Origin of the sequence: Fodinibius salipaludis (assembly GCF_002287075.1) — a bacterium.
Lineage (GTDB): Bacteria > Bacteroidota > Rhodothermia > Balneolales > Balneolaceae > Fodinibius > Fodinibius salipaludis.
On the sequence record NZ_NSKE01000004.1, the window covers coordinates 1 to 57671 of the forward strand.

At 41.6% G+C, this 57671-nt stretch carries 59 protein-coding genes, 3 tRNA genes and 2 pseudogenes (1 of these 64 running past the window's edge); 26 read left to right on the forward strand and 38 right to left on the reverse strand.

Translation table 11 applies throughout. From position 1 onward, the window contains the following. The first annotated feature begins 45 nt into the window (after positions 1–45). Both CK503_RS15980 and CK503_RS05935 read left to right on the forward strand, forming a co-directional pair. Positions 46–234 (forward strand): hypothetical protein, encoded by a 189-nt coding sequence (locus tag CK503_RS15980; protein ID WP_095606952.1) that lies wholly within the window; start codon positions 46–48, stop codon positions 232–234. A gap of 98 nt (positions 235–332) precedes the next feature. Beyond that, on the forward strand, positions 333–3560 hold the full coding sequence (locus CK503_RS05935) for a CHAT domain-containing protein (RefSeq protein ID WP_095605885.1): 3228 nt from the start codon (positions 333–335) through the stop codon (positions 3558–3560). A 107-nt stretch (positions 3561–3667) separates the two neighbouring features. Here the strand turns inward: CK503_RS05935 and CK503_RS05940 are convergent, their stop codons facing one another. After that, entirely contained in the window at positions 3668–4405 is a 738-nt protein-coding gene (locus tag CK503_RS05940; RefSeq protein WP_095605886.1) for a tetratricopeptide repeat protein, read from the reverse strand. A 356-nt stretch (positions 4406–4761) separates the two neighbouring features. On the opposite strand from CK503_RS05940, the gene CK503_RS05945 reads away from it, so the two are divergent. After that, a complete protein-coding gene (locus CK503_RS05945; protein WP_095605887.1) occupies positions 4762–5880 on the forward strand; it encodes a glycoside hydrolase family 3 protein in 1119 nt (372 codons plus the stop codon). Positions 5881–5892: 12 nt separating this feature from the next. Here the strand turns inward: CK503_RS05945 and CK503_RS05950 are convergent, their stop codons facing one another. After that, positions 5893–6780: a YihY/virulence factor BrkB family protein gene (locus CK503_RS05950; RefSeq protein ID WP_095605888.1), complete on the reverse strand. Its 888-nt coding sequence runs from the start codon at positions 6778–6780 to the stop codon at positions 5893–5895. A gap of 118 nt (positions 6781–6898) precedes the next feature. On the opposite strand from CK503_RS05950, the gene CK503_RS05955 reads away from it, so the two are divergent. The 4 genes from CK503_RS05955 (at position 6899) to CK503_RS05970 (ending at position 10093) form a co-directional block, all read left to right on the forward strand. Further along, positions 6899–7474, forward strand: a complete 576-nt coding sequence (locus CK503_RS05955; RefSeq protein ID WP_095605889.1) for a DinB family protein — start codon at positions 6899–6901, stop codon at positions 7472–7474. A gap of 151 nt (positions 7475–7625) precedes the next feature. After that, positions 7626–8063, forward strand: coding sequence for a LexA family protein (locus tag CK503_RS05960; RefSeq protein WP_095605890.1), 438 nt, complete (start codon positions 7626–7628; stop codon positions 8061–8063). Positions 8064–8065: 2 nt separating this feature from the next. After that, entirely contained in the window at positions 8066–8764 is a 699-nt protein-coding gene (locus CK503_RS05965; protein WP_095605891.1) for a TetR/AcrR family transcriptional regulator, read from the forward strand. Between the two features lie 3 nt (positions 8765–8767). Continuing rightward, positions 8768–10093: an ABC1 kinase family protein gene (locus tag CK503_RS05970; RefSeq protein ID WP_095605892.1), complete on the forward strand. Its 1326-nt coding sequence runs from the start codon at positions 8768–8770 to the stop codon at positions 10091–10093. Between the two features lie 81 nt (positions 10094–10174). Here the strand turns inward: CK503_RS05970 and hflC are convergent, their stop codons facing one another. The 5 genes from hflC to CK503_RS05995 all read right to left on the reverse strand — a co-directional run bounded on the left by hflC (position 10175) and on the right by CK503_RS05995 (position 16171). Continuing rightward, the gene (gene hflC / locus CK503_RS05975) at positions 10175–11122 is read right to left on the reverse strand and encodes a protease modulator HflC (protein WP_095605893.1); all 948 of its coding nucleotides are present in this window, start codon (positions 11120–11122) and stop codon (positions 10175–10177) included. A gap of 2 nt (positions 11123–11124) precedes the next feature. Further along, positions 11125–12144, reverse strand: a complete 1020-nt coding sequence (gene hflK, locus CK503_RS05980) for an FtsH protease activity modulator HflK (protein ID WP_095605894.1) — start codon at positions 12142–12144, stop codon at positions 11125–11127. 53 nt (positions 12145–12197) lie between these two features. Beyond that, positions 12198–14732 (reverse strand): PP2C family protein-serine/threonine phosphatase, encoded by a 2535-nt coding sequence (locus CK503_RS05985; RefSeq protein ID WP_095605895.1) that lies wholly within the window; start codon positions 14730–14732, stop codon positions 12198–12200. Between the two features lie 242 nt (positions 14733–14974). Then, entirely contained in the window at positions 14975–15436 is a 462-nt protein-coding gene (locus CK503_RS05990) for a BrxA/BrxB family bacilliredoxin (RefSeq protein ID WP_095605896.1), read from the reverse strand. A 126-nt stretch (positions 15437–15562) separates the two neighbouring features. Continuing rightward, positions 15563–16171, reverse strand: coding sequence for a superoxide dismutase (locus CK503_RS05995; RefSeq protein WP_095605897.1), 609 nt, complete (start codon positions 16169–16171; stop codon positions 15563–15565). Between the two features lie 239 nt (positions 16172–16410). Between CK503_RS05995 and sthA the strand changes: the two genes are divergently transcribed. Continuing rightward, positions 16411–17871, forward strand: coding sequence for a Si-specific NAD(P)(+) transhydrogenase (gene sthA, locus CK503_RS06000; RefSeq protein ID WP_095605898.1), 1461 nt, complete (start codon positions 16411–16413; stop codon positions 17869–17871). A gap of 36 nt (positions 17872–17907) precedes the next feature. Here sthA and CK503_RS06005 read toward each other — a convergent pair whose 3' ends face one another. Both CK503_RS06005 and aspS read right to left on the reverse strand, forming a co-directional pair. Further along, positions 17908–18618: a DUF429 domain-containing protein gene (locus CK503_RS06005; RefSeq protein WP_095605899.1), complete on the reverse strand. Its 711-nt coding sequence runs from the start codon at positions 18616–18618 to the stop codon at positions 17908–17910. A gap of 14 nt (positions 18619–18632) precedes the next feature. After that, positions 18633–20435 (reverse strand): aspartate--tRNA ligase, encoded by a 1803-nt coding sequence (aspS, locus tag CK503_RS06010; RefSeq protein WP_095605900.1) that lies wholly within the window; start codon positions 20433–20435, stop codon positions 18633–18635. A 200-nt stretch (positions 20436–20635) separates the two neighbouring features. Here aspS and CK503_RS06015 point away from each other — a divergent pair, with 200 nt between their 5' ends. Then, entirely contained in the window at positions 20636–21289 is a 654-nt protein-coding gene (locus CK503_RS06015) for a response regulator (protein WP_095605901.1), read from the forward strand. Positions 21290–21575: 286 nt separating this feature from the next. On the opposite strand, the pseudogene CK503_RS16420 reads toward CK503_RS06015, so the two are convergent. The 5 genes and pseudogenes from CK503_RS16420 to CK503_RS06035 form a co-directional block, all read right to left on the reverse strand. Next, a pseudogene (locus CK503_RS16420) lies at positions 21576–21707 on the reverse strand (IS3-like element ISFsp8 family transposase); the annotation flags it as partial. Next, positions 21692–21988: a transposase gene (locus tag CK503_RS06020; protein ID WP_095605902.1), complete on the reverse strand. Its 297-nt coding sequence runs from the start codon at positions 21986–21988 to the stop codon at positions 21692–21694. The gene CK503_RS06020 and the pseudogene CK503_RS16420, both read right to left, overlap by 16 nt. Positions 21989–22089: 101 nt before the next feature. Beyond that, entirely contained in the window at positions 22090–22668 is a 579-nt protein-coding gene (locus CK503_RS06025) for an IS3 family transposase (RefSeq protein WP_350354264.1), read from the reverse strand. Continuing rightward, entirely contained in the window at positions 22629–22949 is a 321-nt protein-coding gene (locus tag CK503_RS16425; RefSeq protein ID WP_095605904.1) for an IS3 family transposase, read from the reverse strand. The genes CK503_RS06025 and CK503_RS16425 overlap by 40 nt, the downstream gene beginning before the upstream one ends. Before the next feature lie 11 nt (positions 22950–22960). Beyond that, complete coding sequence (locus tag CK503_RS06035; protein ID WP_095605905.1) at positions 22961–23263, reverse strand: transposase; 303 nt, start codon at positions 23261–23263, stop codon at positions 22961–22963. A gap of 474 nt (positions 23264–23737) precedes the next feature. Here CK503_RS06035 and CK503_RS06040 point away from each other — a divergent pair, with 474 nt between their 5' ends. The 3 genes from CK503_RS06040 (at position 23738) to CK503_RS16430 (ending at position 26476) form a co-directional block, all read left to right on the forward strand. Next, positions 23738–25060: an AAA family ATPase gene (locus CK503_RS06040; RefSeq protein ID WP_095605906.1), complete on the forward strand. Its 1323-nt coding sequence runs from the start codon at positions 23738–23740 to the stop codon at positions 25058–25060. After that, positions 25053–25682 (forward strand): RloB family protein, encoded by a 630-nt coding sequence (locus tag CK503_RS06045; RefSeq protein WP_095605907.1) that lies wholly within the window; start codon positions 25053–25055, stop codon positions 25680–25682. The genes CK503_RS06040 and CK503_RS06045 overlap by 8 nt, the downstream gene beginning before the upstream one ends. Positions 25683–26236: 554 nt before the next feature. Continuing rightward, positions 26237–26476: an HNH endonuclease gene (locus tag CK503_RS16430; RefSeq protein ID WP_350354266.1), complete on the forward strand. Its 240-nt coding sequence runs from the start codon at positions 26237–26239 to the stop codon at positions 26474–26476. Positions 26477–26551: 75 nt separating this feature from the next. Here CK503_RS16430 and CK503_RS06055 read toward each other — a convergent pair whose 3' ends face one another. Continuing rightward, the gene (locus tag CK503_RS06055; RefSeq protein ID WP_095605909.1) at positions 26552–27166 is read right to left on the reverse strand and encodes a DUF4145 domain-containing protein; all 615 of its coding nucleotides are present in this window, start codon (positions 27164–27166) and stop codon (positions 26552–26554) included. Positions 27167–27364: 198 nt separating this feature from the next. Then, positions 27365–27438, reverse strand: a tRNA-Met gene (locus CK503_RS06060). Between the two features lie 290 nt (positions 27439–27728). Between CK503_RS06060 and proS the strand changes: the two genes are divergently transcribed. From proS to CK503_RS06085, 5 genes are all read left to right on the forward strand, one after another. Then, complete coding sequence (proS, locus tag CK503_RS06065) at positions 27729–29195, forward strand: proline--tRNA ligase (protein ID WP_095605910.1); 1467 nt, start codon at positions 27729–27731, stop codon at positions 29193–29195. Between the two features lie 9 nt (positions 29196–29204). Then, positions 29205–29882 carry a hypothetical protein gene (locus tag CK503_RS06070; RefSeq protein WP_095605911.1) on the forward strand — a complete coding sequence of 226 codons (678 nt, stop codon included), beginning with the start codon at positions 29205–29207 and terminating at the stop codon, positions 29880–29882. Then, positions 29876–31393: an NAD(P)H-hydrate dehydratase gene (locus CK503_RS06075; RefSeq protein ID WP_095605912.1), complete on the forward strand. Its 1518-nt coding sequence runs from the start codon at positions 29876–29878 to the stop codon at positions 31391–31393. The genes CK503_RS06070 and CK503_RS06075 overlap by 7 nt, the downstream gene beginning before the upstream one ends. After that, positions 31390–31794, forward strand: a complete 405-nt coding sequence (locus tag CK503_RS06080; RefSeq protein ID WP_095605913.1) for a VanZ family protein — start codon at positions 31390–31392, stop codon at positions 31792–31794. The genes CK503_RS06075 and CK503_RS06080 overlap by 4 nt, the downstream gene beginning before the upstream one ends. Positions 31795–31967: 173 nt before the next feature. Next, entirely contained in the window at positions 31968–32618 is a 651-nt protein-coding gene (locus CK503_RS06085; protein WP_095605914.1) for an energy transducer TonB, read from the forward strand. A 103-nt stretch (positions 32619–32721) separates the two neighbouring features. Here CK503_RS06085 and CK503_RS06090 read toward each other — a convergent pair whose 3' ends face one another. Together CK503_RS06090 and CK503_RS06095 are read right to left on the reverse strand one after the other, a co-directional pair. Beyond that, entirely contained in the window at positions 32722–33168 is a 447-nt protein-coding gene (locus tag CK503_RS06090) for an NUDIX hydrolase (protein WP_095605915.1), read from the reverse strand. Beyond that, positions 33168–33491, reverse strand: coding sequence for a DUF1844 domain-containing protein (locus tag CK503_RS06095; RefSeq protein WP_095605916.1), 324 nt, complete (start codon positions 33489–33491; stop codon positions 33168–33170). Before CK503_RS06095 ends, CK503_RS06090 begins: the two co-directional genes overlap by 1 nt. 172 nt (positions 33492–33663) lie before the next feature. Between CK503_RS06095 and CK503_RS06100 the strand changes: the two genes are divergently transcribed. Both CK503_RS06100 and serC read left to right on the forward strand, forming a co-directional pair. Next, complete coding sequence (locus tag CK503_RS06100; RefSeq protein ID WP_095605917.1) at positions 33664–34872, forward strand: DUF1015 domain-containing protein; 1209 nt, start codon at positions 33664–33666, stop codon at positions 34870–34872. A gap of 25 nt (positions 34873–34897) precedes the next feature. After that, complete coding sequence (serC, locus tag CK503_RS06105; RefSeq protein WP_095605918.1) at positions 34898–35977, forward strand: 3-phosphoserine/phosphohydroxythreonine transaminase; 1080 nt, start codon at positions 34898–34900, stop codon at positions 35975–35977. Between the two features lie 14 nt (positions 35978–35991). Here the strand turns inward: serC and CK503_RS06110 are convergent, their stop codons facing one another. Next, a complete protein-coding gene (locus CK503_RS06110) occupies positions 35992–36609 on the reverse strand; it encodes a rhomboid family intramembrane serine protease (RefSeq protein WP_095605919.1) in 618 nt (205 codons plus the stop codon). Between the two features lie 118 nt (positions 36610–36727). On the opposite strand from CK503_RS06110, the gene CK503_RS06115 reads away from it, so the two are divergent. The 3 genes from CK503_RS06115 to CK503_RS06125 all read left to right on the forward strand — a co-directional run bounded on the left by CK503_RS06115 (position 36728) and on the right by CK503_RS06125 (position 39240). After that, positions 36728–36799, forward strand: a tRNA-Thr gene (locus tag CK503_RS06115). 210 nt (positions 36800–37009) lie between these two features. Continuing rightward, positions 37010–37672: a septal ring lytic transglycosylase RlpA family protein gene (locus CK503_RS06120; RefSeq protein ID WP_284697546.1), complete on the forward strand. Its 663-nt coding sequence runs from the start codon at positions 37010–37012 to the stop codon at positions 37670–37672. 86 nt (positions 37673–37758) lie between these two features. Beyond that, positions 37759–39240, forward strand: coding sequence for a phytoene desaturase (locus CK503_RS06125; protein WP_095605920.1), 1482 nt, complete (start codon positions 37759–37761; stop codon positions 39238–39240). Between the two features lie 61 nt (positions 39241–39301). Here the strand turns inward: CK503_RS06125 and CK503_RS06130 are convergent, their stop codons facing one another. Further along, positions 39302–40852 (reverse strand): acyl-CoA carboxylase subunit beta, encoded by a 1551-nt coding sequence (locus CK503_RS06130; RefSeq protein WP_095605921.1) that lies wholly within the window; start codon positions 40850–40852, stop codon positions 39302–39304. Next, positions 40853–42424, reverse strand: coding sequence for a DUF8457 domain-containing protein (locus CK503_RS06135; protein WP_095605922.1), 1572 nt, complete (start codon positions 42422–42424; stop codon positions 40853–40855). A gap of 174 nt (positions 42425–42598) precedes the next feature. On the opposite strand from CK503_RS06135, the gene CK503_RS06140 reads away from it, so the two are divergent. Beyond that, positions 42599–43231 (forward strand): ABC transporter ATP-binding protein, encoded by a 633-nt coding sequence (locus CK503_RS06140; protein WP_255233346.1) that lies wholly within the window; start codon positions 42599–42601, stop codon positions 43229–43231. A gap of 2 nt (positions 43232–43233) precedes the next feature. Here CK503_RS06140 and CK503_RS16075 read toward each other — a convergent pair whose 3' ends face one another. The 3 genes from CK503_RS16075 to CK503_RS06150 form a co-directional block, all read right to left on the reverse strand. Then, a complete protein-coding gene (locus tag CK503_RS16075; RefSeq protein ID WP_176466229.1) occupies positions 43234–43404 on the reverse strand; it encodes a hypothetical protein in 171 nt (56 codons plus the stop codon). A gap of 2 nt (positions 43405–43406) precedes the next feature. Continuing rightward, positions 43407–44303, reverse strand: coding sequence for an MBL fold metallo-hydrolase (locus tag CK503_RS06145; protein ID WP_095605923.1), 897 nt, complete (start codon positions 44301–44303; stop codon positions 43407–43409). A gap of 161 nt (positions 44304–44464) precedes the next feature. After that, positions 44465–44836 (reverse strand): co-chaperone GroES, encoded by a 372-nt coding sequence (locus tag CK503_RS06150; protein WP_176466230.1) that lies wholly within the window; start codon positions 44834–44836, stop codon positions 44465–44467. Between the two features lie 100 nt (positions 44837–44936). Between CK503_RS06150 and CK503_RS06155 the strand changes: the two genes are divergently transcribed. Next, positions 44937–45788: an SDR family oxidoreductase gene (locus CK503_RS06155; RefSeq protein WP_095605924.1), complete on the forward strand. Its 852-nt coding sequence runs from the start codon at positions 44937–44939 to the stop codon at positions 45786–45788. Here CK503_RS06155 and CK503_RS06160 read toward each other — a convergent pair. Further along, on the reverse strand, positions 45780–46286 hold the full coding sequence (locus CK503_RS06160; RefSeq protein WP_095605925.1) for a hypothetical protein: 507 nt from the start codon (positions 46284–46286) through the stop codon (positions 45780–45782). The two genes, CK503_RS06155 and CK503_RS06160, sit on opposite strands and share 9 nt — an antisense overlap. 112 nt (positions 46287–46398) lie before the next feature. Beyond that, complete coding sequence (locus tag CK503_RS06165; RefSeq protein WP_095605926.1) at positions 46399–46563, reverse strand: DUF1328 domain-containing protein; 165 nt, start codon at positions 46561–46563, stop codon at positions 46399–46401. Positions 46564–46835: 272 nt separating this feature from the next. Here CK503_RS06165 and CK503_RS06170 point away from each other — a divergent pair, with 272 nt between their 5' ends. After that, positions 46836–47594 (forward strand): tetratricopeptide repeat protein, encoded by a 759-nt coding sequence (locus CK503_RS06170; protein WP_095605927.1) that lies wholly within the window; start codon positions 46836–46838, stop codon positions 47592–47594. On the opposite strand, the gene CK503_RS06175 is transcribed toward CK503_RS06170, so the two are convergent. Next, positions 47591–47938: a hypothetical protein gene (locus tag CK503_RS06175; RefSeq protein WP_095605928.1), complete on the reverse strand. Its 348-nt coding sequence runs from the start codon at positions 47936–47938 to the stop codon at positions 47591–47593. The two genes, CK503_RS06170 and CK503_RS06175, sit on opposite strands and share 4 nt — an antisense overlap. A gap of 69 nt (positions 47939–48007) precedes the next feature. Between CK503_RS06175 and CK503_RS16435 the strand changes: the two genes are divergently transcribed. Further along, complete coding sequence (locus tag CK503_RS16435) at positions 48008–48166, forward strand: zinc ribbon domain-containing protein (RefSeq protein ID WP_095605929.1); 159 nt, start codon at positions 48008–48010, stop codon at positions 48164–48166. 407 nt (positions 48167–48573) lie between these two features. On the opposite strand, the gene CK503_RS06185 is transcribed toward CK503_RS16435, so the two are convergent. The 11 genes and pseudogenes from CK503_RS06185 to CK503_RS16440 all read right to left on the reverse strand — a co-directional run. Next, complete coding sequence (locus CK503_RS06185) at positions 48574–49119, reverse strand: response regulator (protein WP_255233356.1); 546 nt, start codon at positions 49117–49119, stop codon at positions 48574–48576. Between the two features lie 28 nt (positions 49120–49147). Next, positions 49148–49966, reverse strand: a pseudogene (locus tag CK503_RS06190) (IS3 family transposase); the annotation flags it as partial. A gap of 39 nt (positions 49967–50005) precedes the next feature. After that, the gene (locus CK503_RS16080) at positions 50006–50155 is read right to left on the reverse strand and encodes a hypothetical protein (RefSeq protein WP_176466232.1); all 150 of its coding nucleotides are present in this window, start codon (positions 50153–50155) and stop codon (positions 50006–50008) included. 161 nt (positions 50156–50316) lie between these two features. Then, a tRNA-Pro gene (locus CK503_RS06200) sits at positions 50317–50390 on the reverse strand. 90 nt (positions 50391–50480) lie between these two features. Then, positions 50481–50882, reverse strand: a complete 402-nt coding sequence (gene mce / locus CK503_RS06205; RefSeq protein ID WP_095605933.1) for a methylmalonyl-CoA epimerase — start codon at positions 50880–50882, stop codon at positions 50481–50483. Between the two features lie 76 nt (positions 50883–50958). Next, positions 50959–52554 (reverse strand): phosphoglycerate dehydrogenase, encoded by a 1596-nt coding sequence (gene serA, locus CK503_RS06210; protein WP_095605934.1) that lies wholly within the window; start codon positions 52552–52554, stop codon positions 50959–50961. A 24-nt stretch (positions 52555–52578) separates the two neighbouring features. Further along, entirely contained in the window at positions 52579–53169 is a 591-nt protein-coding gene (gene yihA, locus CK503_RS06215) for a ribosome biogenesis GTP-binding protein YihA/YsxC (protein WP_095605935.1), read from the reverse strand. After that, entirely contained in the window at positions 53169–54671 is a 1503-nt protein-coding gene (gene purF, locus CK503_RS06220) for an amidophosphoribosyltransferase (RefSeq protein ID WP_095605936.1), read from the reverse strand. Before purF ends, yihA begins: the two co-directional genes overlap by 1 nt. Before the next feature lie 81 nt (positions 54672–54752). Further along, positions 54753–55631, reverse strand: coding sequence for a mechanosensitive ion channel family protein (locus CK503_RS06225; RefSeq protein WP_095605937.1), 879 nt, complete (start codon positions 55629–55631; stop codon positions 54753–54755). A 106-nt stretch (positions 55632–55737) separates the two neighbouring features. Beyond that, positions 55738–56826: an aldo/keto reductase gene (locus CK503_RS06230; RefSeq protein WP_095605938.1), complete on the reverse strand. Its 1089-nt coding sequence runs from the start codon at positions 56824–56826 to the stop codon at positions 55738–55740. A 632-nt stretch (positions 56827–57458) separates the two neighbouring features. After that, a protein-coding gene (locus tag CK503_RS16440; RefSeq protein ID WP_095605939.1) for a GIY-YIG nuclease family protein crosses the window boundary here: on the reverse strand, positions 57459–57671 show its 3' portion. The gene runs 63 nt beyond the window's last position; only the last 213 of its 276 coding nucleotides appear in the window; the start codon falls outside the window, past its right edge — the gene reads right to left on this strand; its stop codon occupies positions 57459–57461.

The following is a 57671-nucleotide window of genomic DNA, read 5'->3' on the forward strand; positions in this document are numbered from 1 at the left end:
TAATACGTACTCTCTTTTTAAAATTCTAAAACTCCCTCTATTATTATGAAATCTCTCTCTCACAAACTTCTCGCTATCATTTTCAGCATTGCCTTGTTCACCGGCTGCGCCTCGGTCACCGACCCCGGCCTCGACGCCCAGGAGCAATCTGACATCGAGCAGCCTGCGCAAGTTGATAATCCTGACTTCGATTCTGAGCAACAAATGAGTCCTATTGTCGATCGGCCCGAATAATTATTTTCAATTACTACAAGAATAAATTATGGATTTACGGCCAAAATATAATAGCTTCAACTATCCCTAAGCACTAATATCAGCCCAATCCTGGCGATATGCTATTAACACTATTAATTGGCTTTCTTCAAGTTAGCGTTGTTTCTGCTGACAGTAATCTGGTCGAGCAATCAAAATCACAGGCCAATTACTATATCAACAATATTAAACAGGGCCAATATGTTGGAGAAAACATTTGGGCACTCACAATATTGACCAATAGCCATCCAGAAGTTCGGGAAGCTGTTGAAAAAAAAGTTCAGAGGGGTAACTATACAAATGATTTCACAGCCCTTTTTCACAATATAGAACATCGCTATTCCGACCAGCTTAAAAAGATTGTATTTAAGACAGGATCAGTTCAGTTACTAACAGAACTCCTGTTAATATCAGATGAAAATAGAGAAGTCATTTATGAACAATACTCATCAAAGTTTGAGTTAAAACATGATAGAAAAGATGTTGATATTAAAGCCTTATTCAAGGCTATCATAAATGAAGACACTATCGATGAGTCTGTAGTATCAACCGACACATTTACTCTCACTCATCTGTTATTGCTTTTCCGAGCTCATAACCAACTCAGTGAATCTTTCTTAACAAGTCTAATAGAAAACTGGTCTCAAAAAAATAATTCTGATCAAAATCTTTTCTCGACATTATATAACGCCAGTTATTTACGAGCTTTATACCTAAACTATGATTACGGACAGACAACTCCGTTATATAATCAACTCATTAAAGATAAGCTCTTTCCAAACTCCAGCCTCAAGCTTAAGTTATACCGCTATCTTGATTATTCCATGTACCGATTAGGATATTATGACCGAAGCCTCCAAATTGCCAGGAAGTACACCTTGCCATTAGCTACCTATCTCGATAAAGAAAAAGAACAAATCAATATTAAACAGTTACAAGGCGTTTATCTTTATAGCATCGGGAAAATTAAAGCTGCTGAAAAAATTTACCAAGAAGTTTTAAAAGAAATAAATCAAAAGAACTTAAATATTCCCCGGTCATCTATATATAATAACTTAGCTCTTACCTACCACAAATTAGGAAAATATGATCAATTTCTTGACTTACAATTTCAGGCATTAGAAACAGCAGAACAGTCAAATAATTATTCTCATCAACTCGAAATTTTTAACAATTTATTCATTTACTACAAAAAAAATAATGACCAAAATAATGCTCTTGAATACTTAGAAAGAGCAAAAAGATTAGCCCAAGAAAAAGGTTCTAATCAAGACTTAGGAAAAGTCTATATCTCTCTTGGAACAAGTGTTAGACAATTTAATCAATCTTTTAAAAAAGCTTTTCAATATTTTTCAAAAGCCGAAAAAGTATTAGATCCTAAAAATAATTCTGAACATTTTATCTATTTACTTATCGAGCAGGCGAATACTTTTGAAAAACAAAAGAACTATTCTGCGGCAATTAACAAGTATGATCAAATATTGTCTCTTACTCCTGAAGAGAACAGTCCTAAACATCTTGATGCTTTAGTAAACAAAGCTTTAGTGAATTTAAAGATGAATAAGATGAATAAGACTAAAAGTCTTATTTCTAAATATAAATCTTTTGATCTAAGCCAACTCGATTTTAATCAAATTGTTAAAGCTAAAAAAGTTGAAGCTGATTATCTCTTCCAAACCGGAAATATCTCAAAAGCTTTAGAAATTCTTGAACCCACATTAAATCAAATTGTTGTAAGAGCTCAGGGCAGTACTGATCTTAAATCCGGGTTTTGGCATATAGAGGACGAATATCTCGATGCCTTTGAACTGACAGCATCTATTTATATGGATAGGGGGCAACCCGGTAAAGCCGTGGAAAAGCTTGACCAACTGAAAACCATTAATGATGCCTCGCTTTATCAAAACCCCTTGGTTAAATCGAGCTTGCTGAACGAATCGGAATTAACGGAATACAAGCAGATAACCGATCAGCTTGATGTCGTCCGTAAAAAACTTCTAACTGCACCCGAAGACGAGCAATTTGAAATTCGACAGCAGATCAACCAGTTGAATACCAAAAAACGAAAGTACGACCGTCGGCTAACCAAAAATATTGATCTGACCCCCACCTCTATTCGCCAAATTCAAAATAAACTGTCAGGCCGAGAGCTCTTGCTGCACATAACAGAACTCAAAGACCAATATTATATCGCCAAAATATCCCGCACTGAAATAGACCTAAAAACCATTGATCTGGATGACAATCGACGACAGCTGTTTAGTAATGCTGCTCAACAGATAGCAACTCGTGAAACCAACCTTGATTCTCTTTATAAGATTTCCCAGATCCTGGAGTTAAATGAGATTCCCCATTACATCGATAAAATTACGCTTATTCCCGACAGCTACTTCTATCAGCTTCCATTGGATATTCTTCCCTTGGAAGCACCCTCTAATAGCTACAGCTACGGAGAGGCAACGTATGCCATCGAGAAGTTTAACACACAATACCTAACCACGCTGGAGGATTTTAAAACCCCGAACCGTTCTTCATCACCTTCTACTTCTAAAGCCCGAATGAATTATGTGGGATACGGGGTGTCAAACTTTGAAAACTATGCGAACCAATCATTAGTACCGTTACCTTATGCTCAATCTGAAGTTGTCCAGATAGCAAAAAGCCTCACTAACCTTTCCCAAGTCGAAACCTACATCAATAAACAATCAACCAAATCCACTTTTAAGCAAACGGCCCCGCACTCTCAAATCATCCATTTAGCAACCCACAGTGAAGTGTCGGAACGTGATCCGATGTTTTCTACGGTCTATTTTAACAAATCTACAGCCGATAGCGACAGCACTTTTGACGATCGGTTTTTTGCCTATGAATTATTTGAAATGGACCTCAGCAATGAAATGGTAATGCTTAACTCATGTGAATCGGGGTCCGGATCATATATCCAGGGTACCGGGGTAATGGGTATCAGTAGAGCACTGCGGTATGCCGGTGCCGAATCATTGATACTCAACTTATGGTCAGTGAACGATAAGCTTGCCTCTGAATTTGCTGTTCAGTTTTACTCTAATTTAAATGAGGGGAAATCAAAAGCTGAAGCACTAAGATCTGCCAAACAGCACTTTATAAACACCAAAAATGCAGATCCTCATTTCTGGGGTCCCTATATGTTAATCGGAAATACTGATCCGATTGTTAAGCCCCAACAGAATAAAAACCTGGCAATGGCAGGTGCATTTATTTTCTACTTCCTGCTCATGGTTGGGCTGTCTTATCTTACGCAGCAAGGAATTATCTTTTCAAAACGCTGATTGTACATATAGTAAAGAGCCGTTACCTCTCTTTCGACAAGCAAATGAGGGCAAATAGCTCTCTACTATTCCTTCGTTATTCACTATTGAACAACAAAGGTTTCAGATTAATCAGACAAAGCATTCAGATAGCTTTGAGCAACCCGGCGATAAGCTCCGTTTAACTCATACGCTTTTTCAATATTCGTTTTTGCATCAACCAGCTGATCCAAATGGAAGTGGGCATTGCCAATATACCAGTAGGCCTTCTCTAACATAAGTACATCCACATTCTCATTGTCTTTATGGGATACCACTCTTTCATAATGTTCAATAGCATTATCATAATTCCCATTATTGTAATGCAGAGAACCTAAATTAAGACTCAGCTCAGCAATCCATCCCGGCTCTGAAGCATCTTCCAGCTCAGACTGCAATAACGATATCGCCTCGTTTTCACGCCCGGTATTAGCAAGCTTTATAGCATTTCGTATCACCTCCTTATCAGAAGAGGAAGAAATAGCACCATCACCAGAACGGTAATAATCCAATTCTATACTTGATACAGGTTCAACTGAAGATTGCTGCTGGGTGGAAATATTCATTACGCCAACTACTGCAATAAGCAATGCAATAACTGCAGCTGCTGCATAATACCAATATTCCTTTTTGTTTGTACTCTTTTCCTCTTCTCTTTTCCGCTCAATCACGGCTTTGAGATTAGCTACACTTTTGAGATAATCCAAGTGATATCCATCCTGAATTAGCTCAGCCCATAATTCATCGACTTCCTGAGCGGAAAGCTGACCATTTACATACTGGTCTATTTTTTCTTCCAGTTCTTTTTTATTAAAACTCTCGATCATGACTTTTTTTCCTAAAAATTAACACGCAAACTCAAGGTATCTACGTGCATAATAATGTTAAATAACCTCCTTTAATTTTATTCACTTTACAAGAGTAGACTATTACCCATTTGTTACAAAATATTTATCCCGCCGGATAGTTACCTGTCTGCGTATAACTCCAAACCCGAAAATAGCCTGTTTTCGCTACAAAGTTTGAGAAAATAATGGTTTTAAAAAAATAACAATCATCTAATAATTCAATACGTTTAACCCACCTGTTCTATTTTCTTTACCTAAAGAAATAAAGTATTATTGATAATTCTATTTTATTATCTCTTACATTCAACTATCTGCTACCAGATAAAATCATTGATATGTCTCGTTTATTGCTAATTATTCTTTTCTCCCTACTAATTATAAATCCTTCCTACAGTCAATCTTCATTTTCGAAGAAGAATGTATCTCTCGATGAAAAAATCGGGCAGATGCTTTTAGTGGGATTCCGGGGGACTGCACTGGCTGATACCAATCACATTGTGCGTGATATAAAAAAACATCATTTAGGCGGAGTAATACTTTTTGATTACGACGTTCCCTCAAAATCTTCGGAACGAAATATCCAATCTCCAGAACAGCTAGAAACACTTGTCAACGACCTTAAGAAATTAACTGATTCTCCACTTATTGTTTCTATTGATCAAGAAGGAGGACAAGTAGCCCGATTAAAACCAGCAATGGGATTTCCTGAGATTAAATCAGCGGAATATCTTGGGAGACTGGATAACGTTGACAGCACCAGTTTCTATGCTCGGAAAATGGGAAAATCATTAGAAGCTCTGGATATAAACATGAATTTTGCGCCCATTGTTGATCTAAATACCAATCCTGACAATCCTGTTATCGGCGGCTTGGAGCGCAGCTTTTCTGCTGATCCACAGACTGTTGTACAGCATGCTTCTATATATATTAAAACGTTAAATAAATATGGTATATCGTCGGTGTTAAAGCATTTTCCGGGTCACGGAAGCTCAAAAAATGATTCACACCTGGGCGTAGTTGATGTCACAGACACGTGGTCTAAAAAGGAGTTGACCCCCTACCGTAAACTTATTAACAAGGGGCTGGGAGACGCCATAATGACGGCCCATATTTTTAACCGTAATATTGATCCCAACTATCCCGCGACCCTTTCCAAGCCTACCATAACCGGGTTATTGCGAAATAAGTTAAACTTCAACGGGGTAGTAGTTTCCGACGATCTTATGATGGGAGCAATCCGCAATGAATACGGCCTCAGAACAACAATATCCAATGCGATCAATGCCGGCGTTGATATTCTGGTGTTTGCCAACAACTCCATATATGATCCGGAAATTGTCCCTAAAGCCCATAAGATTATCAAAGAACTTATCGAAGAAGGGAAAATATCTCGGCAGCAAATTGACGAATCCTACGCCCGAATAATGAAATTGAAGAAAAAGATTGAGAGTTAGAGAGACTTCTCTCTACCAGTCATCATCCAACGTTGCTCCCCAGTATGGCTCTACTTCACCACCGTACCTACGGGTATAAACCCGGGTAAAAATAGCGCCAATTAGAACCACCTGCACATTATAGTAAATCCAGATAAGAAATATCACAAACGAGCCTGCAGCCTTATACATTGGCTGTAGCGCTTCGGCATTTAGATACATATCCACAACAGCTTTGCCGGCCATTACCAAAATCGTGGTTACCACAGCACCAACAGCAATATCCCTCCACCGGACATCCAAATCAGGTAATATTCTAAACATTGTAGTGAAAAATACGACCGCTAATAAAATATTCGTAGCTGATGTTCCCAGTTGTATCAAATACACATTGGTACTTCCTAATATAGGAATAAGCAGATCTCTTAATCCGTAAATTATGCTTTCGGATATTAACCCTCCTATAAAAAGAAGACTCAGTGCCCCAATGAATAACAAGCCGATCAGACGATCCCATAGAAATTGCCATATTGAATTTATCTTGGGATTCCTCAATCCCCATATATTATTCAAGGTCTGTTTGATCTGTGAAATCAAGGTAGTGGCTCCAAACAGCAATGTTCCAATGGCTATTACCGATGACCATAATCCCGAAGTATCTCTACTCGACGATTCAACAAGTTGATCAATGGCATCTGTCAACTCGGCACCTATTACCGATTCAAAAGTTTGACGGAATTCAGCCTCCCCAAGCTGGCTACCCAAGACAATACTTAAAATCCATACCGTAATAATAATTAGCGGAGCGGTAGAAAATATTGCATAGAAAGCTATAGCAGCTCCATGTAACCCAATATTTATCTTCCACATTTCATTATACGTCTCTTTAATCAGCTCCCAAATGTGCAGGTGTATCTTCACAATAATTTATTTTGATGAATTCCGTACTTCAGCTTTAACATAAATTCCACGAAACAGGTTTTATAAAATGAACAATTATGTATGTTAACATAAACCTGCAATCCAAAATGTGTTTCTTATGCATTCCCAATATACCTATGAATGGCTTATCACCCAATTTGAGAATACCAAAAATGTAGCCGAAGAATTTATTCTATCGGTTGATAAAGACCTATTTCTAAAAGCCCCGGCTGAAGATCAGTGGAGCATTGCGGAATGTTATAGTCACCTTATAAACTACGGGGATCTATATTTTGATAATATGGTCTCAGCAATATCAGAAAATACCAGCACAACCGATTCAGTTAACCAGTCTTTCCCTCCCCGGTGGTTTGCCCAAAAAATCATTTCATTTTTTGAGCCACCGTACAAAATGAAGTTGAAAACGGTCAAATCGATGAAACCTGTTGACACATCGGGATATAATCGCATAGAATTACTCGATGAGTACCTGAACTTGCAGAATCGCCTGATCACACAACTTGAAAATGCTCATCAGAAAAACGTCCACTTGGGACGATCAAAAGTTACTCACCCTATTTTTTCAATAATCAAAATGACGCTCTCAGAGTGTTTTCTTCTGCTTGAAGCACATCAGCACCGACATCAATGGCAGGCTGAACAGACGCTACAAGTGTTAAAAGGAGATCAATAAGTGACCTCTCTCTTAGACTTGCCTCCGTTTTATTACTCGACATGACAGTACGCCTTCACTGTCTGTTCATAATTTTTGTCCTGATAATAACAGGAACCTATATCCATATAAATAATGTTGCGTTATTAGTGATAAAAAATGGAGGCCGTAAATGAAAGATTTTCGCATTACCGATATTTACTCGGGAAATATAGATCGCGAACCAAAACAAGATGCCAACCGGTTTCGAAAAGAGACGGGATTTCCATCTCCGGCACGCGATCACTTTGAAAAACCGCTCTCGCTCGATGACTATATCATAAAACGACCGGCCGCCACGTTCTTTATGCGTGTAAAAGGTGACGGTTTAAACAAAATTGGAATTTTTTCGGATGATATTCTCGTTATAGACCGGTCAATCACCCCACGGACAAATCATCTTATTGTCGCAATACTCGAAGGCGAGATGACTGTTCGAAAACTAATTAAAGAGGGGAGCACTGCCTATATAATAAAGAGTGATAACTCAGCTGATAAACAGAAAATTACAAACGAAACTGATTTTGAAATCTGGGGCGTAGTGACACATGCCATCCACAAATATATTTAATCATGGATACCTTTGATCCCGAAACATTTGAGATAAAATTTATTATAGCAGATATCGCTACTGATCTATATATACAAGGTGATGGGCAGTTTTATATCAAGGATATAGCCAAAGAAATTGATATTACTCCGGCGGAGGTCTTTAACTACTTTCCCAACAAAAAATCGATTCTCGAATTTTATTACGCTTCGCTGGTCATCCGTTATGAGATGATGATTGACGAGATCGATGATTTTGAATCATACACTCTCAGCGAAAAACTCTCAAACTTTGCGTTCACCAATTTTGATATGCTTCGAGAAAAAGAGGCTTTTGTAGAGGCAACGCTCTCTGATTATATCCTCAACAGCTTCACCAAAACAGATTTCGAAAAAGAGCTGGAACGACTTATCAAGCAGTTTCTCGAAAATGATGACCATATTTCAGTCTCTTCTACCTTGGTATTAAATTCTTATTCGTACACTTTTCTGCGGAGACAATATCTCGAACTGCTCCGATTCTGGATAAATGATACCAGCGAGGATAAGGAACTTAGTATGGAGCTCACTGATAAAGCTACGGCCGTACTTCAAGAGCTAATGTATAATCCTGTACTCGATAAAAGCTTTGATCTGGTCAAGTTTATGAATGCCAATAGAAAAGCTTTTATCAACAATATCCCCATTGTAAAACAACTCTGTTCTAAAATTGAAATACGATAATTTATGAGTAATGATTTTCCATCCTCCAAACTTGAGCGCGGTAAAATATTTGCAAAAACCGGACTCAAAGTTGGAACAAACTATGCCAAGCGCTACCTCAAAAAATCAGTAGGAAAAAAGGAATCCGAGGAAGAGGGTAAGGAGTTCCACACCCAGAATGCCCGACAGGTATTCAATGAATTTACCAAGCTCCGCGGTACGGCTCTGAAAATTGCACAATCGCTCAGCATGGACGAAGGAATGCTGCCCGAAGAATTTGCCGAAGTGATGAGCGAATCGCAATACAGCGTTCCTCCCATCAATAAAGCACTGGCACGATCAATCATCAAAAAGGAGCTTGGGGATTACCCCGAAAACCTTTTTGCTCAATTTGATACCGAAGCTATTGCCGCTGCATCTATTGGACAGGTACACGAAGCGCGGCTTAAAAACGGGCAGAAAGTGGCTGTCAAGATTCAGTATCCCAATGTAAAAAATACGATACACTCGGATATGTCGATGGCAAAAACGCTGATGAAAAGAATCGTCAGCGGCAACGGTAATTTTGATGAGTATTTTGAGGAAATTGAAGAAACACTAATGGAGGAGACGGATTACCATCAGGAGGCGGAATATCTCAAATATTTTAATAAGCGCTTTTCCGAAGGTGAAGTTATTACTCCTAAGTATATTGAAGAATTATCTACTGACAAGGTGCTCACAATGACTTTTATTGAGGGGCAACACCTCAAAGAGTTTTTAGCTACAAATCCCAGTCAGGATGAACGCAATCACTTTGGACAACTGCTATGGAATTTCTTTCATGACCAAGTTGAACAACGTGATTTTATCCATGCCGATACTCATCCGGGCAACTTTTTCTTTCGGGATGACGGAAAGCTGGGCGTAATTGATTTTGGCTGCGTGAAAAAATTCTCCGAGGAATTTACCCATAACTACATGCAGCTGTTGCCCAAACACTTAAAGCAAAACGAGGAGGAAATTCGGGATCTCTATTTGAAGCTGGATATCATCAAAGAGAATCCCAAGAATCCGGAAACGGAAGAAGAATTCTTTCAATTTTGCAAGGCCTATGGGGATACTTTTGCGAAGCCTTATATGGGCGATGAGTTTGATTTCGGTGGTCCCGAATTCAAACAAAAAATTACCCGTTTTGCCCGGGAGCTCCCTATCAAAAACGAACCTCGCGGCGACAAGAACTTTATTTACAGTACCAAGGTTCACATGGGGCTCTATAATATGCTGATGAAGCTAAAAGCCCAAATTGATACCGAACGCAGTAAAGAGCTTACCCACAATATGATCGACACGATGGCCCAAGAAAAGTGACTTAAATTACTTTTTAAAAATAAAAAAGCCTGCGGATTTTAAACCGCAGGCTAATTATTTCTCAGATATAATGTTCTCTTTTTATTCTTGAATATCATTCAAGAACCTAAAGAAGTCGCTATTCGTTGAAAGAATGAGCGATGTTTTATCATCAAGTGCTTTGCCATACGATTCCATCGTCCGGGTAAAGTTATAAAGCTCCTGCGCCGCATTCGTTTGATTATATGCATCTGCATAAATTGACGTTGCACGAGCATCCGCCTCTCCACGGATCTCTTCGGCCTCCCGAAATGCCTCTGATTCTATCGTCTGCAATTCGCGCTCTTTTTCACCGTTGATGCGGGCCGCTTCTCCCTCACCTTCCGACCGGAATTTATCGGCAATTCGATTCCGCTCACTAATCATACGATCGTAAACCGTCTGGCGTACATCTTCAACATAGTTGATGCGTTTGAAGCGGAAGTCAAGAACCTTGAGCCCCAGATCAGACGCACGTTCGTTGGCCAGCTGCTGAATCGTCGTTTGGATAGAATCACGACCGACCGAAATATCAGCCAGGGTATCTTCCACAATTTCTGTAATAGTAGCATCCGACTTTGGATCACGATTAGATGTCCGCACTACTTCTACCAGATCATGAGAGGCTATCGCATTCCGGGTTTCCCCATCCAAGATATCATCGAGACGTGATTGTGCTCCCTGCTCATCGCGCAGCCGCTTAAAAAATTGCAACGGATCAGTAATTTGCCAGCGGGCATAGGTATCCACAAAAATGAACTTTTTGTCCTTTGTTGGAACCTGATTACGGTCGCCGTCCCATTCCAGATACCGTTCATCAAAGTAGTGAGCTCTCTGTATAAACGGAATCTTAAACTTCATACCCGGCTCCGTGACGGTATCGCCCACAGGATCACCAAATTGTGTGATAACAACCTGTTCGGTTTCGTCCACAATGTAAAACCCATCAAATGCTATGAGAAATAAGGCTCCTAAAACAGCAAGTAACGAAATGCTTTTCCAATTCTTCATATCTAATTACCCTGATTTTTTGAGTTAGCATTTGACTTATTCACGTTCACGCCATCCATCTGCATCTGCAGTAACGGCAGTACACTGTTCCCGTTTTGATCGGTTACTATTTTGTTCCCTAATTTCGGAAGGATCTCCTCCAGCGTTTCAAGATATAAACGCCGCTTTGTCACTTCGGGTGCCTTAACATATTCCTGATACAGCTGATTGAAACGAGAAGCTTCACCCTGGGCACGATTTACCCGATTAACGGCATAACCCTCTGCTCGCTGTATCGTCTCCTGAGCCCGTCCCTTGGCACGAGGTATCACTTTATTATACTCAGATTTTGCCTCGTTGATAAGCGTCTCCTTCTGCTGCTGAGCTTCATTAACCGCATTAAAAGAGGGTTTTACAGGATCGGGTGGATTGATATCCTGCAATACAATTTGCTCAATCCGTATACCCGATTCGTATTCATTACAGATTTTCTGGATCAAGTCCTGGGCTTTCATAGCCACTTCGGCACGCCCCACGGTAAGCACCTCATTTACCGTACGATCTCCTACAATTTGGCGCATCGCAGATTCCGAGATGTCACGCAGAGTTTGTTCGGGATTCCGAATCTTAAACAGAAAATCATACGGGTCGTCAACTCTGTACTGCACAACCCATTCCACATCAGCCAGGTTCAAATCACCGGTAAGCATTAACGATTCATCTTTATATCCTTCTTTTTGATAACTCGAACGCACTCCGGAACTGGTTGTACGATAACCAAATTCGTGTTTTAGCTGTCGTTCGATTGGTACATATCGTACTTCCTCTACAAAAGGTGCTTTAAAATTCAGGCCCGGATAAGCCGTCCGAGTAAACTCACCAAAGCGAGTTACAATCCCCACTTCTTCGGGATTAACCGTAAAAAAAGAGGAAAAAGCTATCACCACAACTAACGCTCCCAAAATGATGTATCGGATATTACTGCCTAACTTCTTGAGTTGTGGCGGTATATCCATGCCAGAAAAATTATTGTCTTGTGCCATATAAAATTGATTTTCTTGTTAGAAAAGATTCAAATTTTTTAATTCTCACGTCCTTATATCTTGAGGCATATGATAGTGGTATCATCAGCCAATTGATAGTCGCTAAATTTCTGAACTTTCCGTTTGATCTCCATCGAAACCTCGTTGCTGGGAAGATTGTCAGTGTTCAGTGATTCAACAAGTGATATCAAGCTATCAAAACCAAAGCGTTCGCCCTCGGGGTTTACGGCTTCGGGCAGTCCATCAGAATAAAACAGAAGAAAATCGCCCTTCTGTAGCTGCACATTATACGCCTGATAATCAACAATTGCCTGTAAGCCCAACGGATATCTGGGTTCCGGAGTACGAATAAATTCTGCCTCACCGTCTCGTTTCAAAATAGGCAGGCAATGTCCTGCATTCGCCAATTTTAATATCCTACTTTCAAGATGATATTGTGCAATGATACACGTAATAAATGTTTGCCGATCGGTACGGGCATGCAGTGTAGGGGCAATTTCTCGCAAAATAGAATCCGGAGCATCTTTATGCAGACGCGAAAGTAATAACCCACTGGTAAAGACAGCGTGCATGGCAGCCTTCATCGCCTTTCCGGATACATCGGCAATCGTCATATTCAAAACCTGACTATCAGCCGTGCCATTACTACTGACAATATAGTCAAAGTAATCGCCGCCCACTTCGAATGAAGGCATGAAAAATCCATACACGTCAATTCCATCTGCCGAAGGGGGACGCAGAGGCATTAATTTAAACTGACTTTCGCGAGCAATTTCTATCTCCTTTTCTACACGGAGGTGATTCGCCATTCGCTCTTGATATTCGGGAATATAGCCGCCCATCTCGGAAACAGAATTACCATACTTATAAGCAATTAATCCATAAACCAGCGGTAGCCCAAGAATAAAGAATTGCGTCCACGCGATATAGGCAACATTCATACTTGGAGACCCCCAATACGGCATCACCAGCAATACCGACATAAACACCCACCATCCTGTTGCAAATGACAGAAGCCCGGAACCTTGCATTGCAAAAAGTGCCACGACACCGATCAACGAGAAAATTATCAGGTCGTACCATTCTGTTCCTATGATTTCAAAGAGAACACCTGATCCAGAGAAGAGAATCCCAAGCAGTAACATTCCGCCCCCATATAAAAGCCAGCGATTTTTAATCTTTGACTGCAAAAATCCAGCCGTCACCCCTACATGTCCCAGCGAAACAAGCCAGACATTAACCCATATCGCCATATTAATCGTCAACAGCTTGGGCTGCATACTTGCTTCAGTAAAACCGTTTGAGCTGTCGGCCTGATAGTATTGAGTACCCAACAGATATAGAATAACTCCCAAGACCCCTAACAAGACTCCACCCAATGCATATCCCCTAAGAAGTCCTTCACCGGTTTCTCGAAAGAAAAATCGTTTTCGCCAAAATGCATCCAACAGGTGCAACTGCTCCTCATCCTTAGAACGTGCCATAGCCTCCCATGCGATATAGGCCAAAGCTCCATATAGACCTAAGATGGCGGCGAAAACTACATTATTAAGGATAAAAAGGGCCTCACTTGTTTGATTCCAAAACCCATTCATGGTATTTATGAGGTAAAATACACGCCATCCAAGTATACCCAGCGTTATGCTGATCAATATAAATAATGCGCGGCGCCACTCTACCTGTCCCTTGTTTATATACTTTATTCCCAAGAAAACGATAAGGATGGCCAGAATTGCCATCGAGCCAAACCGGGTAGCAAGATCGGCATTACTAATGCTTTGCGGAGGATCCATTTGCTCAGGCTCAAATTTATCCAAGGCCTTAAAACTTTCTATAGAAACCCCATACTGAATGTTCGCCATATTCGGCGTATTACTTTCCCGGATGATTGGCTGTACCTCAAGTGACAGTTCTTGAGGGCCCCGGGTATTCACACTCTTCTTGTTCCATTGGAAAACCATGTTGTTACCAACGCGAGAATCAGACAACTCCATTGCATGCTGCCCCAATCCGGGTTCCGTTGTTAACAGCGTATCCCTTATATCAATATAGTCAAGCTGATAATTCTGAAGGTTATACCCTAAGATATCCTGTACAATCCGATTGGCAATTGAAAACAAAGAATCGCCCGGGACAAATGTTGGATTGGGATTATCAGCATATTTCGACATCCGGCGAACGTTGCCCTCTTGATCGTACCGGATATCAAACCGTCCCAACTCACTCATAAAATCGCCTGTTTCGTATGAGAACCTGTCATCATCATCCTGAGCAGTACCTATACTCACCTTCCAACCCGTAAGATGTACGCCATTTTCATTGAGCTCTTTCGGGTATAGGAGTTCTTCCCGAGCAGAATCCTTCAACGTTTTATAATAGTTTATATGCTGGGTTCGATTAGTCATAATTTGCAGACTATCTAACGAAAAACCGAGACGTTGAGAAAGCTCAGCGGTTTTATGCTCAATCGTAGATTTGCTCTGCTCTATAGATGCCCCGGCATTAAAGGAAATAAAGGAATACAGCACAAAAAATACTGCACATCCAATAATCCCCAGAAACATCCAATATGTTAACCGCTGCCCCATATAAAAGTGACCTTTATTTTACAATCCCTCTGATACTGCTATTTCAATATTTGCGATCATGGATAAATTAGGTAGCATCCAATATACAATCATCAACGAAAATACCCTACGAAATTCCGTCTCTATTGTTTCCGTTTTTATATTCTAATCTGATAGGAGGGCCAATGCCAGCTTCAGCAAAATAAAAAAAGCCGATGAAAATAATTCCATCGGCTTAAAAAATGATAAGATAACTCTCAGATTTATTTTTCTGCTTCTTCGGCTTCCTCTTCACCGTCAAAAGCTTTAAATACCATCTTCAGATCATCGGCAATTTCCACTTTGGTACGCCCTTCAATACGATGGCGCGGAATCATAGCCTTAATTTCACCCTCTTTGAAATAAGCAAAAGCCGGCGAAGAAGGCGGATACTCACTAAAATACTCCCGGGCCCGTTCTGTGGCCTCTTTATCCTGGCCGGCAAAAACGGTCACCATGTGATCGGGCTGAATATCTGATTCCTTAAGGGCAATCTTGACGCCGGGACGTGCATTACCTGCAGCACATCCACAAACAGAATTGATCACCATTAACATCGTGCCGTCATCATATTCATCCATCGCGCGATCAACATCTTCGACGGTCTCTAATTCCTCAATACCCAGATCGGTTAATTCTTCACGCATCCACGAAACGTCGGGGCCTGCTCCAAGTCCAAATTGCATAACTAAATTTATTTATTTCGGCTTTGTGTTAAACATCAAATATAAGGCTCAAATATGAAGTATGTAAGAAGAAAAGCACTCCGCTATAAACGGAGTGCTTTCAATCTCTTATCAACTAATAAGTCATTATTGAGCGTCGTTGTAATATTCATTCACTTGATCCCAGTTGACCAAGTTCCAGAAATTGCTGACATATTTACCACGCTCGTTCTGATAATGCAGATAATAAGCATGCTCCCAAACATCAACACCCAGAATTGGTGTCAATCCGTTCATGTAAGGGCTGTTTTGATTAGCTGTTGAAAGCACTTCAAGGCTTCCATCTTTATTTACGCACAACCATCCCCAGCCAGAACCAAATTGTCCGGTTGCAGCATTGTTGAACTCTTCTTTGAAATCGTCAAAGCTGCCAAATTCCTCTTTGATAGCAGCACCGATATCACCAGTTGGTTCTCCACCGCCATTAGGAGAAAGAACAGTCCAGAACAATTTGTGGTTTGCATATCCACCACCATTGTTAATCACTGCTTGTCGAATATCTTCAGGCACTTCTGTAATGCGCTGCAGAACTTCTTCAATGGGCAGGTCGGCAAATTCAGAACCTTCCAATGCGGCATTCACTTTGTTCGTATATCCTTGATGATGTTTGCCGTGATGAATTTTCATCGTGCGCTCATCAATATGTGGTTCCAGCGCATCGTAATCATATGGTAGATCAGGTAGTTCGTAAGCCATAATATTAGGTTTTTGGTTTTAAATAGTTGTTAATAATATAAATTAAAATAATGTTATCTCGTTTCGGTGCAATACCTTAAATTTAGCACCTTTGATGCACAGTACCAATCAAAAATAGATTGTAAATCGTTCCATTTCATGTTATTTAATCAGACATAAAAAATGGAGATTTGCTCATCATTTTATTCTATTTTTTGAGATACAAATTCAATTTCACTTTTTAGTTTTCAGATTCCATTATGAGTCGAGATTACGATATTATTATTATCGGAACGGGGCCGGCGGGTTTTTCAAGTGCCATGCAAAGTTCCAAATTTGGCAAAGAGGTTTTAGTTGTTGAATCCCATAAAAAATACTTGGGCGGTACATGGATCAACACGGGAACAGTACCCAGTAAAGCACTCCGCGAGGCCGCTAAAAATATCCTCGATTTTAACGAACAGTTTGGCGATCACGAACACAAAAAGCCTTACGAACGCTTTCAGATGGATGATCTGCTGCAATACAAGCAGGAAATTCTGGAGAAAGAGAATCAAAAAGTCAAAAATGACCTGATTAAAAACAAGGTGGATGTCGCTCGTGGCTTTGGTCGCCTAAAGGGTAAACACACGGTAGAGGTAGAAACACACATTGGATCTACGGAAACCTATACCGCAGATTATATTCTGGTTAGTACGGGAAGTAGCCCTATTCCACCAACGAATTTTGAGGTGGATAACGACAAAGTACTGGACTATAAGTCTATTCTGGAAATTACGCATATCCCCCGCCGGTTAGTCGTTATTGGATCCGGGGTTAATGCGATAGAGTATGCCACTATTTTCGCGGCTCTTGGAACACGGGTTACACTCTTAAGTGATAAAAAAGACTATCTTACCTTTTTAGATCATGAGATTAAAGAGCATCTGCAGAACTCTTTACGAAAGAAGGGAATTACGATAAAAAAGAATGTCCGGGTTGAGGATGTATCTTTCAGTGCCCTGCGAAATTTTACCGAGGTCAAATTCAGGTCTAAATCTGAAGATAAACGACTGCAAGTGGTTGAAACAGAACACGTGCTCTTTTTGGGAGGGCGCAAGCCAAATATCGATGGCCTCAATTTGGATACTGTGGGCATTAAAACTGACGACAGGAATTTTATTGAAACTGATGACTCATTTAAAACAAATGTTGACAACATTTATGCCGCGGGTGATGTAATCGGATTTCCGCGTTTAGCCTCGGCCTCATTTTCACAGGGTCGATTAGCAGCCTGTAACATGTTTGGTATTCCGGCTCTGGAAGTCCCCGATCAGATTCCATACGGTATTTATGCGATCCCCGAGATTTCAAATATCGGTATTACTGAACAAGATGCCGAAGAGATGGGACTGGATGTCACTGTTGGACGAGCCTACTTTAAAAATATTGCCAAAGGGAATATGAGCAATAATTCTGAAGGGTTGCTTAAGCTCGTCTTTAGCACAAACTCCTTAAAACTTCTTGGGGTACACATATTAGGAGCTGATGCTGCAAACCTCATTCACCTGGGACAATCGGTAATGTCATACGGCGGTGATGTTCGATATTTTATTAACCATGTGATGAACTACCCAACCATGAGTGAGGCCTATCGTATTGCCGCCTTTAACGGGGTGAACCGTGTGCATAAAGCCGGGGTGAAGTACAAAAATATCCTTGAGGATAAAAGCGAAGAATAATTTATCGGATGATCTTCCGCCGTTATACCCAGGAGATTATACGTAATGAATAGCCATCGGCAAACCGGTGGAATCTTTGGGAGGATCTTCAGGCAGCGTCTTCATCTCTTTCTCGGTTGATTGAAGAGCAAACCAAGCCAGGGCCATTGCATCCACAATATCATCCTCATCCACCTGGTTACGCCGGTACTCCTCTTTGATATCACGGAAAAAATCATCGGCATACTTGCTGCGATCTTTCAACAACTTAAGCCGGTGACGTAATCCTTTTTTAGTCGCCTTCTTTTGAAGGATTGAGTTATTGCCATTCAAGATGCGGAATAAAAGCTCGGGATGGCTCTCAAAAACTTTATCCCGCAATTCTTCATCATCCTGCAAAAACTGATCTACCGTTTTAATATTCGGCGTAATATTCCACGCCTGGGTAGATATCTTTTTGCCCGTTATTTCATAACTCGTCATCGATGCCTCAGCGTATGTCGGGGAATACAAAGCCGGTCGCATGGGCGGATTAAATACGCTGGACTGATAATCGGGACCCAAGATATCACGAAGCTCTTCATCACATTCCCGAACATATTTCTCTTCTGTTAAGCCAATCGGTACATCTATAAAAATGCGATCAAACTCCTCTAAATATTCCTTTAACTCCTGGTCGGATTCCAATAGCCAATAACCGGCTCCTTCATCATCCAGGCTAATAGCAATCCATCCCGATCGACAACCGTCAATTCCTAATGTTTTCAATGCACGCGTATTTTTTATTGAGATTCCTGTTCCTGTTGCTCTTTTTGAGCATATTTCTTTAGCTCAATATGCAGGTCATCAAGCTGATCCTCATCCACAAAATCAGGACTGTTATCCATCATGCTCTGCGCCTTCTGGTTTTTAGGAAACGCAATAACATCACGCAGGCTCGTTCCTCCGGATAGAATCATAACAATTCGATCTACCCCGAGGGCAATTCCTCCATGCGGTGGCGCCCCATATTTAAACGCATCCAACAAAAACCCAAAACGCTTCTGAGCTTCGTCCTCATCAATACCTAACAACTCAAACATCCGGGTTTGCAGTTCCCGGTCATGAATACGAATAGACCCTCCGCCAATCTCGTAGCCATTAAGAACCAAGTCATAGGCCCGAGAACGAACCTCTTCAGGATTCTCTTCGAGCTTATCCAAATCCTCGGGCTTCGGTGCCGTAAAGGGATGGTGCAAGGAATGGTAGCGATGATCTTCTTTGCTGTACTCCACCAGTGGAAAATCAGTAACCCATAAAAAGTTGTACGCATCTTCATCAATCAGGTTATGCTCTTTCCCCATCATCAGGCGAAGCTGCCCCATCTGTTTATATACCTCCGTAGATGGCCCGGCAAGAACGAGTACCAAGTCCCCCATTTCTGCATCGGCCCTGTCCACCATCGCATCAACCGTCTCATCCGTCAGAAACTTACCCACGCTGCATTTTACACCGTCATCATCATTCAATTTGATATAGATAAGTCCCGCAGCACCGGTTTCTTGTTTCACGCGCTCGGTTAAACGGTCAATGGCACCGCGTCCCATATCTCCCTGGCCGGGGACAGTAATACCCAGTACCGCGCCGCCTTCATCAACAGTATTGGAAAATATCTTGAATTCAGAATCTACGACGAGATCTGAAAAATCAGCAAACTCAAGACCAAAGCGGGTGTCCGGCTTGTCAGTACCGTAGGTTTTTATGGCGTGATCGTAAGTCATTCTCTCGAATGAGGTCTCAATCTCTTCGCCAACTGCATCACTCATAATTTTCTTCATCAGCCCTTCGGTGGTTTCCATCACATCTTCCTCATCCACAAAAGACATTTCCACATCAATCTGGGTAAACTCCGGCTGGCGATCGGCACGAAGATCCTCATCCCTGAAACACTTCACAATTTGGAAATAGCGATCAAATCCGGAAACCATCAGCAACTGCTTGTAAGTCTGCGGACTTTGGGGAAGCGCAAAAAACCGACCCGGATTTACGCGGCTGGGCACCAGATAGTCGCGGGCGCCTTCGGGCGTACTTTTCATCAGCACGGGTGTTTCGATTTCCAAGAAGTCGTTATCATAAAAGAACGAACGCGTAGACTGATAGAAATCAGAACGCATCATTATATTCTCCTGAATCTCGGGCCGTCGGAGGTCCAAATAGCGATACTCAAGGCGCAGCTCTTCGCTTGTTTTTATGCCGTCCTTAATTTCAAAGGGGGTTGTTTCGGCCTTGGAATAAATCTCAAGATCGGTAACACGGATTTCAATCTCCCCGGTAGTCAGCTCCGGATTAATATTTTCTTCACCCCGTTTTTCAACTACGCCTTTTATCCCAATCACATATTCTGTTCGCAGCTCCTCGGCTTTTTCATGAAGGTCATCATTGGTTTCATAAAACACGATCTGCGTTATACCGTAACGGTCGCGCAGGTCGATAAATATTACCCCGCCCAAATCACGTCGCGTTGCCACCCAGCCGTTAAGGACAACTTCTTCGCCGGTATTTTCTAATGTTAATTCGGAGCAGTGATGGGTTCGTTTCCAGGTCATAAATGTTACTACTTTCTAATAATTTAAAATCGTTTTTCAGAAGTTTTGAAAATAAGTAATATGACAACCAATCGCTTATTGTTATTTCTAATTTACCAGACGTTTCTGAATTTCAACTGCTTTAATTACTTTGTATCAACTAATAGGTCTATAAAGCAAAAACTGTCATTGACTTGAGATCGTAAAACCGAGGCTAACCCATGGCTAAAATCTCTGTTCTCATAGCAGATGATCACGAGATCGTACGATTCGGTATCAGTACGTTCTTGTCCTCAGCAGACGATGTCGAAGTTGTGGGCGAAGCCTCTACGGGCAAAGAATGCATAACATTATTTCAGGAAACCCATCCCGATATCTGTATCCTCGATATTGACATGCCCGACCAAAGCGGTATTGAAACAGCAAAAGAGATCCGGGAATTTAAAGAAGAAACCAAAATTCTCATCCTCTCTATGCATATCAACGAAAATATTTTACGGGAAGCGCTTGAGGCCAACATCAACGGCTACCTTTTAAAGAACTCCGAAAAGGCGGATATTCTTCACGGCATCAAAGCCATTATCAAGGGGCAACAAGTTTTTAGCGATCCGATTTCTGATATAATGAAGGAGTCATTTTTAAACAAAGGCAACCAATCCGGCAGCCATGCAAAACATAATATAACCAGTCGTGAACAGGAAATTTTACAGCTTATTATTGATGGACTGACCAGCAAACAAATTGCCGACAAGCTGTACATAAGCCCTCGTACCGTCGATACGCACCGAGCCAACCTAATGGAAAAATTGGAGATCAATAACATTGCAGAATTAGTACGATATGCTATACAGCATAACCTCGTTACCGTTGACTAATTTATACCTACGTACTTTTACGTAGGCAAAATACCAACTTATAGCTATTGACGCTGAAGTCCACGTCAATTACATTAGTTATACAAATGGGGTAATAGCCGTCTGTAGATGATATTTAGCAGTTATCTGTGACAGGATAACTGCTAATTTTTTTGGTGCCTGTCTATAGCTCCATTTCCTCCCAGATATAATATCGCCTTGGCACAAAGGAATTGCCCTTATAAGGACAGTGTCATTCCCCTTACTTGGAATTGCTACAAAAAAATGGACAGTGAGTTAAGCCAGATCATGCAGCCAGTTCTTGGTTTTCTGTTAAGTGGTTCTCCATTTCTGCCGGTGTTCGGTAGTCCAGCGTAGAATGTAGCCGCTGGCGGTTATACCAGATCTCGATAAATTGGAAAATTACCCGTTTTTCTTGGTGAAGATGCCCATGGCCTTTTTTAGGATATCGCGCTCCATCCGCACGTCAGCCAGTTCTTTCTTTAATTCAGCCAGCTCCTTCTCTTCGGGGCTTTGGCTGGGAATGCCTTTGCCCGGAAAGGGTTGCTGGGATTGGGTTTTATATTTCGATCGCCAAGCATAGATAAGCCCTGGGTCAATCCCTAACTCATCAGCCAACTCGCGAATATTGTCCCGTCGGTAACTTTGCTGGATCACGTCCAGTTTAAACTGTTTGCTGTATGTTTGTCTTTTACTCATAATAGTTATTAGCCATAAATTGCGGCAGCAATCTATGGCTTAACTGGGTGTCCACCAAAATTGGAATTGCAACAAAAAAGTAGACAGGTAGTTAAGGTAGATCATGCGGCTTTGTTATGTGTTAGTTGTCGGGCGGCTTGGATCGGTGTCTGATAATTCAGGGCCGAATGGAGCCGTTTTCTGTTGTACCAAAGGTCAATAAATGTGAAGATAGTTGTTCGTGCTTCGCCATAGCTGCTAAAGGGGCGATCCATCTGCAACTCAGCTTTGAGTGTTTTAAAGAAACTTTCGGCCGGAGCATTATCCCAGCAGTTGCCTTTTCGGCTCATGCTTTGGGTGATCTTTCTTGCTGCCAGCAGGCTGGTGAATTCGGTGCACGCATACTGGATGCCCCGATCAGAGTGGAATAGCAGCGAGGCGGTTGGGGTGCGCTTTGCCACCGCTTGGATGAAGGCCGCAACTGAGGTCTGGGATGCATTCATTGTTTGGCTGAGATTCCAGCCCAGAATTTGGCGGTCAGCCAGGTCCATGACCGTTGTCAGATACAACCAGCCCTGGTTGCTCGGCAGGTAGGTAACCTCGCTTACCCACACTTTGCCAAGTCTGGCCGGGGCAAAGTTGCGATCCAGCAGGTTCGCAGCTACAGGCAAGGCATGCCGGGAATCGGTCGTGCCCCCCACTTGCGTCGAATCTGGCTGGCAATGCCCATCGCAGCCATCAGCCGTGCGATTCGCGGCCGCGAAGCTATCCAGCCTTCCCCAATCAGTTGCCGATGAATACGGGGCGACCCATAGATCCGGCCCGAGGCCTCCCATGCCCGGAGGATCGCTTTCCGCAGGTGTTGGTTCGTGGTGGCCCGCCGAGACGGTCCTCGGCCTAACCACCGGTGATAACCGCTTCGGGAAACCCCGAATAGCTTAGACATCTTCACTATGGGAAATCGGTGTTTGTGATCTGCCATAAATTGGTAGATTACCCACGGCGGCTGCTGAAGATGCCAATGGCCTTTTTTAGGATATCGCGTTCCATACGCAGGTCGGCATTTTCGCGCTCCAACTCCTTGAGCTTAGCCTGCTCAAGGGTTAGTTTTTCGATGCCTTTCCCAGGAAATGCCTTGGGTCCATCGGCCCCATAAGCCCCTCGCCATTTGTAAATAAGAGCTGGGGCCAGGCCCAATTCGGTAGCTAACTCGCGGATATTATCCCGCTGGTAACTTTGCTGGATCACATCCAGCTTGAACTCCTTACTGTAACTCTTTCGTATTTGCTTTTTTATTCATTTTCCAATTGTTATTTAAACACCGCAATATACCTTAACTGGGTGTCTACTCAAATATAGCAGGTCCACCTTCATAATTACTATAACGTCCGATTCTCTACTTATGACTGGGTGAATTATGGGGAGGGGCTCAAGTAGTGAATTTTCTCTACTTTCAAACGGTCAACTTTCAGGGAAGCTTACATAATCACTTTAGGAAAAATGCGTTGAAAAAATAGACAAATCACTTAATGCCCTTTTTAAAAACTCTTATTTATTTATATCTAATCTTTAACTTCCCCTTCAAGATGATCTCATAAAAAACATCTTCTATCATTTTTCATGATACAATTAAAATATCTTTCATGAGAGTTTTAAAATAACATGTTCTCAATTTTTAATTGGATATTTAGCAATATAAAATTTACAAATGGCATATTTTATGACTAATTTATGCAATAATAATGCAAATAATAGCATTTAAATTACTTAATGATGGTATTAGAATTTAGTTTTTCAAATTTTGGTCCGGTAAAGGAAAAGGTCACCTTATCATTTGAAGCAACGAATGATGACACATTGCACAATTACTACGTTTCCAAATTACGGGACGGAACAAAAATATTAAAATTGGGAATGGTATATGGTCCAAATGCCAGTGGTAAAACAACCATATTAAATGCTCTCCAGCTACTAAGAGATTTGGTAATGAAGCCATTGGACCAAAAAACTGATCAAATTAAATACAAAAAACATTTACTAGGAAAAGCTCCAAAAAAAAATACTGAGTTTAACCTGATATTCTATTTAAATGATATAAAATATGACTACAAGATATCTTTCAATAATTCCCACATTAGCAAAGAGATTCTTAATTACTATCCTAATGATGTTCAAGCTTTATTTTATAAAAGAGAATACGATGGAAAGGTAAGCAATATAAAATTCGGTGGTACTGTTGAGGAAGTCAATTCAAAAGATGAAAAGAGACTTGAAGCTAATACTATAAAAAATGTTACTGTTCTAGGCGCATATTTAAAAACAAACGTTTCTGTAACCGCAATTGATTCTATAATCCAGTGGTTTGATAGGGGCCTACTGCCTTTAATATCTCCAAATGATAAAGCAAACTTATTTGACTGGACCAATCGATCAATTGAAAACGGTAGAATAAAAAAAGAGAATGTTATTCAGCTGTTGAAGTCTGCGGATTTAAATATTTCTGACCTTAAGTTTATCGAGGACGAGATAGATTTGAGTGATGAAATGTTACAGCAAATAGATAAAATGGATATCCCTGATAATGCAAAAGATGAAATAAAAAAAGAAAGAAAAATTAGGTCTCTAGATGTTCAATTTTTGCATGAATTCAAAGAATTGAAATCCGGCAGAACTTCATTCCCCTTAGAAAAAGAAGATGAATCAAATGGAACTATACGGTATTACCAACTTCTAGGTCCATTATTATTGGCAATAAAAGAAAATGGGTTTTTGTTCATAGATGAAATTGATAGCTCATTACATCCAGACCTATTTGAACAGTTGATAGTAAACTTTCTTGAAAACTCTGATAATGCCCAATTACTATTTACAACTCATAATATTTCTTTGTTAAAAGAAAGAGATATTCTAAGAAATGATACTATTTGGTTTACTGAAAAAAGCAAATTGGGAGCAACAGATTTATTTTCATTAGCTGAATTCAAATCTGATAAAATCCGAAAAGATAGTTCGATCTTTAATGCATACGATATGGGAAAGCTAGGAGCAAAACCTAAAACTTCAAGCGTAAAACTTGATAGAGATAATGGGTAGAAAAACTGGAACTAGGGATCTTAGGAATACAATTGCAATAGTTGGCGATGGGTATGTTGAGAAATACTACTTTGAGGACATGAGAGATCATGAAGATACGACGGGAGATTGGTACCAGATTTTACCGAGGCTTCCAGAAAAATCAGGAAACTTTGATAAAGCAATCAATAAAGCCATATCTCTTTTAAATAGAGAGATCGATAAAGTTTTTGCCATTGTAGATATGGATAAAGTTTTATCCGATGGGAAGGAAAATGAATTCTTAGAAAAACAGAAAGAAATTGCTCAGCTCAATAAAAAGAAAGATGGTAAAATATGCTTATGCTATTGCAATCCCTGTTTTGAATATTGGTTACTACTACATTTTAAATTTATCAAAAATCATTTTAAAAAATGTCAGAAAATTGAAAATAAGTTGGTTAAACAAATAAATAACTACAAAAAATCTCAGAAATATCATTCAAAAGTAAATTTATATAAAAAACTTTATCCGAAGTTGAAGACTGCTATTACAAATTCTGAAAAATCGGAGGAATCTTATATTAAACAGTCTAATGATTATCACCCTATATCAACCATACACAAAATTTTCTATGATCTTAGAATTGGGACAAATTATTAAATTATGTCAGACTACTTAGTACTAGTTGAAAACGATGAATCAGAATGGAATGACCAAACAGGAATAGCGTACCATTTTCCAAACAATTACATAAATAAAGTAACCCCCCCAGGTCTAAGTTTATCTACTATAAAGGTCAACTAAAGGATAAGAAATATGAGAATGACAGGTTAGATGATAGGCCTCATTATTTTGGAAAAGGAGAAGTTGGTGAGATTATTAAAGATAGTAGTAGCAACAGAAAATATTTTGCTGAAATAAAGAATTATGAAAAATTCAAATCTTCAGTTCACTTTAAAAATGAAGATGGGAGTTACATAGAAAATATTCCAGAGAGTAAGCAGAAAAATTATTTTTGGGATGGTGTTAGAGAAATTGCTGAGAGTACCTATAAACAAATTTTATCCAAGGCCGAAATTAACTCTAACGAATCCTATAAACAGTTTAGTTCTAGCAAAGGATATGACAAAGATTTTGAATCACATGAGGAGGGTAATAAAAAAGAGAGATACACAACTGACTATGAGCGAAACCCAATCAATAGACAAAAGGCTATAGATTATCACGGATTAGACTGTGAGGTCTGTGGGGTTAATTTTCAAGAAAGGTATGGTGAATTGGGTAAGGGATTTATTCATGTACATCATATTAAACCTATTTCGGAATATAATAAAAGCTTTAGGCCAGATATTAAAAATGATTTCGCTGTTTTGTGCCCTAACTGTCATGCAATAATTCATAGACCGAAAAAAAAGACTCTATCAATTGAAGAGTTACGCAAATTGATAAACTAAATATCGTCAAAAGAAGATGTATGGCATTAATGAAGAAACTATTTATAACTAAGATTTACTGAATTTTATTAATTATTAATCCTCCTCTCCATTTTTTTCGATGCCTCTTTTAACTCTGTTTGGCAATCCATAAAGATACTCAGCTAAGGCATCGGCGAAATTTAGTACTCTTTTGGCATCTTCTTCCTGAGCCATCGAAGCATCATAATCTGCATGACGCTCATCATTAGCATCAAGACGTATTTCATGTGCCCAAGTTTTCATGTCCTCTGTTAAGATACCATCTTCAGCGGCCTTATTGATTCTTGAATATAAACTACCTTTAACATAATCTCTTTGTTTGAGCATATCGTCAACAGCACTTGCACAAAGAATTACACAACCGGATGGTGCATGCAAACTGTTTTTAGCTTGTTTTAAATATTTTTTCGCTTTTTTGGGTAATGAGTCATCTACAGATTTAAAATCTGGAAAAAAATCTTCCAATTTTCCATGCTGAGTTGAACCGCTATGAGCACTCACAACGCCACCACATCTCTTACATATATATATTTTCCAATACCTCTTATTTGCTCCTTTGTGATTGCTTGTTCGAAACTGGGCTTTGCTAAAAAGGTTTGGAGTATCAATTTTACAATGAGGACATTTTGATAACTCTAAATTGTTACCAAGTGTTATTTTTTCTGCCATTATCTCTTAATTTATTTTTACTTACTGGCATTAACATAATGTTATTAGATCTTCCAACTACCAAGAAACCAACTTACTAAGAGTGTTTCAAAGTAATTAATCTCCCTAGATTCACACAAAAAGTGTACTACTGTTGTACCATTCTAAAACAAAAAATCCCTGAGCAGTTATATTCAACCACTCAGGGATATTACCGAGTACCGTGGGGCGGATTCGAACCGCCGACCTCCGGGTTATGAATCCGACGCTCTCACCAACTGAGCTACCACGGCTAAAAAAGTCAATAAATGAATCTTGGTTTGATCCGAACCGTTCCCCAGTAGGGTTCGGGATATGATGTTGACGCAATCCTTAACTTCCGCTAAAACACCCCGCCATTTCTGATCAAATCAAGAGTTGCCAAATATAAACTAATTCTGATAAAATATTAAGTCCTCTCTCCAACTTTTTTATATCAATCTAATGTAAAACCGACATCTTTTTTTGAGGCTCATCGAAATCGCCTTATTTTCCAGCTTACAAATTCAAAATACATTCTAAGCACTGAATTCCGTTACTTCTCATGGCAAAGAAAATCACAGAAAGAAACGAAGATTTTTCGCAATGGTATCAAGATGTAATTCGTGAAGGCAAGCTGGCCGACCACTCTCCTGTGCGTGGCTGCATGGTCATCCGTCCCAACGGCTATGCCCTTTGGGAAAACATGCAGGATGCGCTTGATCAGATGTTTAAAGATACCGGCCATGAGAATGCGTACTTCCCGCTTTTTATTCCCAAATCGTTTTTATCAAAAGAAGCCCAGCACGTTGAGGGCTTTGCCAAGGAGTGCGCAGTGGTTACGCACAGCCGGCTACAGAGTTCGGATGACGGTGTAGAAGTGGATCCCGATTCAAAGTTGGAAGAGGAACTCATTGTTCGTCCCACTTCTGAAACGATCATCTGGGATTCCTACCGAAACTGGATTCAGTCGTACCGCGATCTGCCTATCCTCATTAACCAGTGGGCCAATGTTGTTCGCTGGGAGATGCGCACGCGCCTGTTCCTGCGCACCATGGAGTTTCTGTGGCAAGAAGGTCATACCGCACACGCCACCAAAGAAGAGGCCGTGGAAGAAACAGAGCAGATGCTGGAAGTTTATCGCACTTTTGCCGAAGAATATATGGCAATGCCGGTACAAACGGGGGTAAAGTCAGAATCCGAGCGATTTGCCGGAGCTGTTGACACCTATTGTATAGAAACACTGCTGCAGGATAACAAAGCCCTGCAGGCCGGTACCTCTCACTTTCTGGGACAAAATTTTGCAAAAGCGTTTGATGTAAAATTCCAAAGCTCGGAAGGAGAACACGAGTACGTATGGGCCACCAGCTGGGGCGTATCCACACGATTAATTGGCGGATTGATTATGACGCACTCCGACGATCAGGGCCTTGTACTTCCCCCAAAACTGGCGCCAAACCAAGTGGTGATTGTACCTATCTGGAAAAGTGATGAACAAAAAGAGGAAGTACTCGATTACTGCCAGGAAATTATTGACGAACTCAAAGCCCTGGACATCCGCATTAAGCTGGACGACCGCGAAAACATGAGTCCGGGCTGGAAGTTTAACGAGCACGAAGCGGCCGGCATCCCCTTGCGTTTGACCATTGGTCCTCGTGATCTCGAAAACAACAATGTAGAACTTGCTCGTCGCGATACGCTGGACAAAAACATTGTCAGTCGTGAAGGTATTGCCCAAAAAGTTGATGAGCTGCTGGATACCATCCAGGATACTCTTTATGAGTCGGCTCAAAACCGCATCCAAGAAAACACGCACTCCGTCGATTCTTATGATGAGTTTAAGGAGGTCATCGAAAACGAAGGCGGGTTTGTCTACGCACACTGGGATGGAACGGCCGAAACCGAAGAAAAGATCAAGGACGAAACAAAGGCGACCATCCGCTGTATCCCGCTCGAAGATGGCGAAGAGGGAGAGTGCATGGTCACGGGAAAACCGTCGAAACAGAAAGTTCTTTTTGCTCGTGCCTACTAAACAGTACCTATGGAGCAGTCGCCTGTAGACAGTACGCTCAGTATTTTTGATCGATTTGCCGAGGAAGGTCCGGCACGTCTTATTTCCGACCTCGGCAATCCTTTATTAATGCCACCTGCCGTAATTGTAGGGGCCTGTATTCTTTTAGGTCAGTCCCTAATAACGACATTTCAAGTTACCGGTACTGCGGTAATTTGCTACAGCGTTTTGCCCTTTCTGCTCACACTTTTCCTATTCAGACGCGGGATCATCCATTCTCTGGATTTACCGCTACGAAAAACGCGTACCGTGCTATATGCCTTTTCTATTGTCAGCGCAGCCATCGCTTCCCTGGTCATATATCAACTTATACCGGCTCTTCACTTTTTCATTTTCGTACTTTCGCTGATTTTCCTGGCTAATTTAACCATCTCCTTTCTTCTAAATCTGCGATGGAAAGTGAGCGTACATTCGGCTTCTGTTGCCGTGGCGGGCACTGTTTATTATATCATGTCTCTATGGGGCGTAACAGAGTATCATTTCATCACATTAATTTTATCCTTAATCCACCTTTTACTACTTTTACCTGTAATGATGTGGGCACGCTATCATCTTAGTGTACACTCATTAACAGAATTATTTGGCGGTGCTACTGCCGGCATTCTGCTTACAATCATTGAGCTAATCATATTTACAAACATATGGTAAAAGAGACTCTTGACGCGCCCTACTCACATTATCTGTTTGATGCTGAGCTGAGCCAAAAAATTGACCGGCGTACCATCCAAGAAATGGAAATCGACGGTTTCACGCTGATGGAAATTGCCGGATCTTCAGCTGCCAAAGCACTCCTTGAGGACGAAGAGTTAACACACGGAGTTTATCTATGCGGCAAGGGGAACAACGCCGGTGATGCTCTTGTGGTAGGCCGTTACCTGCTTCAACACCATGTGGATGCAACCATTGTATTTTTAAGTGGATCGGATGATCTTTCTGCCGATACCCAAAAAAATCTGGAGCTGCTTAAGAAATTCGATTCTGATGATAAGTTGACAATTTTTGAGGAGTGGGGACCGTTCAATCCTCCCGAGGAATTTGATTTTATCATTGACGGCATGCTCGGCACCGGGTTAACCAGCGATGTCCGAGGTGATTACACCAAGGCCGTGGAATGGGCGAACCGGCAACCACAGCCCGTTTTTGCTATGGATATCCCTACTGGTTTACATGCAGATTCGGGCGAAATTATGGAATGCGCCATTGAAGCCAATACCACCTTCACCTTTGGCGGACGGAAGTTAGGGCTTTATCTCAAAGATGGACCGGAGAAGACGGGCACAATTCACTACTGCGAACTTCCTTTTCCAAACCGGTTTAAAGAAGATTGTAATACCTACCTGCTTGATGAAAGCTGGATACAGATGACATCTCCTACTCCCGGACAGCACAAATACAACTCAGGCGTACTTTATATTATAGCCGGATCAGAGGGATTGACCGGTGCAGCTATTATGGCAGCCAAAAGTGCCTGGGCCGAAGGATTGGGAGCCGTGATTCTAATTTGCCCGAGAGGCGTACTTTCTATTTATGAACAAACACTGCCATCAATTATAAAGAAACCCGTGGGCAGTCGTAATGACTTTCATTTCAAGGATGAACATTCAGGCAAAGTTTTAGAAATATTATCCGAAAAAGAGGGCGCCCTGTTGCTTGGTCCGGGGTTGGGACGAGAACAATCAACCGTTCAATTTGTTAAAGGCACCTTATCACAAAACAACAAGCCTACTGTTATTGATGCGGACGGGTTATGGTGCCTGGCACAACTCGAACACTTACCCAAGGTTAATGAATCAGAATGGATTTTAACGCCCCACCCAGGAGAGTTAAATCGGTTGGTACCAAATAGTGAGTTACAAAAAGATTCCCGTTTACAAACCGTTCGGGAATATGCACAAACCACTGGCGTTACTGTACTTGCAAAAGGCTTGCCCGGAATTATCGGAACACCAGCGGGTAAATGCTATCTAACAAACTACAATACCAAGTACTTTTCCAGGGCCGGCAGCGGGGATGTGTTAGCCGGCAAGGTCGGAGCCTATTTAGCTTTTGGACAGCGGCCCGATACAAGCTGTGCCTATGGATTGTTGAAGGGCAAACAGAAACTCGAATATTATTTACAGCATCATCAGGACCTGCCTGAGCCAAGCGATTTTATATGAATATATCTGCCTCTATTTACTCTTTTTTATCGGATCACAGCTATTTGTTACCCATTGGCATAATCACTCTAACAGCTGGGATGTTGTTATTAACATTATTGCCCGCTGGTGCCATGGGCGAAAATAAACTTTGGAGCTACGACAAACTGGGGCATGCTGTGCTTTTTGGGAGCTGGACACTTTCACTGGGACTCTACTATCAAATACATAAATCAAAAGTAGTAAAACTTTGGGTTATATTTGCCAGCGGTACCGCTTTTGGATTACTTATCGAAGTTTTGCAGTATGCCCTTCCTGTCAATCGACAGGGAGACCCTGTTGACTTTTTGTTCGATTTGCTTGGGTGCCTGATTGCTATTGGACTCTTAAAAACAATATTGCCCGAAGAAATAAAAAAATAATACCCTGCTCATAAACAGTTAAAGGTATTTTTTTGTAAAAAATCACAATCTGAGAAAATAATGGAATAATTTACCTACTTTTCCTGTTATTTAAGTGGAGATTAAGTAGAATAATTTGTTTACTTACAATTCCTAATAAATTTATTTCAATCTAACGCGGAGATTATAGCATTATGGGTTCTGACAGAAAAAAGCCACAGGCTGATCTTAGAAATTACTACACTATCTTTTTGCAGCTGGGTATGGTTGTCGTCCTGTTGATTTTCATTACCGCAATGAAAATGCAGTTTGTCTCACAAAAGCAGGATGTAGATCTTACTCAGGAGCAGGAAGTCATTGAAATGGAGGAAGTAACACAAACGAAACAAGAAGAAAAACCACCTCCCCCTCCACGTCCACAGGTACCTGTTGAAGTACCAAATGATGAAATTATCGAGGATCAGGAAATTAATATTGATGCCGAGATAAATATGGATGAACCGCTTCCCGAGCCGGAAGAACCGCAACAGGAAGAGGAAGAAGACTTCTTTGTTGCCGTAGAAAACATGCCTGAATTGAAAGGTGGTTTAGGCGCTCTGCAGCAAAAAATAAATTATCCTGATATGGCCCGTAAAGCGGGTATTGAAGGACGCGTTATTATTCAGTTCATTGTAAATGAAAAGGGACAAGTTGAAGATCCCAAAGTAATTCGAGGAATTGGCGGTGGCTGTGATAAAGAAGCATTGCGAGTGGTAAAGCAGGCTGAATTCGAGCCGGGTCGTCAGCGAGGAAACCCCGTTCGAGTACAGTATAGCTTGCCTATTACCTTTAGACTACAAAATTAAGACTTTTTCTTAGCTTAGTATCAAACTAACTAAAAAGGCCTGCTTTTCAGCAGGCCTTTTTTTATTGAATGACTAATTCTACTAATGGCAGTTGGCTTTTCCTCTAAGTAGTATGCTGTCGGTATTTTTGTTCAAACCCTTTTAGAACCTTAGACAGGTTTTCAAATCCCACCAGTGTTTGAGCTTTTTTCAAAGATATCCAGCTTACTTTTTCTATCCCCTCTTCGGTTTGTGGAGTAAAGGTGAGTTCTACATCATCAGGAAATTGCATCCCGAACCAATGCGTGGATTTGCCAAAATGGATACCTCCCTGTTCATATTCGTGATAGGTTTCCGGGAGTGGAAAAATAATTTCAGGCAAGGCTGAGACACCAACTTCTTCGGCTACTTCACGAACCGCACATTCTTTAATGGTTTCGCCTTCCTCCAGTTTTCCTTTTGGAAGATCCCATACCCCGCGACGGAATATTGATAATACAGATGGATCACTATTATCCTTGCTTTTAAAAACAACCCCTCCTGCCGCAGTAACAGGTTCAATAATAGCCATTACTCCTCTTGGCCTCCTGGTTCTTCACTATCTTTTTCTTTCTCGTCAGCATAATTCATACGCAGGTTATTCAACGTCTCTGTTAAATAACTTTTTAACTGATCAGGAAGATTACCTTCTGTAAACTCTTCGAGCATAAGCAGGGTATCAATCGCAAATTTAGCCGACTTCAGATCCCTTTCCGTACTTCCGGTTTGGGGATTTTCTAATTTGCCCATACCCATCATAGCAATCTGCTGATGCTGTTGTACTAACATCATGAAAAGCAATTGCTGCTGTTCGTCTTCGGATAAATTGTCTCCGTTGTAATTTGTCTTATCCATATCTATATCTAATAATTTTTATTTTAAATTGACCTTAAAATAAGCTCTTTATCGTAAAGAATTAATTTTTAAGTACAATCCATTTTATCAAAATAACTCTTTATATATTGTCGACAACCAAGTACTTTAGAGAGCTTCAATCCAAACAAATCAATGAATAAAGATCCATTACATGGCTATTCTGAAACCATTTAAAGCTTGGCACCCCGATCCAAAAAACGTAGAACAAATAGCTTGTGTTCCCTACGATGTTGTAAGTGTAAAAGAAGCACGCGAACTTGCCCGAGGGAATTCCAAAAGTTTCCTTCATGTAGTTCGACCCGAAATTGACTTGCCGGAGGGAACCGACCCGCACGATGATGAAGTCTATGATAAGGGAGCCGAAAACCTTGATGAGTTTCTGCAAAACGGCACGCTTCAACAAGAGAAACAGCCACAGCTTTATATTTATCAATTAATAAGAAACGGGCGACCTCAAACCGGAATATTTGCTTGTGTGTCGGTACAAGATTATGACAATGAAGTGATACTCAAGCACGAACTCACGCGCCCGGTCAAAGAGGATGACCGCACGCGACATATTCTCACGCAAGAAGCTCATGCCGAGCCGGTGATGTTGACGTATAAAGATGATGAGAAAACCAGAACCCTCATCCAAGAAACTACAGAGGCAGAACCTCTTTTTGAATTTGAAGCTTCTGACGGAGTCATTCATAAACTGTGGAAAGCCCCAAAAAAAGAAGCACTTGTCGACGCATTTAAATCAATTTCTCATCTGTATATCGCTGATGGTCATCACCGCTGTAAGAGTGCTTCTCGGGCTGCTGAGCAGAGACGAAAGAACAATCCGGACCATACAGGTATGGAGGAGTATAACTTCTTTCCGGCCGTTATTTTTCCCATGTCTAACATGAATATTCTGCCCTACAACCGCGTGATCCATTCCATCCCGGATAATTTTTTAAATACCCTGCAAGATGAGTTTTCACTCACCCCTGATGCTGATCCCCAGCCATCCGAAAAGGGAACTATCAGCATTTATATTGATGGAAGCTGGTATGGAATGGACCTGCCGTTAGATACAAACCCTAACAGCGTTCAAGAACTTGATGTACATCGACTCCAAGAGTTTGTACTTTCTCCCTTACTGGATATTTCTGATCCCCGCCGCGACGATAATATTTCGTTTGTCGGAGGAATCCGAGGTACCAAAGAATTGGAACAACGTGTAGATAACGGAACGGTCGATCTTGCTATCAGCATGTACGCTACAAGCATTGAAGAACTGGTAGAAGTATCTGATGAAGGCCGACTGATGCCACCTAAATCAACATGGTTTGAACCGAAGCTACGCTCGGGATTACTTGTTCACACTTTTTAATCGCTAACATTCTATCCATTTACTTATGAAACGCGTTCACAACTTTAGCGCAGGACCTGCAACCCTTCCACTCGAAGTACTTAAAAAAGCAAAGTCGGAGCTTACTAACTTCCAAAATATGGGACGATCGGTGATGGAGATCAGCCACCGTAGCGCCCAGTACACTGAGATTGACCGGCAAGCAAAGACCCATCTTCGTGACTTGCTAAACCTTGGTGACGATTTTGAAATCATGTTTCTCCAGGGCGGTGCCAGCTCTCAATTTATGATGGTGCCGTTTAACTTTTTGGATGAAAACGAAACAGCTGATTACATTGATACGGGCCGATGGTCAAATAAGGCCATCAAAGAAGCCAAGGTTTTTGGGAATGTTCATCGACCTTACAGCAGTAGCGAGAGCGGTTATGATCGTGTACCAACCGACGATGAGCTAACGTTTAGTGACAACCCTGCCTACGTCCATTTTACATCTAACAACACCGTTGCGGGCACTCAATTTCCCAAAGAACCCGAAACCGATGGGATACCACTGGTTTGCGATGCTTCATCGGACTTTCTGTCCAAACCTATAGATGTATCTCGTTATGGAATCATTTATGCAGGTGCTCAGAAAAATATAGGTCCTGCCGGAGTAACGGTTGTCATTATCCGTAAAGATTTCCTCCGGAAAGCGGATACAGAGGGCGTTCCAACTATTTTGCAATATCAAACACATGCGGAAAAGATCTTTAATACGCCCCCTACTTTTAATGTATATATGGTAAACCTGGTACTGGAATGGATTCAGGACAAGGGTGGTCTGGAATACTTTAAATCCTTTAATGAAAAGAAAGCCGCACTGCTTTATGACGAAATTGACCGGGATGACTTTTATCGCGGTGCCGTTGAAAAAGATTCTCGTTCTCTGATGAACGCTACCTTTCGACTTCCATCCGAAGAACTCGAAGCCAAATTCTTATCAGAAGCAGAAGAACGCGACCTGTATACTTTAAAAGGACATCGCAGTGTGGGTGGAATCCGGGCCAGCATGTATAATGCGTGTCCGATGGAAAGCGTACAAACGCTGGTCGATTTTATGAAAACATTTAGAAAGGAAAACAGTTAAATAATTTCTGCGAATTACACCAAGCCAAATACAGTTAGAAAATGATCAATCGTATTTGGCACAAAAATCACCAGGTAAACTATACCCCATAGGGCACCTGCGATATGGGCTTCGTGATTTATTTTACCACGCTCCTGTTTACTGGCATACATGCTGTATATCAAATAGAAAATAGCAAAAACAAATGCCGGAATGGGAATGGGGATCAACATTAAGTAAATTTTCTCCATCGGAAACAGAAAAATAAAGGCAAAAAGAACCGATCCCACGGCTCCCGAGGCCCCCAGCGTGGCATAATTAGGATCATCTTTAAATTTTATGACTGACGGGATTCCCGCCACAATAAGTCCCGTCAGATACAACCCCGAAAAGTAACCGCTGCCCAAGACCCGTTCCATTACGGGGCCAAAGAAATACAGCGTAAACATATTCACAAACAGATGGCCCAAATTAGCGTGCAAAAACCCCGATGTAATAAGCTCATACCACGTATTTTCCCTAACAGTACGATAAGGTTTTAAATATCCTGCCTCGATAAGTTTCGGATATAGATACAAAGCACCCAGCGATACAATCACGTTGGCAATTACGATATAAAATGTAGCGGGATAATTTGCTATATAATCTTCCATATACTCTTATTTTTTGATCATCGAAGATAGACAAGAGTACGTTCGATCTCCAATTTTATTTCTCATAGGCTTGCTATCAAAGTAGCATAGTAGTTATATTTGACCACTTCTTATTAAAGCCGATGTAGCTCAGGGGTAGAGCGATTCTCTCGTAAAGAATAGGTCGCTGGTTCGAATCCAGTCATCGGCTCTTTTTTATCGGGATAACAAGAGGTCGTTCTCATGTATCGGATCATTGGTTTAATATCTCCCTTCTTTTCAAATATAACCTCATCAATACGAAACAAAATGACCTGTATTTAGTTGTAAAAGCTTGATTTGGTTTTACCATAAGTACTATGGATTTTTATATCCTGCAAAAATATATTACTACATCCTTTAAACTCCAGACGTAATTGCCTTGCGATCTCTTCCTATATTTATCTTAGCAATCAGTTTATTTATTAGCTCATGCGGTACCAGCTCGCGCTTTGGGAAAACGGATGATGCTCCCAAACCTCAAAAGACAGGCGAAAAAATTGAGGATGGGAAAGCAAGTTGGTACGGCCCTAATTTTGACGGCAAGCTAACGGCCAACGGTGAAATCTACGACATGTATGATCTTACGGCTGCCCACCGTACACTTCCCTTTAATAGTGTTGTCAAAGTCAAGAATCTGGATAACGGAAAATCCGTCACAGTTCGCATAAACGATCGTGGTCCCTATGCTAAGAACCGTATTATCGACCTGTCTAAAAAAGCCGCTGATGAAATCGACATGCTGGGTTCTGGAACAGCACCGGTTGAACTTATTTTAATGGAAGGAGATTTAAAAAACTCAAGAGTAACTGATTTAAAAGTACCCACCTATACCGTACAACTTGCCTCCTATAACCATGAGCATCAAGCTCGATCTCACGCCCAAAAAATACGCGGTGCCCGTGTTGAAAAGATAAACATGGGTGACAAAATAGTTTATCGCGTGTATCACGGTATTTATACAGATAAAAATAATGCCCGCAAAAAGCAGCGACAACTCAAAAGGCAGGGCTTCGGTGGTTACGTAAAACAGATAGAAAATTAATTTTTAAAATTTTTTCTATCTGTTGGAATGTATTATCTCCATTTTGTGGTTGTAGCATCAGCGTTAATCCTATATACCACATACAGATGAAGAAAAAAATTATTGTCATTGGCAGCGGCTTTGGCGGGCTTGCAACAGCATCTCGACTATTATCACAAGGATATGAAGTGGAAATTTTTGAAAAGCGCGACAAGCCGGGCGGACGCGCCTACGTCTATGAAATGGATGGATTCAAATTTGACGGTGGTCCTACGGTTATAACAGCTCCCTTTCTATTTGATGAAATTTTTGAGGCCGCCGGAAAGAAACGGGAGGACTATTTTGAGCTCGTACCCTGTGATCCCTTTTACCGGATATTTAACGCCGAAGGGGAAAAATTTGATTATAACGGAGACCACAACTTTGTCTTAAATGAGATTGAACAATGGAATCCCGCCGATAAAGAAGGCTACAGCAAATTTATCAAAACTACCGAAGCCATTTTTAACAAAGGATTTGTTGAACTAGCTGACCAACCATTTTTAAGCCTGTGGGATATGATCAAAGTAGTACCTGATCTTCTCCGGTTGCAATCCCATAAAACAGTCTATAAGTATATTGCTCAATTTATCGAAAATGATTTCCTTCGGAAGGTCTTCTCTTTTCATCCCCTGCTGGTGGGCGGCAACCCCTTTGATACCACCTCCATCTATGCAATGATACACTATTTGGAACGCGAATGGGGCGTACATTATGCCATGGGTGGAACGGGTTCAATTGTAAATGCTTTGGTTCAATTGATTGAAGAACAAGGCGGTAAAATACACTACAATGCCGAGGTAGATGAAATAACAATCAGCAGTGGAAAAGCCGATGGGATCCGGCTCAATGACGGCAGCGAACATTCGGCTGATCAAATAGTTTCAAATGCAGATGTAGCGTTCACTTATCGAAATATGATTCCCGAAAGCGAACGGACTACGTGGACAAACCGTAAAATTGAGCGAACTAAATATAGCATGTCACTTTTTGTCCTCTATTTTGGGACCAAAAAGCGATACCTGGATTCTGAACTCGAACATCACAATATTATTTTGGGTGAGCGATACGAGGAATTACTTTCTGACATCTTTCACGATAAAAAGCTGGCTGATGATTTCTCGCTATATCTGCATATGCCAACAAAGACCGATCCCTCTCTTGCACCCGAAGGCTGCGAAGGATTCTACGTACTATCACCCGTGCCTCATTTAGATGGGGAGACTGACTGGAATGAAAAAGCCAAACCCTACCGCGATGCTATTATCTCATTCCTGGAAGAAAACTACCTGCCCGATCTCGAAGAAAATATCGTTGTTGAGCATCATATTGACCCCCTGCATTTCAAAAATACTCTTAACAGCTATAAAGGATCAGCTTTCTCGGTAGAACCCATACTTACGCAGTCGGCCTGGTTTCGGCCGCATAATAAATCGGAAGATATTGATGACCTATTTTTTGTAGGAGCGGGCACGCATCCCGGGGCCGGACTTCCCGGAGTGTTATCCTCTGCTAAGATAGCTGAAGACTTAATTTGTAAGCAAGATTAGTAAAAATACAAATGCCCGGTACTTTAAAAGTGCCGGGCATTTATTTAAACAATAGTAGATTTTACAGGGGCAGATTATCGTGCTTTTTCTGTGGCACTTGGTCTACCTTATTTTCTGAAACCTCCAGTGCGCGAATCAATTTCTCGCGTGTTTCGCTGGGCAGGATTACATTATCAATAAATCCGCGTTCAGCAGCCTTATAGGGATGCGCAAATTCTTCTTTATAATAATCGATTAACTCCTGTTCTTTGGCTTCGGGATCATCGGCAGCTTCAATCTCTTTTCGGAAGATAATCTCAACGGCTCCCTTCGGCCCCATCACCGCAATTTCGGCCGTTGGCCACGCCACATTGTAATCTGCGCGGATATGCTTGGAGTTCATCACGTCATACGCGCCGCCATACGCCTTACGGGTAATAACCGTCATCTTGGGCACAGTCGCCTCGCAAAAAGCATACAGCAACTTGGCTCCGTGCTTAATTATTCCGCCCCACTCCTGATCAGTACCGGGCAAAAACCCGGGAACATCCTCAAAAGTAATCAGCGGAATATTAAACGCATCACAGAAACGAACAAAGCGAGCACCTTTGAGCGATGCATCGATATCGAGCACTCCGGCCAATGATAACGGCTGATTCGCCACAACACCTACACTGCGTCCATCAATGCGAGCAAAACCGACCACAATATTTGTGGCATAATGCTCATGAACTTCCATAAACGAATCCTTATCCACAATACCCTCAATAACTTCTTTTATATCATAAGGCTTGTTGGGATTATCGGGGACAATATCATCCAGCTTTTTCGCCTTGGCAGAATCCGGTGCTTTTGATTCTTCTCGCGGAGGTTTCTCTTCACAATTCTGTGGCACGTATGTTAATAACTTACGAAGCTCCTGCAGGCAGATAGCATCATTTTCTTCCGTAAAATGCGCTACTCCTGATTTTGATCCGTGAGCACTGGCTCCACCCAATTCTTCGGAGGTCACTTCCTCGTGTGTTACGGTCTTCACCACATTCGGACCGGTAACAAACATATAGCTGGTATTTTTGACCATAAACACAAAGTCGGTTAGTGCCGGACTATAAACTGCTCCACCGGCACAAGGTCCCATTACTGCCGAAAATTGAGGCACTACGCCGGATGCCATACTGTTACGGTAAAAGACCTCGGCATAGCCGCCCAGCGAGGATACCCCTTCCTGAATCCGCGCGCCGCCCGAGTCATTTAGTCCAATAATGGGTATGCCATTTTTCATGGCCATGTCCATAACTTTGCAGATCTTTTCGGCATGCGTCTCAGACAACGATCCTCCAAAGACGGTAAAATCCTGACTAAATACGTAGATCGGTCGGCCGTGAATCTTTCCAAACCCGGTAACCACCCCATCGCCGTCAATCCTTTTATTTTCGAGTCCAAATTTATGGCTGCGATGTTTTACAAAGGGATCAATTTCCTCAAACGATCCCTTGTCCAACAAAATATCAATTCGTTCGCGCGCCGTCAGCTTTCCCTTGTCATGTTGTTTTTGAATTCGTTCTTCGCCGCCGCCCTTTTGCGCATCTTTACGTTTTTGTTTTAGTCGCTCTACCTTTTTATCCGAAGCCATCTAATTTTCTTGTTTATTGCGATTTTGTTTCTCCAAAAAATAACTCTGCAGCCGATCAGTAAAGTCCACTGCCGCCTCACAGTACATATCAACTAAGTTGCGTTTAAAAATATCCTTTTCAATGTACTTACTAACTTCGCGCCAACTATCATATCCGGCAATATCCTCTATTGCCTGATCAAAAGCACGATCCGAACCGCGAAAGATTTCCTCCACAAACATTTTCTCCTCATCCGATAGCATGTTACGGAGATTCTTTATTTCCTCATCCGAAGCATCTTCCTTTGTCAGATCAATAATAGGTTCATCAATAAATCCATCCTCATCAACTTCTTCGTCCTCTCCATCTCCATGCTCCTTTTCATACTCTTCCACTTCTTCATCGCTCATATAGCGCATCCAAATGGGGGTTTCTTCCTCAGACTCGGATGTAATATCTGCATCTGCTTCTGAGTCCTCCTGTTCTTCTAAAGAGGCTGTCTTTTTTTCCGGTGAAGAATCCTCTTCTTCTACCTCTTGGCTAATATCTTGGTTTCCGGATTCCTCATCTTCAGATTCTATTTTCTCTTCTTCAGTTTCTGATGTTACTTCCTCCTCCTCTTCTTCCTTAGATTCTTCCCTGAAAACACCATTTAACGAATCATCCTCTTCATCTTCTATCTCTTCTGTCTCATCAGATTTTAACTGTTCATCTTCAGATTCTGACTCCTGCAATTCTTCCTCCTCATCGATTTCATCCTCTTCTCCATTATTCAATATAGGAGCTGAAGAATCACTGTCACTATCTTCTTTTTTTGCAGTCGGCTGATCTTCAAAAAGTGAGGATTGATCATCTTCGTACCCATCGAAATCCAGCAGTTCCGGCGAAGAGAGTACTTCGATAAATTCGACTCGACTAAGAACGGTATTCATCAGGTCGAACTTTCGGGCAATCCGGGCCATCTTTTTATCCTCAAAAAATAATCGTAGCAAATTAGTATCGATACCATCATCCTGCAATTGGAAAAGGGGTTCTAATATCTGAGCCCAATTCAAAGGGGAATATCCCGATGTTAATTTTTCATCAGCTTTGGCAATAATCGTTGAACAGTGCTCTTTACTCAGTGTTTCCAGATCCTTTTTCTGCACATATCGGGAAAGTACAACAGCAAAATGTCGATATACGACAACCGCCTCTAATCGCTGATGCAACTGCTCTATCGAAAGTTCATCCTTAGCCCCAAAAATAACTTCCGGCACATTCTTCCGCGGCTGCACCAGTATTTCCATAACATCTGAAACCGCTGTTTCAATAACTGCTTGTGCATAACTGGCTGGCAGACGGGCTTCATCCTCGATAGCATCAATAAATTGTTGCCAGGCATCAAGTACAGCATCAGTGCTGGTATTTGCCCAATCCGTTTTGGGGATGATCATCGAATCTGAAAGATTACGCTTTAGCTCCACACTGATGCGACGAACAATGAAAGACGGAAACTCCCAAGAACGAAGTTCCTCAATCGTATAATACTGATCGTTTTCGGGTAAACGATCGATTAATTTTTGCGTTATTTTCTGAATGGTTTGTCTCATAATTTTGGGAAATATATTGTCTAACGAAAGGCAATACAACCGAAGAACGGCTCAATATGTTAAATCCTGAGAATCTTTTGAAATATGCTTTCCATTAAGGGGTAACAAATTAAAAAATATATTACTGCTAAAGTTTTCATTTAGGATTTGATGATCCCTTATTACCTTTGGCCTATGATTACGCTATCTGTTAAACAGCTAAAAAAGTCATTTGGTCCGAATATTATTTTTTCGGGTGTCTCCTTTGATCACCAAGCAAGTGCTCTTGGCATTGCGGGATCCAATGGCTCAGGAAAGTCAACGTTCCTCAAATGTCTCGGGGAACTTTTACCTCCCAGCTCGGGGAATATTGCATGGGAAGATAACGGAATTGCACTCAATAAAACAGCTTTTAAACAAAAGTTGGGATATGCTGCTCCGTACGTCAATCTCTATAATGAACTGAGCTGTCGAGAAAATCTGACATTCATTTCAAAGATGCGGCACCAGTCAGATTCTATTAAAACTATTGATTTATGGATCTCCAAGGTTGGGCTTAAACATGCTATCAATCAACCGTTTGGAAAGTTGTCAACGGGTCAGCAGCAACGTCTGCGACTGGCCTCAGCCCTCTTTTATGATCCTGATATTCTGCTTTTGGATGAGCCGGGATCCAACCTTGATGAAGATGGACGAAATCTTATCACAGAAATTGTTACCGCCTTTGATACTCCCGAAAAACTGATCATTATTGCCTCCAACAATCCCGATGAGCTCGACCTTTGCGAGCGAATATTTTCTATCGAAGAGGAATCTTTTGTCGAATAGGATTAATCCACCCAGCAAGTTTCTCCCTGACAACACTCCTGCACATTAATCCCACAGCTTGCACATTGACCGTGTCCGTGCACCCAAACCAACGGAGCTTTCGCTCCACAATAGGTACAGCGGCGTTTTTCTTGAGAGCCATTTTCTGCCGTTGATATATTCCGATCAGCCATAATTATGATTGTGTTAATTCCTCATATGCCACGCCAAGATTATCTGAAAGAGTCCAAAAGTCAGCATATAAAAAATGATCAAACTCTTCGAGAGATTTCTTGTCTGTAATTTCGTCCTTGCTCAATCCCTCGTCAATACCCTTTTGGGCATGATCCAATACCGCAGTAAGATAATCTTTCATTACGCCCAGATCTTCTTTCTCACCAGTGACCCCATATTCAGGCTTGGCATGACCAAAGATATAAATAGCATCTGCAGGATACTCTTCCGCAACAGTTGATAAAATTTTAACCCAATTCTGTATTGAAGCGCCCGACGGTCGATCGGTATAGGGATTCATCCGGTTAAACACCAAATCTCCCATATGAACCACATTAGCTTTCTCAAAATAGACCACCGAATCGCCGCCCGTATGCCCGGGACCGTAGTATTTAGCATGTATGGTTTCATCACCCAAATCCATTTTCCAACTCTCGGAATAAGTGGTTTCGGGATAAGCAGTATTCCCTTCCCCGTCACTTTCTTCGTTTGCCTTCTTCATCAACTTCGGGACGTTTTCGTGAGCCACGATTTTCTTAGCGACTCCTTTGAACGTTGGATTTCCGCCAGTATGGTCACCATGATGATGAGTATTTATAAGCAGATTTAATGGCTGATCCGTTTTATCACGCAGCCCGTTCAGGCAATTTTTAGCCGTCTCGGGATATTGAGAATCGACAACCACCATCGCATTCGATGATGCCAACCAACCGATGGTACCACCGCGCTCGGTAAAATATCCTACGTTGCGCCGAAGTGTAGTAAAGTTCTCTCGGCTATTTGCTAACAATGATTTAAACGGAAGGGCTGCCCCTGCTGCCAGCAATGACGAACGGAGTAAAAATTGACGACGATCCATAAGTAGTTGGGTTAATTAAATATAAAAGGATGCAATAATGATAAACCTAATCATCACTAAACCATTCCCACCTAACGGAAATTCAAGATAATAAAACTCTTTTTATGGGTTTATCATCAAGACACAATATTTGTTTTAATTACCTTTCCCTCAAACTCTGCTTAAATAGCCATATCATCCCTGATCAATAGCAGGATAGCAGCATGCGGACATATCAGGTACTTTTCGTCTTCAAACTCTATCTCGTGCGTTTGATCCTTTAAAAAGATAGCCAGGTCACCTTCCTGAGCCTGCATGCCAATATATTTTGTTTCGCTGGTCTCCTTCCATGCCTCATCCACTTCATTGGATGGAATAGGATATCCGGGGCCCGTTTTTACCACATACCCACTGTGGATATCTTCTTTTTCTTTTACCGTAGCAGGCAAAACCAGCCCACTCTTAGTTCGGGTTTCCATATCGCGGGGTTTAATAAGCACCCGATCACCAACGACTATAAATTTTTCGACCGAATTCAGATATTCTTGAATCATCGCAGAAATTTAATTTGCAAAACTATTGTTGAATAAGCCCCTAAAGGTAACGTCTTTGTATAACAATCTGAATTAAAGATTTCTTGATAATCCTGACTTTATGGACCTCACAAACAAGTTGTGCATCGTAACAGGAGCTAATTCGGGTATCGGCAAAGAAACTGCCCGTAGCTTTGCCGCCGATGGAGCCTATGTGGTTATGATCTGCCGGAATGAAAAACGTGCTCAAGCTGCGCGTCAAGATATTATTGAAGATACGGGAAATACCGGCATCAAAATTATTCTCGCTGATCTGGGCATACAGCAGGATGTAAGATCTGCAGCCGATCAGGTCAACCGGGAATTTTATCAAATCGATGTGCTTGTTAATAATGCCGGTCTTATTGCCAATGAACATGAAGAGACAATCGACGGCATTGAAAAAACGCTGGCCGTAAATCACCTGGCCCCTTTTCTGCTAACCAATTTACTTTGGGATGGACTTCAACAATCAAACGATGCTCGAATCATCAATGTATCATCCGAAATTCACAAAATGGGCGCCAAAGTATTTGACTTAGATAATCTTCAGCTTACTGAAAATTATTCTTCCATGAAGGCTTACGGCGTTTCCAAGCTCTGTAACATTATGTTTACTCATGAGCTAGCTAAACGAACAGAGAATAGTCCCATCACTACTTACAGCCTGCACCCGGGAGTAGTAGGAACACAATTAGCTGAAGAAGCCAGTTGGGCAATGAAACTTTTCTACTGGCTTGGAAAACCATTTATGCGGTCGCCTAAATCAGGAGCTGCAACAACTATTTACCTGGCAACAGCTAACGATGTAAAATCCATGAACGGCCAATATTTTAAAGACCAAAAGGTGACCGAACCGGCTGGCATTGCCTACAATGATAAGCTCACCTCAAAATTATGGAAAAAAAGTGAAGAATTAACGGGATTATCCTAATACAAAAAAGCGCTTCATTCGTATTTTCCGCGATCTCCAAATTAAGTCACCGACTTTATCTTCAGTTATCTTACTTTCCCGAGTATCATCTTCTGGAACTTCAGCAGGCATCTTTTCCTTGGCCTCATCCAGATGTAGATTATCCAGAAAAAGTTTCAACTGGTGCCGATCAAAATGTGAATAGCGATTTTCCAACGCTTGAATAACATCGGGCCATATTTCGGGTCGGGCCGACCACTCTATACCTAAACCAATAGCATTTTCAGGGGCATCCTCTCCTAAACAAATATTTAACCGCTCATTAATATTAGTGGGGACGGGCTCGTGGCGCAGTAGTTTGGGTCCCAACTCATCCTCATTGGCAAGGGGAAAAAAGCTTTTCCACATTTGATTTGTAAAGGGATGATGGTAATAAACTTCATATTTTTTACTGTCCTTTCGCAATTGCTTCATCTCGTTTATGAGAGAAACCTGCTTATCGTGATCAATGATATACATAACAACCTCTTTTAAATTAGGGTTTTATCCCCATAGCTAACGTAAAGACTCTTTGTGAATAGCTTCAAATTATACATACAACTTTCCTCCGTATTTGTTCCAATTGTTAATATTATACTTTGGATCGACGACCAAATATTAGTGATAGAACAAATAGAACGATGAAAATATAAAATAGAATTTCAGCAATACCTGCGGCTGTTCCGGCAATTCCGCCAAATCCTAAAACCGCTGCAATAATAGCAATAACTAAAAATGTAATACTCCACCGTAACATAATTCCCTCCCACAGTCTGTTATAATTAATCTGCTCTCTAAAATCATCCTACAAAAAGATCTAATTACTTATTCCTTTTTAGTACTATATGGGATCTTTTGTTCCTTGCACTAACTTTTAACACTGTAACTGCATTTTACTGATTGCGATCAATCCAAAAATACCTGATAATACATATTGCCATTTAGCCAAACCGCACTATCAGAACACTACTTATGAGAAGATTCTATTATTTACACTCAACCTTTTGGCAAATTACTCTTCTCTCAATCTTGGGGATATTCCCTTTACTTTTTGCCTCTACAATACAGGCGCAAGATCTTTTTGAACGCGGTAAAAAACTTTATGAAGAACGCGCGGCCGAGGCTGACTCTTTCAAAGCAGATCCTGCCAATATTAACCGAGCTATTGATCTTTTCGAAGCCGCATTAGATCAGAATATCCATCAGGAAAAGGCGGCCTCGTACCTTTTGCGATCCTATTATTTCAAGGCCATGTTTACCGGTCTTAGCGAAGATCAAAAAAAGGAGGTGTATGAAAACGGTCGCAATTTGGGAGAGAAGATGATTGAACGCTATCCCAATTCAGTCCCCATTAAATTCTGGTATGCTGCGAATATCGGGCGCTGGGCCGATGTGCACGGCTTTTTTAAAGCAGCAACTAATGGTATCTCTAAAAAACTGAGAAGAGTATGCGAAGACATCATTAAAGAGAACCCTCAATACCAAGATGGAGGAGGTTATCGCATTTTAGCACAGGTACACTTTTATTCCCCTAATATTCCAATTGTAATGGGGTGGCCCTCAAAAGACAAGGCATTCGAACTTGTTCAGAAAGCTTTGGCGATCGCTCCAAACAATCCCACAAACAAAATGTTTTACGCTAATATATTACTCGAGTTTGATCGGCATCAGGAAGCAAAAGAACAACTCTATGAAATCAAACGAATGAAACCCCGAGCCTCTCACACCGTTGAAGATCGGTACGTTCAATATCGCAGCCAAAAACTATTCGAGGAACATTTCAATTAACGCAACAGGTTTAAAACAAACCCAATAAGCTCCCTGCTAAGCTGATCTTCCTTAATCCGTCCATTAATCTGATTATCAGCAAAAGTCGTATCGCCTACAAATGAAAAAGCGATCTCTTTGCCCGAATCATTTGGATCAGTAAGAATAAAACTTAGCTGCTCCTCATTCTCTATATCTTCTTCTATTTGATCCAGTGAAATCGAAAAATCCAGCATCGGATCTTTAAATCCACCGCCAGTATCAATCGCCGAAAACTCCAGATCAATTTTCTGGTTTTGACTAAGGTCAACAACTTGTCCATCACATTTTAATAACGTTACTTCAGCAGAAGTCTGAATTTTCATTTTAGTACTATCTTGTATTACTTAATTTGCATTTAATAATAGGCAAGCTGATGATCTTTTAGAAATTCTATGGATAAAAAAGAATGCCCCGGTTGCGCAGTAGAGGTTGATACCGATGCAGAGGTGTGCCCCATTTGTGGATATGAATTCCCGAGCCAGCCACTCAGTTTCAAAATCGCCGCCTGGATGATGATCATTTTACTGCTGCTATACTGGGTAGTATTTTAAGTTTGGTAAATACTATACGAGTATTTGTCTTACTACACCATCCCCATTAGGGATCATCCGATTGATATTGGCTTGAAGAAAGTCGTGATCATGAGTTTCATTCTATTATAGTCATTTTATAGGTAGCTGTTTTCGTTACCCCAATCGAAAAATTCGCTGTTGAAGTCATCCACCGCTACGCGACATTCGGCGCTGGCAAACAAAAGTCTTTCAAGTCCATAAGAATCTCCTGAGTTGATTACGAATGCGTTGAAAGGCCGCCGTATACGGCCCGCATTATTCTTATACCAAGAAATACAAAATTCTTAGAAAAGGTGGGCTAACAGGCAGTTAGCACAACTTATTTAAAACATTTCGTCTAAAAAGCTGCGCCAAACATCAAATGTCACCTACTATGTAGAACAACATTATTCAATTAAATTGTTTTCAATGGCGTAGCGGGTCATCTCTACATTTGAGCTTATATTTATCTTCTCTTTTATTCGGGCCCGGTAGGTATGGATGGTCTGCGGACTCAGCGAAAGTTCCTCAGCAATGTCATTTACCTCTTTGCCTGTCGCAATCATGCACAATACTTCAAATTCCCGATCCGACAACTGCTCATGAAGAGCACCCTCTTTATCCATGTCTACTTGGGAAGCCAACTGTTCGGCCACTTCCGGCGTGATATATTTCCGATTTTCGGTCACAATCTTGCGAATCGCTTTTATTAATTCATCCGAAATACTTGCTTTGTTCAAATAGCCATAGGCACCGGCTTTTAAGGCACGAATGGCAAATCGCTCTTCAGAATGAACACTTAACAGAAGAACAGGCAGATCGGGATAAAAGTTATGGATCTGTTTGAAAAGCTCAAGTCCACTATTGCCCGGCATCGTAATATCCAACACTAAAATATCCGGTGTGGTTTTGTAGGCTTCCCTGAAAGTTGACCGTTTGAAAGTAGATAAAATTCACTACTTTTGAGCCCCTCCCCGTAATTCACCCAGTCATAAGTAGAGAATCGGACGTTATGCGGTGTTGTTCAATGTATTCATTCGGGGTCAAATCTCCTAGTGAACTGTGAGGCCGGAAGCCGTTATATTCAGTTCTCCAGACCTCGATTTTCTGGCGGGCATCTTCCAACGATAAGAACCAATGCAGATTTAAACACTCATCGCGGAAGCTCCCGTTGAAGGATTCAATATAAGGATTGTCAGTGGGTTTTCCGGGACGGGAGAAGTCCAGTGTTACACCATTGTCGTAGGCCCACTGGTCGAGGGCTTTGGAGATAAACTCACTGCCATTGTCCACCTGGATCCGTTCTGGCACCTGACCAACTCGACGGGAAATCCGTTCCATAATTCCGGTTACATCAGTTCCTTTGATCGACTGATCCGCATGGATGGACAGGCAACTGCGACTAAAATTATCGACTACAGTTAAGGCCCGGAATCGGCGCCCGTCGAAGAGCTGGTCCGCCACAAAATCCATACTCCATAGTTGGTGGGGCCCGCTTAGCTGCGGTCGATCCAGGCGATGCGCTCCAGCCCGGCTTCTTCTGGGGCGTTTGGCCCGCAGATTCAGCCCTTCAAGCTTGTAGAGCCGATATACGCGCTTGTGATTGACCATCCAGCCTTCTCGACGAAGCAACACGTAGATGCGCCAGAACCCGTATCGCACCCGGGTCATGGCGATTTCACGAATACGAGCGCGAAGGGGGTCGTCATCACGCTCGACGGGTTGGTAACGAAAGGTGGACCGTGCCAGTAATGTCACTCGCGCTACACGACGCTCCGATACCCGGTACTGGTCGATCAGCCACCGGGCCAGCTGGCCGTAGTAATACCTATGAACTGTTTACCGGACCTGATCCACGCTGGCTGGCAGCTGTAGCTCGGCCTCTGTAATTTGCTCCAAAAAGTATTCGTAGGCGACGTCCACTTTCCGGAAGTGCCGGTCCTCATAGACCGAATCCTGCACCATTCGTTGCTTAAAATTCTTGCCCAAAGTTGTCATAATTGCTCTCCATTTTAGGTTGAAGAGCATGGTCGATAGCAATGTGATAACAATTGGTGCACGTAGCGTTATCTAAACAACAAAAAAGGACTTTTCAGAAATTAAAAAAGGGCTTTTTAATAGCCTTACTAAGCTACTAAAAAGCCCAAAAGTCGGGACGACTGGATTTGAACCAGCGACCCCACGACCCCCAGTCGTGTGCTCTACCTGACTGAGCCACGTCCCGATTATTACAACAATAATATCAAAAAAGAACTAATTCACTTCCCGTTTATTGGGATTGCTAAAGATAGGGCTGTCAACCACAAAACTCAACCTATTCTTCAACACTTTGGCACAGCTCCACCAACACCCCATGGTTATCTTTGGGGTGTACAAAAGCCACCAATTTATTATCTGCTCCGTGGCTGGGCTCATCATTTAACACGGTAAATCCCTCATTTCGCAGGCGATCAAGCTCGGCATGAATGTCATCCACTTCAAAAGCAAGATGATGCATCCCTTCACCTTTTTTAGCAACATATTTGGCAATAACCGAATCCGGATCGGTAGCACCCAGCAACTCAACCTTGGACTGACCTGCCTCAAAAAAAGCTGTTTCTACTTTTTGATCTTCTACAACTTCGCGCTTATAGCACTTGCCATTCAGAAGTTTCTCATAGGTTTCTACAGCTTCCTCTAAATCATCAACCGCAATGCCAATATGATCGATAAACATAATAGATAGAATTCAAAATTTAGAAATCAGTATTCAGAAGTTCTCCCACTCAATACTCATTGCTTGTTATTTACTACTAATTAACCGGTAAACTGACATACTGCAGTGCACGCACCCCATCAAGATTGAGGATGGGTTTCAACTCTTCGTCCGTCATGTTTTTATCTACCGAAACAGCCGTAATTGCATTCTCACCTTTGTTCGTTCGTCCCAGACTCAAATTGGCAATATTGATATCCTGATTTGCCAGTGCACTACTGACAGATGCCAACATCCCGGGCTTATCTACATTTTGATACATGATGATATCACCCTCAAGACGCAGCTCAATGCCAAAGCCATCGATTTCAACAATACGGTAATCGTCCTCACCAAATACCGTGGCAGAAATCTTCTTATAGTCTGCCCCTTCATCCAACTTTATCGTTATTAAGTCATTAAATGTTTTCGTCTGACTGGCCGTCGTTTCACGGATATTCAGCCCACGTTCCTTGGCATAGTGACGGGCATTAATCAGGTTAACCGACTCGCTTACGTGATGCGAAAGAATTCCTTTCAGAATAGAATCGGTCAATACATCCGCAAATTTGGTGCAAGAACCGCTATATTCAAACGAAAATTCGTTGGCATGCTCGGATGCCAGCTGGATAGCTACACTTCCCAATTTTTCGGCCAGCTTCAAATACGGCTGTACCTCTTTATTAGTGATCAGCGAGATGGATTTCCCATTCAGGCTTCCTTTAAAACTTTTCTGCTCCAAGGCATCCGCCATCTGATGAGCGATCTGCTCCGCCACCTTCTCTTGCGCCTCCTCGGTAGAAGCACCAAGATGTGGCGTTGTAATTATTTGAGGATGCTTCAACAGCTCATAAAGTTCTTCGGTTGGAGGCTCACTCGAATAAACATCCAATGCGATACCTTCAACATATCCCTCTTGAATAAGCGCATTCAGGTCCTCTTCTCTATAAATTCCTCCCCGGGCGCAGTTCACCAGATACATTCCTTTTTTGAGCTGATCTGCATTTTCCATCGAAATCATATTCTTGGTCTTTTCAGTCAGCGGAGTATGAACCGTCAAAAAATCAGCCACACCAAGCAGTTCATCTAACTCAAGCAATTCCACACCCAAACTTTCGGCCTTTTCCACTGATGCGAATGGGTCATACGCTTTTATCGTCATTCCAAACTCTTTCATACGCTTGGCCACTTCACTGCCGATTTTACCCAGTCCGACAATACCGAGCGTTTTATTATGCACCTCGGTACCCATATACTTTTTACGATCCCAGCCACCGCTTTTAACTTTATTTACGGACTGAGGAATATTTCGAGCCAGAGCTAAAATCATCCCACAGGTATGTTCTGCTGTAGAAATTGTATTCCCGTCGGGCGTGTTCATTACCAAGACCCCTCGCGCTGTAGCTGCCTCAATATCAATATTATCAACCCCTACTCCGGCTCGGCCTACTACTTTTAAATTCTCTGCCGCTTTTAATACCTCCGGAGTTACATCCGTAGAACTTCGCACCACAATACCGTCATACGATCTTATTTCATCAAACAACTCCTGTCCGCTTAAATTGTGATTTCGAACGACCTCTATTCCTCGCTCTTCAAAAACCTTTTCGCAGAGTTCATCAACATTATCTAACACTAAAACTTTAAATGACATGACTATTGTGGAGTTTTAATTAGTTTAAAATTCAGCAAATTCGGTTATTAATTGCTTGACTTCCCCTATTCCTTTTTTGTCTTTAGTGGAACTGACAACAATCGGTACTTCAATATTCATTTCATCCAAAATACGCTTAAGCCGCATCTCAGACTGTTTCTGTTTGTTATAAGAAAGTTTATCAGCTTTGGACAAAACGACTGCAAATGGCAATCTATTCGTCCCCAGCCAGTAAAAAAATTCTTCATCAAGATCACTGGGCTCATGGCGGATATCCACCAAATGCAGGACTAAGCGAAGCGTTGACCTTTCCAGCAGGTAATCGCGAATATCACGTCCCCAGCGTTCCCGCTCTTCTTTGGAAACCTGGGCATAGCCAAATCCGGGCAGATCAACCAAAAACAACTTGTCATTTACCTGATAATAATTCATCTGCTGAGTTTTACCCGGTACGTTACTCGTACGGGCCAATCCCTTGTGATCTACTAATGCGTTGATCAGTGATGACTTGCCCACGTTGGAGCGACCTGCAAAACAGATCTCAGGGAAATACGGATCCGGACAAACATCCAGTGAAGGAGCACTCGTGACGAAGTCAGCTTTTTTGAAAGGCATTATATAATTTCGTTTTCCTCTTTTTCGATGCCAAAGTTAACAGGTACGGGATACTCTTCGGTAAAACAAGCGGTACAATATCCTTTGGGAGACACGTTGGCCTCTTTCACCGCATTGACCAGTCCGTCGGGCGACAAATACCGTAAGCTGTCCACCCCAATCTCTTCAGCCATTGCCTCAATATCCCGATCAAAACGATTGGCCATTAATTCTTTAGGGGTAGGAAAATCCATCCCATAATAACATGGACTAATGATAGGCGGTGAACTCACCAAAAAGTGAACTTCGGCCGGATTATCCTGCTTGATCATATTGACCAAATAACGCGAAGTTGTGCCGCGTACAATCGAATCATCCACAATAATAACCGAACGTCCTTCGATAACGCCCTGCACCGTATTGAACTTAGTACGCACTTTTTGGTTTCGGGATTCCTGTCCCGGTGATATAAAGGTACGCCCCACATAGTGATTACGGATTAACCCAATTTCAAATTTACACTCGCGCCCTAATTTCTGATTTTCATGTACATATCCCAGTGCGGCCGTATTGCTCGAGTCGGGCACCGAAATTACAATTGGTTTTTTATCTCCGGGAGCATTCCTTATGACTTCATCAATCGGATGCTCTTTGGCCAAATATTTACCAAGATTCCGGCGGACTTTATCTACATTTTCGCCGAATATCTTACTGTCGGGACGTGAGAAATATACATACTCAAAAATGCACTGACTTGTATCGGTACCATATTCTGCATCCAGATGATAAGATTCCGGCTCAGAGTCGACTGTTGCATCCTGATCCATTACCAGTACTTCACCCGGTTCAATATCGCGAATAAACTCTGCATCAATAATATCGAATGCACAGGTTTCGCTGGCTACACAATAAGAATCGTCAACTTTTCCCAGTGCTAACGGACGGAACCCATTGGGATCACGAACCGCAATCAACTTATCATCGGTAAGCATCACCAAGCTGTAAGCCCCCTCAACTTGCCCCAGCGCATCTAAAACCTGCTCAAGTTGTGTTTCTTTTTTACTGTGAGATATCAAATGCAAAATAAGCTCGGTGTCGGACGTACTCTGAAAAAGCACTCCCTCCTCCCTAAAACGCTCGCGAAGCTGTTTAGCATTCGCCAAGTTACCATTGTGTCCTATCGCAATATTCCCGCTGCGATAATGAACACGAAATGGCTGTATATTAGCAGGATTTCTGGCGGCACCCGTTGTGGAATATCGGTTATGGCCAATAGCTGCGGTGCCTTTAAGCTCATTCTCAAAAATATTTTGATCATCAAAGACATTTAACACCAGCCCAAAATCACGGTGCGCGGGCATAACCCAACGGTTTTGATCTTCATCAAAATGAGAGGTGACAATTCCCGCGGATTCCTGTCCCCGGTGTTGCAGGGCATGTAATCCGTAATAGGTGAGAAAGGCTGCATCAGGATGGTTTTGCATCCCAAAAATTCCGCAATAATCGCGTGGCTTGTCGATCATTAAGCTAATTGATAAGAATTGGTTTCCAGTGACTGGAAAGTTAATAAAAATAGCACAGTATATGGTAACTAATTGAATATTTTATTTGGAGGTTTTGGAAGCCTCATCCAGTCTGACATTAACTTCGTTCATATCAATAGCAGTAGAAACCTCGGAGCTAAATGTGAAATCATTTTGCACTAAGGCCGTACGGGCCTGATCCATCAACTCCGATTTTATATCGGCCAGAAAAACTTCCTGCTTTGAAGTATCCACTCTAATCCAAAAGTAACTGGTTAATTCTACAAAGTTCGGAGTAAAACCGGTGGTCTGTACCATCGGTTCGGGATTATCAACGACGTTTTCGTTTTCTTTCACAGTCTCTAATAAAATACCACATGCTTTTTGGGCCTCATCGCGGTAGTCAATTCCAATCGTAAAAGAGCCTCGGCGCAATCCATCTCTTGTATAATTATACAGCGGCTTGGAAAGTAACTGCGAACTTGGCACAAAAACATCGCAGCCATTTGCCATCCTAATATGGGTATGGCGTAACTCAATATTTCTGACGCGACCTACGACTCCTTCAGTCTCAATCAGATCACCATTTGTAAAGGGACGACTAAAAGCCATAAAAAAACCGGCAAGAAAATTTTCGCCAATATCTTTAAACGCAAATCCCAAAATAACGGCCGTAATACCACCGCTGGCTAAAATACTGGTTGCAATACCGGATAATCCCAGAATGTTAAGCGCTATGAGAATGCCAACGAGAAAAACCAGAGCATAAATTAACTTCCCGAAGAAAGTTACATTCGCCGAGGATAAAGGGGTTCTATCTAATACATTTTTATAAATTTTTCGGATACCTCTTGCCAAAAAGTGAAACAGGATAAGAACTATTAAAGCAAAAACGATTTCAGGAATATATTCCACCAATCGGTTTACATAATCCTCGAAACCATTCAGTACGGTATCCATAGTAATCTGTTAAATTAAATGCACCAAGTTAAAATACGTAAGGACGCAATTAATCACGCCCTTACTTTGCCGATCTCAGTGTTATGATATTTCAATAATAGAATTTTCATTCCTCAAGGGGCATCTTCTTAACCCGAAGGTCTTCCCACGGTCCACCATCCTCAAATTTTTCCGGCTTCAGCGTTCGGGCCCGGGGATCTTCTGCTTGTGCCTGCTGTAAAACCATCCACCGGGGATAAGGAATGCCAGTGTCTGATACTTCATCCAGCTGCTTAATATCCTCGTCACTCAACTCAAGATCTACTGCTTTAATATTGTCCTCGAGATGCTCGAGTTTACGAGCAGCAATAAGCACGCTGCTGATATTATCACGAGACAGTGTCCATGCCAAAGCAACACGAGCCGGACTCACTCCATGACGTTTACCAATACTTTTTAACGCGTTCACAATTTCAAAGCCCTTATCAATATCAAAAGGCACAAATTGTCCGGCTTCAGCAAAACGACTCCCTTCAGGAGGAGGATTATCACGGTCGTATTTACCAGTCAGAAAACCGCCGGCCAGAGGGCTCCAAACGATTATACCTATATTATGATAGTTGGCAAACGACATAAAATCATCTTCAAGGTCGCGACCAACCAAGCTGTAATACATTTGTGCCGTTATATATTTTTCAAGCCCTTGCCGCTCCTGTAAACCCAAAGCTGTTGCAGCTTGCCAAGCCATGTAATTACTTAATCCAATATATCGTACTTTGCCTTGGCGAACTAAATCGTCTAATGCCCGAAGGGTTTCCTCCAAGGGCGTATAGGGATCCCAGCTGTGCATCTGGTACAAATCGATATAATCCGTTTGCAGGCGTTTGAGACTGGCTTCCACTTCCCGCATAATATTCACACGGGTTGCTCCACTGTGGTTAATATTATCGTCCATCGGCAACCGACACTTTGTCGAAAGCACAATATCTTCGCGTTTTCCTTTTAGTGCATTACCCAACAGCTCTTCACTTTCGCCCAAACTGTAAACATCGGCGGTATCGATATAATTGATTCCATGATCCAGTGCAAAATCAACCATCTCGTTGGTCTCCTTCTGCCCGAGTCCGCCCATCTGCATAGCTTCTCCGAACTGCATGGTTCCCAATCCTACTTCGCTAACAATCAGGCCACTGTTTCCTAATTTTCTGTATTTCATCAATTACTCCTTTTCACTTTAAATTTATAATCTATTGGCTCCTCCGTGAATCTAAAAAAAATGGACATCAAGATTTCTCTATAAAACTATATAACCATTTTTAGAGTGAATACAGATAAGGAAACTATTCTACAAGAATAAAAACTTTTAGATCAAAATATTGAAAGAATATAAATGTCGTAATCTAAAACATCTCCTCCAATTTTCTATTGGTACTATTACTAAACAGTAATAATTTTAGCCAAATACTATGATCCGCCAGCTTTTGGCCCCACTCAATGTTTTCCACACTCTATCACTGGTCAGAACAACCGGCATTAGCAATATAGAGCCCCCAAAATTTCGAAGGACTAATCATAAAGAGGAAAAATCCTGACAAGCCTGATAGAATACTATATAGCTCGACGACTTCCATTCATTTTCTTTTGATGCGATTAACTTCCCAATAAAGATGCTACTTTCTGCCGTTTATCATAGGTATAAAACATATCTAAAATAAAAAAGCCCTTGCAGGAAACAGCAAGGACTAACGAATTTTAGAGTCTGCTCAACGAAGCTCTTTTGAGCATAGTTGAGCGGGAGATCCCGATTATTCGGGACGACCTTCTCGTTGGCAACGATACCTTAAGGCTTTATTGTTGAGCTATATCGCATTCATTTTCTTCAGAATTAATAAGCTTTTCTATAAACTGCCTGCTTTTCTGATCCTTTATAAAGTTTTCCCACTTAATAGCCTCAGTCTTGGATCTTAAACTTTTACAATAGACCACCTGCCAAGGAATTCCCGACTTCGTTGATCTATTCCCACCCTTGTTGTGCTTTGCCACACGACTTTCAACACCTAC

Bases quoted from the DNA above. Each gene is read 5' to 3' on its own strand.
- purF (WP_095605936.1), bottom strand. From the start codon at position 54,671: ATGATCGACAAGCCACGCGATTATTGCGGAATTTTTGGGATGCAAAAC.
- CK503_RS05965 (WP_095605891.1), top strand. From the start codon at position 8,066: ATGGATACCTTTGATCCCGAAACATTTGAGATAAAATTTATTATAGCA.
- hflC (WP_095605893.1), bottom strand. From the start codon at position 11,122: ATGAAGAATTGGAAAAGCATTTCGTTACTTGCTGTTTTAGGAGCCTTA.
- CK503_RS06130 (WP_095605921.1), bottom strand. From the start codon at position 40,852: ATGGCTTCGGATAAAAAGGTAGAGCGACTAAAACAAAAACGTAAAGAT.
- CK503_RS06045 (WP_095605907.1), top strand. From the start codon at position 25,053: ATGGGTAGAAAAACTGGAACTAGGGATCTTAGGAATACAATTGCAATA.
- CK503_RS06055 (WP_095605909.1), bottom strand. From the start codon at position 27,166: ATGGCAGAAAAAATAACACTTGGTAACAATTTAGAGTTATCAAAATGT.
- CK503_RS06040 (WP_095605906.1), top strand. From the start codon at position 23,738: ATGATGGTATTAGAATTTAGTTTTTCAAATTTTGGTCCGGTAAAGGAA.
- CK503_RS15980 (WP_095606952.1), top strand. From the start codon at position 46: ATGAAATCTCTCTCTCACAAACTTCTCGCTATCATTTTCAGCATTGCC.
- CK503_RS06145 (WP_095605923.1), bottom strand. From the start codon at position 44,303: ATGGATCGTCGTCAATTTTTACTCCGTTCGTCATTGCTGGCAGCAGGG.
- CK503_RS06100 (WP_095605917.1), top strand. From the start codon at position 33,664: ATGGCTATTCTGAAACCATTTAAAGCTTGGCACCCCGATCCAAAAAAC.
- CK503_RS06090 (WP_095605915.1), bottom strand. From the start codon at position 33,168: ATGGCTATTATTGAACCTGTTACTGCGGCAGGAGGGGTTGTTTTTAAA.
- CK503_RS05935 (WP_095605885.1), top strand. From the start codon at position 333: ATGCTATTAACACTATTAATTGGCTTTCTTCAAGTTAGCGTTGTTTCT.
- CK503_RS05985 (WP_095605895.1), bottom strand. From the start codon at position 14,732: ATGGGGCAGCGGTTAACATATTGGATGTTTCTGGGGATTATTGGATGT.
- CK503_RS06135 (WP_095605922.1), bottom strand. From the start codon at position 42,424: ATGAGACAAACCATTCAGAAAATAACGCAAAAATTAATCGATCGTTTA.
- CK503_RS06230 (WP_095605938.1), bottom strand. From the start codon at position 56,826: ATGAAATACAGAAAATTAGGAAACAGTGGCCTGATTGTTAGCGAAGTA.
- CK503_RS06095 (WP_095605916.1), bottom strand. From the start codon at position 33,491: ATGGATAAGACAAATTACAACGGAGACAATTTATCCGAAGACGAACAG.
- CK503_RS05955 (WP_095605889.1), top strand. From the start codon at position 6,899: ATGCATTCCCAATATACCTATGAATGGCTTATCACCCAATTTGAGAAT.
- serC (WP_095605918.1), top strand. From the start codon at position 34,898: ATGAAACGCGTTCACAACTTTAGCGCAGGACCTGCAACCCTTCCACTC.
- CK503_RS06075 (WP_095605912.1), top strand. From the start codon at position 29,876: ATGGTAAAAGAGACTCTTGACGCGCCCTACTCACATTATCTGTTTGAT.
- proS (WP_095605910.1), top strand. From the start codon at position 27,729: ATGGCAAAGAAAATCACAGAAAGAAACGAAGATTTTTCGCAATGGTAT.
- CK503_RS16075 (WP_176466229.1), bottom strand. From the start codon at position 43,404: ATGGCTGATCGGAATATATCAACGGCAGAAAATGGCTCTCAAGAAAAA.
- CK503_RS06085 (WP_095605914.1), top strand. From the start codon at position 31,968: ATGGGTTCTGACAGAAAAAAGCCACAGGCTGATCTTAGAAATTACTAC.
- CK503_RS05960 (WP_095605890.1), top strand. From the start codon at position 7,626: ATGAAAGATTTTCGCATTACCGATATTTACTCGGGAAATATAGATCGC.
- CK503_RS05945 (WP_095605887.1), top strand. From the start codon at position 4,762: ATGTCTCGTTTATTGCTAATTATTCTTTTCTCCCTACTAATTATAAAT.
- CK503_RS06125 (WP_095605920.1), top strand. From the start codon at position 37,759: ATGAAGAAAAAAATTATTGTCATTGGCAGCGGCTTTGGCGGGCTTGCA.
- CK503_RS06110 (WP_095605919.1), bottom strand. From the start codon at position 36,609: ATGGAAGATTATATAGCAAATTATCCCGCTACATTTTATATCGTAATT.
- CK503_RS06080 (WP_095605913.1), top strand. From the start codon at position 31,390: ATGAATATATCTGCCTCTATTTACTCTTTTTTATCGGATCACAGCTAT.
- CK503_RS05970 (WP_095605892.1), top strand. From the start codon at position 8,768: ATGAGTAATGATTTTCCATCCTCCAAACTTGAGCGCGGTAAAATATTT.
- yihA (WP_095605935.1), bottom strand. From the start codon at position 53,169: ATGCCTTTCAAAAAAGCTGACTTCGTCACGAGTGCTCCTTCACTGGAT.
- CK503_RS05990 (WP_095605896.1), bottom strand. From the start codon at position 15,436: ATGCAATTTGGACTTGGAGCAGGCCCCGACGTTTCGTGGATGCGTGAA.
- CK503_RS16425 (WP_095605904.1), bottom strand. From the start codon at position 22,949: ATGGCAGATCACAAACACCGATTTCCCATAGTGAAGATGTCTAAGCTA.
- CK503_RS06020 (WP_095605902.1), bottom strand. From the start codon at position 21,988: ATGAGTAAAAGACAAACATACAGCAAACAGTTTAAACTGGACGTGATC.
- CK503_RS06225 (WP_095605937.1), bottom strand. From the start codon at position 55,631: ATGGATACCGTACTGAATGGTTTCGAGGATTATGTAAACCGATTGGTG.
- CK503_RS06140 (WP_255233346.1), top strand. From the start codon at position 42,599: ATGATTACGCTATCTGTTAAACAGCTAAAAAAGTCATTTGGTCCGAAT.
- CK503_RS05995 (WP_095605897.1), bottom strand. From the start codon at position 16,171: ATGGCTTACGAACTACCTGATCTACCATATGATTACGATGCGCTGGAA.
- CK503_RS05940 (WP_095605886.1), bottom strand. From the start codon at position 4,405: ATGATCGAGAGTTTTAATAAAAAAGAACTGGAAGAAAAAATAGACCAG.
- sthA (WP_095605898.1), top strand. From the start codon at position 16,411: ATGAGTCGAGATTACGATATTATTATTATCGGAACGGGGCCGGCGGGT.
- hflK (WP_095605894.1), bottom strand. From the start codon at position 12,144: ATGGCACAAGACAATAATTTTTCTGGCATGGATATACCGCCACAACTC.
- CK503_RS06160 (WP_095605925.1), bottom strand. From the start codon at position 46,286: ATGTATATCATTGATCACGATAAGCAGGTTTCTCTCATAAACGAGATG.
- aspS (WP_095605900.1), bottom strand. From the start codon at position 20,435: ATGACCTGGAAACGAACCCATCACTGCTCCGAATTAACATTAGAAAAT.
- CK503_RS06175 (WP_095605928.1), bottom strand. From the start codon at position 47,938: ATGAAAATTCAGACTTCTGCTGAAGTAACGTTATTAAAATGTGATGGA.
- mce (WP_095605933.1), bottom strand. From the start codon at position 50,882: ATGTTTATCGATCATATTGGCATTGCGGTTGATGATTTAGAGGAAGCT.
- serA (WP_095605934.1), bottom strand. From the start codon at position 52,554: ATGTCATTTAAAGTTTTAGTGTTAGATAATGTTGATGAACTCTGCGAA.
- CK503_RS06155 (WP_095605924.1), top strand. From the start codon at position 44,937: ATGGACCTCACAAACAAGTTGTGCATCGTAACAGGAGCTAATTCGGGT.
- CK503_RS06015 (WP_095605901.1), top strand. From the start codon at position 20,636: ATGGCTAAAATCTCTGTTCTCATAGCAGATGATCACGAGATCGTACGA.
- CK503_RS06165 (WP_095605926.1), bottom strand. From the start codon at position 46,563: ATGTTACGGTGGAGTATTACATTTTTAGTTATTGCTATTATTGCAGCG.
- CK503_RS06070 (WP_095605911.1), top strand. From the start codon at position 29,205: ATGGAGCAGTCGCCTGTAGACAGTACGCTCAGTATTTTTGATCGATTT.
- CK503_RS16435 (WP_095605929.1), top strand. From the start codon at position 48,008: ATGGATAAAAAAGAATGCCCCGGTTGCGCAGTAGAGGTTGATACCGAT.
- CK503_RS06150 (WP_176466230.1), bottom strand. From the start codon at position 44,836: ATGATTCAAGAATATCTGAATTCGGTCGAAAAATTTATAGTCGTTGGT.